This is a genomic window from Oceaniovalibus guishaninsula JLT2003, assembly GCF_000299575.1.
GTDB classification, from domain to species: domain Bacteria; phylum Pseudomonadota; class Alphaproteobacteria; order Rhodobacterales; family Rhodobacteraceae; genus Palleronia; species Palleronia guishaninsula.
Map to the genome: position 1 here is coordinate 223,921 of NZ_AMGO01000021.1, position 56,289 is coordinate 280,209.

A 56,289-nucleotide genomic window follows, 5' to 3' on the forward strand; every position below is an offset into this window, starting at 1 on the left:
CGCGCTAGGGCCGGGCGAATTGCTGGCCGTCGATATGGCCGAAGGGCGGCTTTACCACGATGCCGAGATCAAGGACCGGCTGGCGGCGTCGCTGCCCTTTGGCGAATGGGTCGGCAAGATCACCGATCTGGACCACGCCTTCGCGCAGGTGAGCGAGCGCGCGGTATTCGCGGGCGAGGAACTGCGCGCTCGGCAGATCGCCGCCGGCTATACGCTGGAGGAGCTGGAGCAGATCCTGGCGCCGATGGCCGAGGACGGCAAGGAAACGCTGGCCAGCATGGGCGACGACACGCCCGCCGCCGTGCTGTCGAAGCACTATCGCCCGCTGAGCCACTATTTCCGGCAGAATTTCAGCCAGGTGACGAACCCGCCCATCGACAGCCTGCGCGAATACCGGGTGATGAGCTTGAAGACGCGGTTCGGCAACCTCAAGAACGTGCTGGACGAGTCGGGCGCGCAGACGGAAATCATCGTGCTGGACAGCCCCTTCGTGGGCAACGCGCAGTTCGATCGCATGGTGGCGGCGTTCAACGCGCCCTGCGCCGTGATCGACTGCACCTTTGCGGCGGGCGGCGGGCCGGGCGCGCTGAGCGAGGCGCTGCGCCGCGTGCGTGCGCAGGCCGAGGATGCCGTGCGGTCGGGATCGGGGCATGTTGTGCTGACCGATCAGGGATCGGATGCGGACCGCGTGGCGATGCCGATGATCCTGGCGACCAGCGCCGTTCATTCATGGCTGACGCGGCAGGGGCTGCGGACGTTCTGTTCGCTGAACGTGCGGGCGGCCGAATGCATCGACCCGCATTATTTCGCAGTGCTGGTGGGCTGCGGGGCGACGACGGTGAACGCCTATCTGGCCGAGGACAGCCTGGCCGACCGGATCGAGCGGGGGCTGCTGGACGGGCCGCTGACCGAGGCCGTGGCGCGCTATCGCGCGGCCATCGACGCGGGGCTGCTGAAGATCATGGCGAAGATGGGGATTTCGGTCGTCAGTTCCTATCGGGGCGGGCTGAACTTCGAGGCGGTGGGGCTGAGCCGCGCCATGTGCGCCGAGTATTTTCCGGGCATGCAGAGCCGGATCAGCGGCATTGGCGTGAACGGTCTGCAACTGAAGGCCGAGGAGGTTCACGCCCGCGGCTGGCGGGCAGGCGCGTCGGTGCTGCCTATCGGCGGGTTCTACAAGGCGCGCCGGTCGGGCGAGACCCATGCCTGGGAGGCGAGCGCGATGCACATGCTGCAAAGCGCCTGCGACCGGGGCAGTTACCAGATGTGGACGCAGTATTCGGCGCGGATGCGGGCCGCGCCCCCGATCCACCTGCGCGACCTGCTGGACATCAAGCCGCTGGGCGCGCCGGTGCCCATCGAGGAAGTGGAAAGCATCACCGCCATCCGCAAGCGGTTCGTCACGCCGGGGATGAGCCTGGGCGCGCTGTCGCCCGAGGCGCACAAGACGCTGAACGTGGCGATGAACCGCATCGGGGCCAAGTCCGATTCGGGCGAAGGCGGCGAGGATCCGGCGCATTTCGTGCCAGAGGCCAACGGCGACAACCCCAGCGCCAAGATCAAGCAGGTGGCTTCGGGGCGGTTCGGGGTGACGGCCGAATACCTCAACCAGTGCGAAGAGCTTGAGATCAAGGTCGCGCAGGGCGCCAAGCCCGGCGAGGGCGGGCAATTGCCCGGAATGAAGGTGACGGCGCTCATCGCTCGGCTGCGCCATTCGACGCCGGGCGTCACGCTGATCAGCCCGCCGCCGCATCACGACATCTACAGCATCGAGGATCTGGCGCAGCTTATCTACGACCTCAAGCAGATCAACCCGCGCGCCAAGGTGACGGTCAAGCTGGTGGCGTCGTCGGGCGTGGGGACCATCGCCGCCGGTGTGGCCAAGGCCAAGGCGGACATCATCCTGATCTCGGGCCATAACGGCGGCACGGGGGCGTCGCCCGCCACCAGCATCAAGTATGCCGGCCTGCCCTGGGAAATGGGCCTGACCGAGGCGCATCAGGTCCTGACGATGAACAACCTGCGCGACCGCGTGACGCTGCGCACGGACGGGGGGCTGCGGACGGGGCGCGACATCGTCATGGCCGCGATGCTGGGGGCCGAGGAATACGGCATCGGCACCGCCGCGCTGATCGCGATGGGCTGCATCATGGTGCGGCAATGCCAGTCGAACACCTGTCCCGTGGGCGTGTGCACGCAGGACGACCGGCTGCGCGCCAAGTTCACCGGCAGCGCGGAGAAGGTGGTGAACCTGATCACCTTCTATGCGACCGAGGTGCGCGAGATCCTCGCCTCGCTGGGCGCGCGGTCCCTGGACGAGGTGATCGGGCGGGCGGATCTGCTGACGCAGGTGTCGCGCGGATCGACGCATCTGGACGATCTGGACCTGAACCCGCTGCTGATCAACGTGGGCGGCGGCGCGGTGCTGGACCGGCATCGCCCCCGGCAGGCCGTGCTGGAAACGCTGGACGCGGATATCGAGCGCGACGCGGCGCGGTTTCTGAAGGACGGCGAGAAGATGCAGCTTTGCTATGCGATCCGCAACACCGACCGCACGGTGGGCACGCGCACGTCGAGCCATGTCGTCAGCCGCTTCGGGATGCGCGACAACGGGCTGCAACCCGATCACCTGCACGTCAAGTTGACGGGCAGCGCCGGGCAGTCGCTGGGCGCGTTCCTGGCGCCCGGCATCAAGATCGAGGTCAGCGGCGACGCCAACGACTATGTCGGCAAGGGGCTGTCGGGTGGTCTGATCGTGGTGCGGCCGAACACCGCCTCGCCGCTGGTGGCGGCCGAGAACACGATCGTCGGCAACACCGTGCTTTACGGCGCGACGGACGGATACCTGTTCGCCGCGGGCCGCGCCGGCGAGCGGTTCGCCGTGCGCAATTCGGGCGCGCGGGTGGTCGTCGAGGGCTGCGGCAGCAACGGGTGCGAATACATGACCGGCGGCGTGGCGGTCATCCTGGGGCGGATCGGGGCCAATTTCGGCGCGGGCATGACCGGGGGGATGGCCTATATCCACGATCCCGACGGCCTGTCCGACAACCTGATGAACCGCGAGACGCTGGTGACGTGCCCGGTGACGGTGCCCCATTGGCAGGCAGAGCTGAAAGGGCTGGTCGAGCGTCACCTGGCCGAGACGGGCAGCCGCCGGGCCGAGGACATCCTGCGCAACTGGGACGAGGCGCTGGGGCAGTTCGTGCAGGTCTGCCCCAGGGAGATGCTGTCGCGCATCCCGCATCCGCTGGCGGCCGAGGACTGGGCGATTCCGGCGGAATGAGCGCCTAGTTCCCCCCGCAGGCCGCCAGACCGTCCGCCAGTTCGCGCAGCAGCGCGGGATAGAAGGCGGGGCCGGGGGCGATGCCGGTGCCCAGCGGGTCGAGGACGGCCGGCCGGGCGCCGGTGCCTTCGGTCACGGTGCGGACGAGGGCCGGGTTGAATTGCGGTTCGGAAAAGACGCAGGCGACGCCCAGATCGGCGATGGCGTCGCGGATCCGCTCGATCCGGGCGGGGCCGGGGCTGGCGGCATCGCCCAGCGCGATGGCCCCCGACGCGGCAAGGCCGAACCGATCCTCGAAATAGCGATAGGCGTCATGGAAGACGACGAAGCGCATGTCCTTCGCGGCAGCGAGGGTCGCGGCGATGTCGGTCTCGGCCTGTTCGATCCGGGCGATCCCCTGACGCGCATTGGCGGCATAGGCGTCGGCGTTGGGCGGGTCGAGACGGGCGAGTTCGGCGGCGATGGCCGTCAGCCAGGCCTTGCCGTTTTCGGGGTCGAGCCAGGCATGCGGATCGCGGCCCGGATGGTCGTGGCCGCCGAACCCGTCGCCGGTGCGGAAGGGAACGGCGTTGGTGTCGGGCAGGTCCAGCAACGGGACCAACGCGGCGCCGGGGGCCAGCGTGCCGATGACATCGCCCAGCCACGGGGTCAGTTCGGGACCGATCCAGAACACGATGTCGGCGTCCTGAAGGGCCGACGCCTCGGACGGGCGCATGGCGTAGCCGTGGGGCGATGCGCCGGGGCGGACGATCTGCGACGGGTCGCCCAGACCGTCCATCACCGTGGCGGCCAGCGACCGGATCGGGGCGATGTCGGTGGCGACGCGCGGCACATCGGCGCGCGCGATACCGGCCAGCAGGCAGAGCGTCAGGGAAAGGCGGAAGATCATCGGCGGTCCTTTGCATCGGGAGTGTCGGGCGGCAGGCGGTTGCCGGTTTATACGTGATAGTATAACATCGCAAGAACCTGTCGGGAGATGCCGGATGTCCTTTCACGCCCACGATCACCGCGACTGCATCGCCGACGGCATCGCCGCAGCCGAGCGGTATTGCGCCGAACGGCGGTTGCACTTCACGCCCGTGCGCCGGCGGGTTCTGGAAATGCTGCTGGGCGGGCACACGTCGCTGCGCGCCTACGAGATTCTGGACCGGCTGCGCGCCGAAGGGCTGGGATCGCAGCCGCCGGTGGCCTATCGCGCGCTGGATTTCCTGGTGATGCACGGATTCGCGCACCGGGTCGAGCGGCTGAACGCCTTCATCGCCTGTTCGCACGCCGACAGCCGCCACGCGCCCGCCTTCCTGATCTGCCGGGCCTGCAACCGCGTGGTCGAGGCCGAGTCCGATCCGCAGGCGGGCGAACTGGGGCGCGCCGCGCGGCGGGCGGGCTTCGTCATCGAGCGCACCGTGCGCGAGGCCGAGGGCCTGTGCCCCGATTGCGCGTGCGCCGCATGACCGCGCCGCTGGTCGAGACGCGGGGGCTGGGCGTGCGAATGGGCGGCGTGCAGGTGCTGCGCGACGTGGATTTCGCCATCGCACCGGGCGAGATCGTGACGATCGTGGGGCCGAACGGATCGGGCAAATCGACGTTGCTGCGCGCGATCCTGGGCAGCATCCGGCCCAGCGCGGGACGGATCGTGCGGTCGGCGGGGCTGCGGCTGGGCCATGTGCCGCAGCGGCTGGTGCTGGACCCGACTTTGCCGCTGACGGTGACGCGGTTTCTGGGGCTGCCGCGGCGGGTGTCTGTCGCACGGGCGCGCGAGGCGCTGGACCGGGCCGGGCTGGCGGATCTGGGCGGGCGGCAGATGGCCGACCTGTCGGGCGGGCAGTTCCAGCGGGTGCTGCTGGCGCGCGCGCTGCTGGACGCGCCGAACCTGCTGATCCTGGACGAGGCGACGGCGGGGCTGGACCAGCCGGGGGCCGCCGCCTTCTATCGCCGGATCGAGGAGGTGCGCGCCCGGACGGGCTGCGCGGTGCTGATGGTCAGCCACGACCTGCATGTGGTGATGAGCGCGTCGAACCGCGTGGTGTGCCTGAACGGGCATATCTGCTGCGAAGGCGCGCCCGAGGCGGTGGCCGGCGCGCCGGTCTATCGCGCGCTGTTCGGCGAGGGGACGCAGGGCGCGCTGGCGCTGTACCGGCACCGGCACGACCACCACCACGATCATGCGGTGGAAGCGGCCGAATGATGCTGGACGATTTCATGACGCGCGCGGTGCTGGCGGGGATCGGCACGGGGCTGGCGGCGGCACCGGCGGGATGCTTCGTCGTCTGGCGGCGGATGGCCTATTTCGGCGACGCGACGGCGCATGCGGCGATCCTGGGCGTGGCGCTGTCGCTGGCGCTGTCGCTGCCGGTCTTCGCGGGGGCGCTGGGCGTCGCGCTGGCCATGGCCGTCACGGTGACGCTGCTGACGGGGCGGGGGCAGGCGGGCGATACGCTGCTGGGGGTGATGGCCCATTCGGCGCTGGCCTTCGGGCTGGTGGGGGTGTCTTTCCTGACCGATGTGCGGATCGACGTGATGGCGTATCTGTTCGGCGACATCCTGGCGGTGTCGCGGGGCGATCTGGCGGTGATCTGGGGCGGTGCGGCGCTGGTGCTGGGGCTGGTCGGCTGGCGCTGGTCGGCCCTGCTGACCGCGACGCTGAGCCCGGATCTGGCCCGTGCGGCGGGGATCGACCCGAGGCAGGAACAGATGATCCTGACGCTGGTGCTGGCGGTGGTGGTGGCGGTGGCGATCAAGGTGGTGGGCGCGCTGCTGATCACCGCGCTGCTGATCGTGCCCGCTGCCGCCGCGCGGCCCTTCGCGCGCACGCCCGAGGCGATGGCGGGGCTGGCGGCGGTGCTGGCGATGGGGTCGGCCTGGGCAGGGCTGCGGGCATCCTATGCGCTGGATACGCCCGCGGGGCCGACCATCGTATGCGTGCTGGCCCTGTGCTTTGCGGTGGCCAGCGCCGTGTCGGGCGCAAGCCGGCGGGCCTGATCCCGCGCCGGCGGGAAATGCCGGCGCGGAAGGGGCTTACCAGTCGCGGCGTCCACCCGCGGCGGCACCGGCGGCGGCGGCGAGGCCCAGAAGCGACGCGATGGTCAGCCAGATCGAGGCCTGCGCCACCGCATCCGTCGCGGCCTGCGCGGCCTGGACGGCTTCTTCCTTGGCGTCGTCGATCGTCTCGCGGACGGTATCGGCGGCTTCGCGGAAATCGGCCTCGATCTCGTTCACGACCTGCTCGGCGTCGGCAGGGTCGATGCCGAGGCGACGCGCCAGCGTGTCGAACGCCTCCTCGCGGTCCTCGGCCGACAGGACGGCGTTCGGACCCTGGAAGAGGTTGTCGAAGGCGCGCTCGATCCGGTCGCCCGCATTGGTCGGGTTGGCCAGAACGTCGGCGGCGGTGCGGCGGACGATGTTGATGGCGCGCTGGCGTTCTTCGGGGCTGGTCACGTCCTGAAGCGTCTCGCGCGCTTCGGTGCGCAGGCGCTGGGTGGTAATGCTGGCATCGTTGAGAACCTGCTGCACTTCGGGCGGCAGATCGTCCACCGAGATGCGGTCGGCCATCTGCGAGATGTCGGGCAGGTCGATGTCGTCGGGGATGAGGGCGTCGGCCGCGTTGACGGTGGCCTGGCCTGCATTGGACAGAAGCGCGCCCGATGCGCCGAAGACGGCGCTGCCGCCGCTGATCGCGGCCCAGGCCATCAGAAGCGTGGCCAGCGCCCAGACCGCAGCACCCTGAAGGGCCGCCGACATGGTGGGAACGGGGCCGACGAACTGCGCGGCCGCATAGCCGCCCGCCGCCAGCGAGATCAGTTGCGTGATGACGAGATAGACGGCCGATCCGGTACCGAAACCGCCCAGCCCGTCGCCCTGCGCCGGATCGAAGACCGACATGCCGATGGCAAGGCCCAGCGTGGTGAACATCACCATCAGGGCCAGGGTTATGAAAGTGCCCGCGACGATGGCGCTGAGCGATACGCGGCGGACGCCGGCGGCATATTCGTGGGGGGCATAGGTCATCGGGCGCTGTCTCCTGCTGGGTGCACGGTTGCGCAACCCGCGGGGACGCGTTCGGTTGCGTCGGCGCGCGGGTTATTTCGCGCGGACGGTGCATGGGGGTGTTCCAGCGTGACAATCGGGCCGCTATGACGCCGCGCATGACCGAACGCCGCGCCCGCAAGACGCCCCAGCCCGCCACGCCGATCCGCCGCCCCGGACGGTGGCTGCGGCGCGGGACGCTGACGCTGGCAGCGCTTGTGCTGGCGGCGATCGCCCTGCCCGCCTGGGTCGCGCCGCCCGCGACGCCGCTGATGCGGTCCGAGGCGCGGCGGCTGGGCGGGATCGAGCGCGAATGGGTGCCGATGGACCGCATCGCGCCGGTCATGGCGCGGTCGGCGGTCGCCGCCGAGGATGCCAATTTCTGCCGCCACTGGGGGTTCGACATGGCGCAGATCCGCGCCGCGCTGGCCGAGGGCGCCAATCGCGGCGCCTCGACGATCAGCCAGCAGACGGTGAAGAACGTGTATCTGTGGAACGGCCGGTCCTGGCCGCGCAAGGCGCTGGAGGCGGCGATCACGCCCGCGGTCGAGCTGATCTGGACCAAGCGCCGGATCCTGGAAGTCTATCTGAACGTGGCCGAGTTCGACGAGGGCGTGTTCGGCATCGGCGCGGCGGCGCGGCATTATTTCGGCGTGACGCCCGATGCATTGAACGCGGTGCAGGCGGCGCGTCTGGCGGCGATCCTGCCCGATCCCAAGGGACGGTCCGCCGCCGATCCGGGGCCGGCGACGCGGCGGCGGGCCGAGTCGATCCGCGACGGGGCCGCGACCATCGCCCGCGACGGGCGCGCGGCCTGCTTCGGCGGCTGACGCGCCGGCGGGGCGGTCGCGGCGGGGTTGTAGCGCGGCGGGGTTCGCGGCATGAGGGGCCATCCTTGACCGCCTGCCGACCGGACCGCCCCATGCATCGACTGTTCCATTTTCCGCTTTCGCCCTTCTGCCGCAAGGTCCGGCTGAGCCTTGCCGAAAAGCGCATCGAGGTGGAACTGGTCGAGGAACGCTATTGGGAGCAGGACGCCGATTTCCTGCGCCGGAACCCGGCGGGCAAGGTGCCGGTGCTGCGGATGGGCGGGCAGAACCTGTCGGAATCGAGCGCGATCTGCGAATACCTGGAAGAATTGCATCCCGAAACGCCGCTGCTGCCGCGCAGTCCCGAGGGGCGTTACGAGGTGCGCCGCCTGGTCGGGTGGTTCGACGACAAGTTCTTCCGCGAAGTGACCAGCAAGCTGCTTTACGAGCGGGTCAACAAGAAGGTCATGGGGCAGGGCTACCCCGACAGCGCCAACGTCAAGGCGGGCGCGCGGGCGATCAAGTTTCACCTCGACTACATGGCGTGGCTGCTGGACCAGCGGCGGTGGCTGGCGGGCGATTCGATGAGCCTGGCGGATTTCGCCGCCGCCGCGCATCTGAGCTGTCTCGACTATATCAGCGACGTCGACTGGAACCGCAGCGAGACGGTCAAGGACTGGTATGCCAAGATCAAGTCGCGCCCGGCCTTCCGGTCGATCCTGGCCGATCAGGTGCCGGGCTTCCTGCCGCCGCCGCATTACGCGGATCTGGATTTCTAGGAACGTCCGGGCGGGCGGATGTCCGGGCCTTCGGGGCGGTATTCGCAGCCGAAGGGCGCCGTCCAGCCTGCCCTGCGGCATGCGTCGATGAAGGCATGGGTCGCGGCGGCGGGTGCCGTGCGGGCCGGGACGGACGCAATCTGGACATGGCCGATGCGGGCACGGTGACGCCGAAAGAGGTCGGCCGCCCCGCCATGCGCCGTTTCGATATGGTAGTAATCGAACAGGATCCGCAGGTTGGGGGCGCCGACATCGTCCTGAACGCGGATGGCGAGGTCGAGCGTCGGCAGCGCATAGCCGGGGGCCGCCGCGGAACAGAGCGGTTCGATCAGGATGGTGCGGTCGGTGGAACCCGCCGCGTGGCGCAGGACGCGGACGAACTGGCCGAGGTCGGGGTCGCCGGTGCGTCCGGCAAGGACATGGACGGCACGGGTGCCGATGCCGTCCGCCAGCGCCAGCGCCGCATCCACGTCGCGCCGCGCGTCGTCTTCGGCCCCCCGCATCGCCGCGCGCCCGCCGGTGGCGCCCATCGCGACGTTCAGCGACAGGACGGGCAGGGCCGCGTCGCGCAGGGCGGCATGCAGGACGGCGGGGTCGGTGCGCTGCGCCTCGTCGTGAAACTCGACCGCGTCGAAGCCGGCGGCGGCGGCCGCGCGGATGCGGTCGCAGAAGGGCAGGTGCGGCCAGAGAAAGCCGGTATTCGCCGACCAGCGGTTTGCGTCGGGGCGGGGATCGGATAGGTCCCGCGCAGAGGATCCGAGGGGAAGGTGGGTGCCATGAAACGGCTGGCGGTCTGCGCCATCTGCCGCAACGAGCGGCCCTATCTGCTGGAATGGCTGGCGTTCTATCGGCATGTCGGCTTCCCCGAAATCTATGTCTACGACAATGTCAGCGATGACGGCACGTCCGAATTGCTGGCCGCGCTGGACGATCTGGGCGAAATCCGCCGCATCTTCTGGCCGCGCCGTCCCAAGGTGCCGCCGCAACGGGATGCCTATAACGATTTTCTGGAAAACCACGCGCATCGCCACGATTACGTCCTGGTCTGCGATCTGGACGAGTTCCTGATCGTCGAGCCGCCGCTGGACGTGCAGGGTCTGATCGCCGAGGCCGAGGCGGCGTTCGGCGAGGTGGCGTCGATCGTCGTGCCGTGGCGGATGTTCGGGTCGGACGGGGCCGAGCGGATGGTGCCGGGGCTGGTGCTGGAACGCTTCCGCCGGACGGCGCGCAAGGTGGATACGACGGTCAAGACGATCTTCAACACCCGCCACGTCTACAGCTTTCGCACCCATATCGCCGACAGCGTGGACGGGGCGGACGTGACATCGGCGATGACGCCCTTCGTGCGCGACCGCGACATGCCGATCCGCATGGATGCGCCGCGCGCGGGAAAGGCGGTGATGCACCATTATTACACCAAATCGCGCGAGGAATGGGCGCGCAAGGTGCAGATGGCCAAGGCCGACCGGCCGGGCGACGAGAGGCGGCGCGCTTCGGCGTTCGAACGGACGGCGGATCTGCCGATGGTGAACGACGCGGCGCTGCCCCATGTCGCGCCGGTCAAGGCGGGCATCGCGCGATTGCAGGACGCGCTGGACGGGCTGGCGCGGGCGGTGGCGCCCGACAGCATCCGCATCCTGCGGGCCGATCCCAGCCGGCTGTTCGGGACGCTGACCTACGAGGGGCGAAGGCCTGCGCGGTTGCCGGTGGTGCGGATCGTCGCCGAGGGGTGCCGCGAATACACCGTTGCCGCCCGCGAGACACGCGAGGCCGGGGTCTATCTGTTCACGCTGCGGCGCAAATGGAAGCGCGCGATGCGGTGGATCACCGTTTCGGTCGTGGGGGACATGGCGACGCTGCACGTCGATCTGGACGGGGTTGCACCGCTGATGGCAGACGAGGACGGCCGCCATTCGCTGGCCTCGATCCTGCGCAAGGACGGCTGAACGCCGTCAGTCCGGGCGGTCGAAGGCGGCGAGGAACAGCGCCTTGACGGCTTCCATGTCGCCGTCTTCGCAGATGTCGATGGGCGGGCCGTCGTCCACGGGGCGGGTGCGGCCGATTTCCGCGCCGTCCAGCGCGACCGACAGGGCGGTGCGGCGCATCCGGAACAGGTCGGGGCGCAGGGCGGCGACGATGGCGGCGGGATCGTGCAGGCCGCAGCCCTCGACGCCCGCCACGTTGCGATAGAAGTCGAGGTAGAAGCGGCTGGCGCGGTCGAGAAAGCCGCCCAGATGCGGGTCGGTCCGGGCGATGCGCGCGAAGTCTTGGGCGGTGCAAAGCACCCGCATCGTCACGTCGAGGCCGACCATGACGACCGGCGCGCCGCTTGCCAGAACCTCGGTCAGGGCGTGGGGATCGTTCCAGGTATTCGCCTCGGCATGGGGGGTGACGTTGCCGGGCACCCAGGCGGCGCCGCCCATGAAGACGATGCGCGCGACGTTGCGCGCGAAGGCGGGGTCGCGGCGGATCGCCTCGGCCACATTGGTGATCGGCCCGATGGCGCAGACAGTCAGCGCGCCCGGATGTTCGCGCGCCAGACGGCAGAGCAGGTCGGCGGCATCCTCGGCCACGGCACGGCGGGCGGGCGCGACGGCGGGCAGGTCGCCGAAGCCTTCGGCCCCGTGCACATGCGCCGAGGGCGGGCTGGGCGCGCGCGCCAGCGGTCCCGCCGCCCCCTGCGCCACGGGAATGTCGAGGCCGGCCATTTCGCACAGATGCAGCGCGTTGCGGGTCGCCGTTTCGACGGTCACGTTGCCGAACACGGTCGTCAGCGCCAGCAGGTCGATCTGCGGCGTGCGGGCGGCGAAGAACACCGCCATCGCGTCGTCCACCCCCGGATCGGTGTCGATGACCATCTTCAGGCGTTGCGTCATCCGGCGTTTCCGTCCCATGGCTGCTGGCAGGGTGTGAGTCGCACCGATGACGGCGCGGATCAAGCCCGGGGCGATTGACGGGCGGATGAATCGTCGTGAAGAAAGAAACACTACCCTGAGAAAGGACATGGCCCACATGCCGACCGCGCCGCAGACCGCCGCCCCCTGGACCCTGGTGGCGGTGTTGACGCAGCCGGACGGGGGGATGGCCGACGCGCCGGCGCTGCTGCGCGATGCGTGCATCGGGACGGTCGAGGTCCGAAGCCTGGGCGATCTGGCGGACCGGGTCGCGGACGGCATCGGCTGCGCCCTGCTGCCCGCCGATGCGCTGGCGGGGCCCGACGCCGATCGGCTGGCCGAGGTTCTGCGCAATCAGCCGCCCTGGTCGCATCCGCCCTTTATCGTGCTGGTGGACCGCGACGCGCCGCCGCTGTCGGGGGTGGCGAAGGCGCGTCTGACGGAGCTGCGCAATGTGGTGGTGCTGACGTGGCCCTTTCACGATGACGAGGCGGTCCATGCCGTGCGGTCGGCCCTTGCCGCGCGGATGCGGCAATACGAGGCGGGGCGGCGGTTGCAGCAGCTTGAGTTGCAGGGCACGCGGCTGCGCGACAGCGAGGCGAGCTTTCATGCCATCGTCGAATCCATCGACCAGCTTGTCTGGTCGGCGCGGGCGGACGGGGTGCACGATTTCTTCAACGCGCGGTGGTATGCGTTTACCGGCCTTGCGCCCGGCGATCCGATGGATCCCGCGACCGGCGAGCATTTCCATCCCGACGACCGCGACAGGATCGTCGCGGCGGTGGCCCATTCCTTCGCCACCGGCGAGAGGTTCGAACAGGAATACCGCCTGCGCCACCACGAGGACGGCTATCGCTGGGTGCTGGGCCGCGCGCAGCCGATGCGCGACGAAGCCGGCCGGGTGCTGCGTTGGTACGGCACCTGCACCGACATCCACGAGGACGTGCTGGCCGACAATCACGACATGGCCCTGCGCGATGTGGAACGCGACGCGCTGTGGAACGGCGCGCGCGAGCTGTTCGTCATTATCTCGATCAAGGGGGATTACATCGACGTCAATCCCAGCATGCAGGCCGCGCTGGGATATGCGCAGGACGAGCTGACCGCGATGCGCTTCGACGATCTGGTGCATCCCGACGACCTGAAGGCGGTGCACGAGGGGTTCGCCGCCATCGTCAAGGGCGGCGCGATGACCGATCTGCCGCTGCGCATCCGCCGCAAGGACGGGCAATACCGGCTGATCGAGTGGAGCGCGGGCATCAGCGGCGAGGTGGTCTTCGCCTCGGGGCGCGACGTGACCGAACGGCGCGAACGCGAGGCGGCGCTGAAGCGGACCGAGGCGGCGCTGCGGCAAAGCCAGAAGCTGGAAACGATCGGCCAGCTTACGGGGGGCGTGGCGCACGATTTCAACAACCTGCTGATGGCGATCCGGTCCAGCCTCGACCTGGTGCGGCGGCGGCTGGGGGACGATGCCGAGGCAAAGGGTTATATCGACAACGCGCAGGAAGCCGCGGCGCGGGGCGCGGGGCTGACGCAGCGGATGCTGGCCTTCGCGCGCAAGCAGGATCTGCGGCCCGATGCCGTCGTGCTGGACGATGCGCTGCGCGATCTGCGCGGGCTGCTGGAACGGTCGGTCGGGCCGGGCGTCGAGATCGGCATCGAGGTGGCGGCGGGCATCCCGCCGGTGCGCGTCGATCGCAACCAGCTTGAAATGGCGGTGCTGAACCTGGCGGTGAACGCGCGCGACGCGATGGGCGGCAGCGGGCGGCTGACGCTGACGGCGGCGCGTGCCGATGACGCCGCGGTGGCCGATCTGCCGCCCGGCGATTATGTCGCCCTGGCGGTCGGCGATACCGGCGCGGGGATGGACGCGACGACCCTGGCGCAGGCGCTGGAGCCGTTCTTCACCACCAAGGGCGTGGGCGAAGGGACGGGACTGGGCCTGTCGATGGTTCACGGTCTGGCGATGCAGTCCGGCGGTACCTTCGTGCTGGAGAGCATGCCGGGTCAGGGCACGACCGCGACGCTGATCCTGCCCGTGGCCGAAGTGCCGGCCGCCGCGCCCGAACCGCGCGCCGAACCCGCAGCGGCCGGGGCCGGGACCGGACGCCGGACGATCCTGGCCGTGGACGACGATGCATTGGTGTTGATGGGAACGGTCGGGTTGCTGGAGGATATGGGACACGACGTCATCAAGGCGCGGTCGGGGGCCGAGGCGCTGAAGCTGCTGGGCGACCGCCCCGAGGTGGACCTGATCCTGACCGATCAGGCGATGCCCAAGATGACCGGGGTGGAACTGGCCGGGGCGATCCGCCGTCTGCGCCCCGACCTGCCGATCCTGCTGGCCACCGGCTATGCCGACATGCCCGAAGGCGCGTCGGGCGTCATCAGCGCCAAGCTGGACAAGCCGTTTTCGGACATCGAGTTGACCGACGCGCTTGCCCGCCTGCTGTAACGACGCCCGGTCAGGCCGAAGCGGGGGCGTCGGTGTCGGGCAGTTGCAGGAAGAACCGCACCATCTGGGCCGAGGCGTCGGGCCCGGCGGGATCGGTGTAGGATCCGGCCGCAGCCCCGCCCGACCAGGCATGGCCGGCGCTGTCGATCATCCAAAGCTCGGCCCGGTGGGATCCGTCGGGGGCGGAAACGACCGTGCGGACATAGCTTTTGCCCGATGGCGCGCGCCCGGCGGATCTGGCGGTGCTGGTTCCCGGCCCGCTGGCCGCCTGCAACAGCATGTCGCCATTTGAGGGATGCACCGTCTGATCGGCGGTGCCGTGAAAGACGATGCTGCGCGCCGCCGAAGCCCCCGAGGCCCCCGCCCCGCCGCGCATGGCGCTGAAGGCCGACATGACATCCTGCGCCGCGCCGTGCGGCAGGCCGGAATGGACACCGACGGCGGCGAAGATTTCGGGATGCGTCACGCCAAGGATCGCGGCCATCGCGCCGCCCGCCGACAGCCCCGCCGCGAAGGTGCGCCCCTTGGGCACGTCGAATTCGGCGCCGAGGGCCAGCGCCAGACCGGCGAGGATTTCGGGCTCGCCGCCCTGCGCGGTCTGGTCGCCGGGGCGGAACCAGTTCCAGCAGCCCTGCGCGTTCTCGCCGCGGGTCTGTTCGGGATAGGCGACGATCAGCCCGTGGCGTTCGGCCACGGCGTTCATCTGGGTGCCGAGCGCGAAATCGTCGGCGTTCTGCGTGCAGCCGTGCAGCATCACCACCAGCCCTTGCGCGCCATCGGGCAGGGTCGAGGGCACATAGAGGCGATAGTCGCGCTGTCCGGCGGGGTTCGCGAAAGTGCGCCGCTCGAACGTGGCGCCATCGGGGACGGCGACAGGCTTGGCATTGCCGGGCAGACCCTTGCCCAGAATGTCGAGGCCGGGCATGTTCTTGCCGAGCCCGTCCAGTCCGGGCATCCCCTTGCCGGACAGGTCGATGCCCGGCATCCCCTTGCCCAGCAGGTCCACCACATCGCGCAGCGGACGCCGCCGGCTGGGGGCGGGGGGCTTGCGGTCGGTCTTGGCGGCCGGACGCGCGGCGGGGCCGGGGCGATCCTCGACGATTTCGGCATCCTCGATGGCGGGATCGCGGGGCGGTTGGGCCGGTCTGGCCTCGGGGGCGGCGGGGCGGCCCGACAGGGCGGCCTGGATGCTGCGCGTGGCGGCCATCGGGTCGCCGGCGCGGGTCTGTTCCAGCGCGCGGCCCAGTGCCGCGCCGAGGTCGATCTTCATGGTGGTATTCCTTTGGCAGAGGCCGCGGCCTCAGACGATGCGATCCCGAAGGGCCGCCTTGAGTTCTTTCGATGCCTGCAACGCGCCAAGCACGCGCAGGGATCCGATGGTGGCCCGCGCCAGATCGGCGGGGATGTCGGGGGCGATGCGGACCAGGCCCACGACCTTGACGTGCAGAACCTCGCCCGCGTCATGGGCGGTCTGTAGATCGGGCAGCGTGATGTCGTGCAGGCCCATTTCCAGCATGTGCCGTTCGACCGACCGCGCGATGGCGTCGTCCTGCGTCGCAAGCTGCGACCGGATGGCGGTGCGGATGAAATCGGTGCGGTTGGAATAGAACCCTTCCTCGACCAGCAGGTCGATACGACCCAGATCGACCGGGCCGAGATTGACGGTGATCTTCTCGCTTTCCGCTGCCTTTATGGGGATGCCCATGCCGCGCTCCGTTTTTCGCCATCCGCATGGATGGTATATGGATGGTTTATCGCGGCTTGCAAGGGACGTTTGGAAATGAGGCTGGTCTCGACAGGCCCTGCCGCTTATTTGCCGGGCGTTGTTATCGAAGGACGGGCGGGTGTCGGCGGACCTCAAGGCACGGCTGAAGAACGAGGCGCTGGCGGCGGGGTTCGTGCGCATGGGCGTCTGCCGCCCCGGTGCCATCCCGCAGGCGGCCGGCCGGCTGGCGGCGTTCCTGAAGGCCGGACGGCACGGCACGATGGGCTGGATGACGGAACGGCAGGGCTGGCGCGGCGATCCGGCGGCATTGTGGCCCGAGGCGCGATCCGTGGCGATGCTGGCCGAAAGCTATACCCCCGCGCACGATCCGCTGGACGATCTGGCGCTGGCCGACCGGGGGACGGTGAGCGTCTATGCGCAGGGGCGCGATTATCACGACGTGGTCAAGAAGCGGCTGAAGCGCGTGGCGCGGTGGCTGGTCGCGGCGGCACCCGAGGCGGGGGTCAAGGTTTTCGTCGATACCGCGCCGGTGATGGAAAAGCCGCTGGCGCAGGCGGCGGGGCTGGGATGGCAGGGCAAGCACACCAACCTGCTGGGCCGCGACATCGGCAACTGGGTGTTTCTGGGCGCGATCTTCACCACGCTGGACCTGCCGCCCGATCCGCCCGAGAGCGAGCATTGCGGGACGTGCCGCAAATGTCTGGACATCTGCCCGACGGATGCGTTTCCCGCGCCCTTCCAACTGGATGCGCGGCGCTGCGTGTCGTATCTGACGATCGAGCATGCGGGCCCGGTGGACGAGGCGCTGCGCCCCGGTCTGGGCAACCGCATCTATGGCTGCGACGATTGCCTTGCCATCTGTCCGTGGAACAAGTTCGCGGTGGCCGCGCGCGACATGCGGCTGACCCCGCGCGACGGCGTGCGCGCGCAGCCCCTGGCCGAGCTGGCGACGCTGGACGATGCGGGCTTCCGCGCGCGGTTCTCGACCAGCGCGGTCAAGCGGATCGGCCGCGACCGCTTCGTGCGCAACGTCTGTTACGCCATCGGCAATTCTGGCCTGCCGGCGCTGGATCCGGCTGTTGCGGAATTGACGCAGGATGCGGACCCGGCCGTTGCCGATGCCGCGCGCTGGGCTAGGATGCGGCTGGCGCGGCAAGGAGGGTGAGGGTGGCGCAAACGGGTCTTCTGCGCCGTCTGGCCATCGGCGGCGCGCGGCCCCGCCGCCGCGCCAAGCGCCCGGTCCTCGACGCCTATCGCGGTTACGGGGTGCCGGGGGGGTGCGTCCTGCGCGGGCGGGTTCTGGCCGCGCTGCGCCGCACGACGCCCGACCCCGACCAGAGCCGCTGGCAGAACCTGCGCGAGATGGCGTCGCTGTTCTTCACCGACGAGGTGGCGGACGTGCGCGTCACCGTACCCGCGACCGGGGCCGAGGCGGTCAGCGACAGCGAGGGGTATGTCACGCTGGAAATGCCCTTTGCCGCGCCGCCGGGCTGGCACGAGCTGGGCATGGAGATCGCGGGCGATCCGACGACGCGCACGGTCTGCCGCGTGCTGATCCCGTCGCCCGACGCGCGGATCGGGGTGATTTCCGACATCGACGACACGGTGATGCTGACCGGCGCCTATTCGCTGGCGCGCAATCTGTGGACGACATTCACCGGGTCGGCCATCACCCGAAAAGTGTTCCCCGATGCGGTCGTGCTGCTGGACCATCTGTCGGCGCACGGGGTCAATCCGGTCTATTACGTCAGTTCCAGCCCCTGGAACCTGCATGCCTTCCTGAACCGCGTCTTCGACCGGGCGGGGCTTGTCGCCGGGCCGGTCTTCCTGCGCGATCTGGGGATCGGCGGGCCGGCGGGCCGGACGCGGCGGCATGGCGACCACAAGGGCGACGCCATCGACCGGATCATGGACGCGAACCCCGCCCTGCCCTTCGTCCTGATCGGCGATACCGGGCAGCACGATGCCGAGATCTATCTGGAAGCGGCGCACAGGCACGGGGGACGGGTGCGTGCGGTGATCCTGCGCGAACCCCGGCCCGAAGCGCGGCATGGCCCGGACGAGGCGAGCCGGGTCGCCATGGCGGCGCTGAAGCGGATTGGCGTGACGGTCATCCATGCGCCCGATTTCGCGCAGGTGGCGGGCGATCTGCGGCGGGCCGGGATCGTCGTCTGAATGAACGCGGAATTGACCGCGTCGGCGGGAACCGTTTCGCGTCTTCGGCGACTCGTGTCAGGATGGCCGTCCGTCACGGAGGAGTTCCCATGACCAAGCATGTCCTCGACCGCCGCAGAAGTTCGGATGCCGGGCGGGTGTTGCAGTTCGCGCGGATCGAGCGGGCCGACAGCGCGCTGCGCCCCGGCCGCCTGACGCCGCAATTCCGGGCGCCGCGCCGTCCCGAGAACGGCATCGTCGCCCGGTTCCGGCGTCTGGTGCGCCGGGAAGTCTAGGCCCTGACCAGCCGTTCGTAGCTGTCCGAGATGTCGCGCGTCAGCGCGCCCACCTCGAACCGGTAGTCGCCGATCTGGCCCACGGGCGTCACTTCGGCGGCGGTGCCGGTCAGCCAGCATTGCTGGAAACCTTCCAGTTCGGACGGCTGGATGTGGCGTTCGTGGACGGGGACGCCCTTTTCCTTCAGCAGGCCCAGCACGGTCTGGCGGGTGATGCCGTTGAGGAAGCAATCGGCCAGCGGCGTGTGAACCTCGCCATCGCGGACGAAGAAGATGTTGGCGCCCGTCGCCTCGGCCACATAACCGCGATAATCCAGCATCATCGCGTCGCTGCAACCCTTGGCCTCGGCCGCATGCTTGGACATGGTGCAGATCATGTAAAGACCGGCGGCCTTCGCCTCGGACGGGATGGTTTCGGGCGACGGGCGCTTCCACTTCGACAGGTCGAGCCTGGCGCCCCTGGTCTTGGCATCGCCGTAATAATTGCCCCATTCCCACGCCGCCACGGCCATGCGGACCGGATTGCGCGATGACGCGACCCCCATTTCGGGACCGACCCCGCGCCACGCGATCGCGCGGACATAGGCGTCGGTCAGGCCGTTCGCCTTCAATGTGGCGGTCTTGGCGGCCTCGATCTCGTCCACGGAATAGGGGATTTCGAAGTCGATCAGGCTGGCGGAACGGCGCAAGCGTTCGGAATGGCGGCGCGATTCGAAGATGCGGCCGCCATAGCACCGCTCGCCCTCGAACACGGAACTGGCGTAATGCAGGGCATGGGTCAGGATGTGGACCTTGGCGTCGCGCCATTCGACCAGATGCCCGTCCATCCAGATCTTGCCGTCACGGTCGTCATACCCATCCGCCATAGCCGCACCTTTAGTTGCCATGATATGCCCGCAACGGACATATAGTTGCTAAAATCGCGTCTGTTCGCTAGCAGTCGGATCTTGGAATGTCAATAAAGCTGACATAAACTGACGGCTGAAGGAGGACGCGATGCACCGCATGCCAGTCACCGGCGGCCCCGGAGGCGAGAACCTGCTGTTCCTGACCGACGCGCAGTTGCGCAAGGGAATCGAGGCGATGTTCTTCGCCTATCGCGGCTTCACCGCCGATCCCGACCGGATCCTGGCGCGGCACGGCTATGGCCGGGCGCACCACCGGGCGCTGCATTTCATCGACCGCTGGCCGGGAACGACGGTGACGAACCTGCTGGCGATCCTCGGCGTGACCAAGCAGTCGCTGAACCGCGTGCTGCGGACGCTGGTCGATGACGGGCTGGTCGAAAGCCGCGTCGGCACCCGCGACAAGCGCGAGCGGCGGCTGACGCTGACCGAAGCGGGCCGCGCGCTGGAGGCCGAGCTGAGCGGCGCGCAGCGCGAACGGATGCGCGACGCCTATCGCCGCGCCGGACCCGAGGCGGTGGCGGGTTTCCGCACGGTTCTGGAGGCGATGATGGACAGCGAGCTGCTGCGCCGGTTCGAGGCGGCGCGCGAGGCCGCCGAATGAGCGACGCGCCCGAACGGGACGGGCCGCCTGCCGGGGACGTGCATCTGCTGGTGGTGGATGACGACGAACGCATCCGCGACCTGCTGGGCCGTTATCTGCGGCGCGAGGGCTTTCTGGTTACGCCGGCGCGCGATGCGGCGCAGGCCCGGCGGCTGCTGGGGGGGCTGGATTTCGACCTGATCGTTCTGGACGTGATGATGCCGGGCGAGGACGGCATCGCGTTGACGCGCACCCTGCGCGAGACGCGGCAGACGCCGATCCTGCTGCTGACGGCGCGGAGCGGCACCGACGACCGGATCGAGGGGCTGGAAGCGGGGGCCGACGATTATCTGGCCAAGCCGTTCGAGCCGAAGGAGCTGCTGTTGCGGATCAACGCGATCCTGCGCCGCGTGCCCGCCCCGCCACCCGCCAGCGCGCTGCCCAAGATGCTGACGCTGGGCGATGTGCGCTATGACGTGGCGCGGGGGGAGATGTGGGCGCGGGGCGAGCAGATCCGCCTGACGGCGACCGAATCGCATCTGATGCGGATCTTCTCGGCCACGCCGAACGAGGTCGTCAGCCGCGCGCGACTGATCGAGGATCTGGGCCGCGGGGGAGCGGATGGGGACGGCGCGCAGGACCGGGCGGTGGATGTGCAGATCACCCGCCTGCGCCGCAAGCTGGAGGCGGACCCAAAGCAGCCGCGCTATCTTCAGACGGTGCGCGGCGCGGGCTATATGCTGGCGCCGGACCGTGGGCCGGTTAGGGGAACGACATGACGACATTGTGGTATTCGGCCGAGGCCGGGCGCGGGCATGTCAACCCGCCTGGCCATCCCGAACAGGTCGCGCGGCTGGACGCGGTCGAGGCGGCACTGGCGCGGATGGACGGGCTGGAGCGGCGCGAGGCGCCGGTGGCGGCGGAAGGCGACATCACCCTGTGCCATCCGACGCGCTATCTGGACCGGGTGCGGAACGCGGTGCCGACCGAGGGGCGGGTCGAGCTTGACGCGGACACGACGCTGTCGCCCGGATCGTTCGATGCCGCGATGCGCGCCGCCGGGGGCATGGTGGCGGCCATCGACGCGGTGCTGGACGGCGCGGCGCGCAATGCCTTCGTCGGATGTCGCCCGCCCGGCCACCATGCCGAGGTCGAGACGGCGATGGGGTTCTGCCTGTTCGGCAATGTCGCCATCGGCGCGATGCATGCGCTGGAACGGCGCGGCCTGTCGCGGGTGGCCATCGTCGATTTCGACGTGCATCACGGCAACGGCACGCAGGATCTGCTGTGGGACGAGGCGCGGGTGCTGTTCGTGTCCAGTCACCAGATGCCGCTTTATCCGGGCACCGGCGCCATGACCGAACGCGGCGCGCACCGGCAGGTGATGAATCTGCCGCTGCCCCCCGGAAGCGACGGCGTGCTGATGCGCGAGATCTATGAGACGCGCGTTCTTCCGGCGCTGCGGCAAAACGCGCCGGAATTGCTGCTGATCTCGGCTGGGTTCGATGCGCATGCCGCCGATCCGCTGGCGCAGCTTGAATGGCAGACCGAGGATTATACCTGGCTGACCGAACAGCTTTGCGACGTGGCCGATGCCGTCTGCGGCGGGCGCGTCGTCTCGACTCTGGAGGGCGGATATGATCTGGCCGCGCTGGAAGCGTCGGTCGCGGCGCATGTCGCCGTGTTGAGGGACCGCAGCCGATGACCAAGGACGAAGACCTGCCCATCGCCAAGATGAGCTTCGAGCAGGCGATGGCCGAACTGGACCGTGTGGTTCATGCGCTGGAATCCGGCGACGTGCCGCTGGAGGAATCGATCCGCCTTTACGAACGCGGCGCGGCGCTGCGCGAACGGTGCAGTCGCAAGCTGGCCGAGGCCGAGGAAAAGGTGCGCCTGATAACCCGCGACGATTCGGGGCGGCCCGACGGGCTGGCGCCGCTGGATCCCTGACGCGGCATGACGTTTCACGACAGACTGGACAGCGCGGCGCGACAGATCGACGCCTTGTTGCGAACCGCCGTGCGGGGCGATCTGCCCGTCCACGACGCGATGCGCCACGCGCTGACCGGCGGCAAGCGGCTGCGCGGGTTTCTGGTGATCGAGGGCGCGGCGCTGCACGGGGTCGCGGATGCCACCGTGGCGGCCGCCGCGATCGAGGCGCTGCACGCCTATTCGCTGGTGCATGACGACCTGCCCTGCATGGACGACGACGACCTGCGGCGCGGCCAGCCGACGGTGCATGTCCGCTGGGACGAGGCGACGGCGGTTCTGGCGGGCGATGCGTTGCAGACGCTGGCCTTCGATCTGCTGAGCGATCCGGCCTGCCATGACGATCCGGCGGTGCGCTGCGTTCTGGTCTCGACCCTGGCGCGCGCGGCGGGGGCGGGCGGCATGGTGCTGGGTCAGGCGCTGGACATCGCCGCCGAAACCGCCGGCCGGCCGCTGACGCTGAACGAGGTCGAGGCGTTGCAGGCCGCCAAGACCGGCGCGCTGATCGAATGGTCGGGGGCGGCGGGCGCGGTGCTGGCCGAAGCCGATCCCGCGCCGCTGACCGCCTATGCGCGCGCGCTGGGCGGGGCGTTTCAGATCGCCGACGACATCCTGGATGCAGAGGGCTGCGAGGATCGGGCCGGCAAGCGGCTGGGCAAGGACGCGGCGGCGGGCAAGGCGACCTTCGTGTCGCTGCTGGGGATGGACGCGGCGCGACAGCGGGCGGCGGACCTGACCGATGCGGCCTGCGCGGCGCTGGACGGCTATGGCGCGCGCGCCGAGACCCTGCGCGATTGCGCGCGGTTCGTGCTGACGCGCGACAGATGAGGCGGTGCCGGTTTGCGCCCTGTGGCGTTGCGCGGTAGATCAAGGCAAACAGCAAGGCATTCCCCATGGACGACCGCCCGGCCACGCCGCTTCTGGACCGCATCCACGAACCCGCCGACCTGCGCGGGCTGACCGATGCCGAACTGGTGCAGGTCGCCGACGAACTGCGCGCCGAGACGATCAGCGCCGTCAGCCAGACGGGCGGCCATCTGGGTGCGGGTCTGGGGGTGGTCGAGCTGACCGTGGCGTTGCATGCGGTGTTCGAGACGCCGCGCGACCGGCTGATCTGGGACGTGTCGCACCAGACCTATCCCCACAAGATCCTGACCGGGCGGCGCGACCGCATCCGCACCCTGCGCCAGAAGGACGGGTTGTCGGGATTCACCAAGCGCAGCGAAAGCGTCTATGACCCGTTCGGCGCGGCGCATTCGTCCACCTCGATCAGCGCGGCGCTGGGATTCGCCACCGCGCGCGATCTGGGCGGCCGGCCCGATCCGCGTCTGGGCGACGCCATCGCGGTGATCGGCGACGGCGCAATGAGTGCCGGCATGGCGTTCGAGGCGATGAACAATGCCGGCCACATGAAGAAGCGGCTGTTCGTCGTGCTGAACGACAACGAGATGAGCATCGCGCCCCCTGTCGGCGCGATGTCGAGCTATCTGTCGCGCCTTTACGCCGGCGCGCCGTTCCAGGAATTCAAGGCGGCGGCCAAGGGCGCGGTGTCGCTGCTGCCGCAGCCGTTGCAGCAGGGCGCGCGGCGCGCCAAGGATCTGATCAAGCACATCACCATCGGCGGCACGTTGTTCGAGGAGCTGGGCTTCGACTATATCGGGCCGCTGGACGGGCACGATCTGGACCAGTTGCTGCCGGTTTTGCGCACCGTGCGGGCGCGGGCGACGGGGCCGATGCTGCTGCATGTCATCACGCGCAAGGGCAAGGGCTATGCCCCCGCCGAGGAAGCGGCCGACCGGGGCCATGCGACCTCGAAGTTCGACGTCATCACCGGCAAGCAGAAGAAATCGCCGTCGAACGCGCCGTCCTATACGTCGGTCTTCGCCAAGGCGCTGATCCGGGAAGCGGCGGACGATCCGCGCATCTGCGCCGTGACGGCGGCGATGCCGGACGGCACCGGGCTGAACCTGTTCGCGGAACGCCATGCCAGCCGGTGCTTCGACGTGGGCATCGCCGAACAGCACGGCGTGACCTTCGCCGCGGGGCTGGCGGCGGGCGGGATGCGGCCCTTCTGCGCGATCTATTCGACGTTCCTGCAACGCGGTTACGATCAGGTCGTGCATGACGTGGCGTTGCAGCGTCTGCCGGTGCGCTTCGCCATCGACCGCGCGGGGCTGGTCGGTGCCGATGGCGCGACCCATGCGGGCGCGTTCGACATCGCGTTCCTGTCGAACCTGCCGGGCTTCACCGTGATGGCCGCCTCGGACGAGGCGGAGCTGGTGCACATGGTCGCGACGGCGGCCGCGCATGACGACGGGCCCATCGCCTTCCGCTTTCCGCGCGGCGAGGGAACGGGCGTCGATCTGCCCGAACGCGGCGTGCCGCTGGAGATCGGCAAGGGGCGCATCCTGCGCGAGGGAAGCGGCGTCGCCATCCTGTGCCTCGGCACCCGCATGGTCGAGGTGTTGCAGGCCCACGAGGCGCTGGCCGCGCGCGGCATCGTCCCGACCGTCGCCGATGCGCGGTTCGCCAAGCCGCTGGACCGCGAGATGATCCTGCAACTGGCGCGCGATCACGACGCGCTGATCACGGTCGAGGAAGGCGCGGTGGGCGGATTCGGCAGCCATGTCGCGCAATTGCTGGCGGACGAGGGCGTGTTCGACGACGGGCTGGTCTTCCGGTCGATGGTTCTGCCCGATACGTTCATCGACCAGGCCGATCCGCGCGACATGTATGCCGTGGCCGGTCTGAACGCCGAGGATATCGAGGCGAAGGTGCTGTCGGTCATGGGCGTGGCGCGGCTGAACAAGCGCGCCTGACGCCTAGAGATGCCCTGCCGCGCGAAAGCTGAGTTCGGCGTTCTGCCCGATGATCAGGTGGTCGTGCAGCACCAGGTCGAGCGCCGCGCAGGCGCGTGCGACCTGCGCCGTCATCGCGATGTCGGCATCCGATGGCGTGGGGTCGCCGGAGGGGTGGTTATGCACCAGGATGATCGCCTTGGCGTTCAGTTCCAGCGCGCGCTTGACGATTTCGCGCGGATAGACAGGGACGTGATCGACCGTGCCGCGCGCCTGTTCCTCGTCCGCGATCAGGATGTTGCGGGTATCGAGGAACAGCACGCGGAATTGTTCGGTGCCGCGATGGGTCATGGTGGTGTGGCAGTAATCCAGCAGCGCCTGCCAGCTTGATACGACAGGCCGGCCGATAACGCGGGCGCGCGCGATGCGGTGCGCCGCAGCCTCGACGATCTTGAGATCCTGGGCGGTGGCGGGGCCGATGCCGTCCACGGCGCAAAGCTGGGCGGGGGTGGCCGACAGGATGCGGCCCAGATCGCCGAAGCGGTCGATCAGGCAGCGTGCCAGCGGTTTCACGTCGCGGCGCGGGATTGACCGGAACAGCAGCAGTTCCAGCAATTCGTAATCGGGAACCGCCGCCGCGCCGCCACTGTCGAACCTGTCGCGCAGCCGCGAACGATGGTCGCGGATATAGGACGGCAGCGGCTGCGCGGTGTCGTCCGCGGCGGTGAAAAGCGGCAGGGCCGGTTCGGCGAAGTGGCGCGGGCGGGTCATGCCCCAGCCTAGCCGCCAAGCGGTTAAGCCGGGGTTAAACGCATCAGCCCTTCATGCCGTCCCAGAACGTCTTGACCTTGTTGAAAAAGCCGCTGCTTTCGGGGTTGTTGTCGTCGCCCAGACGCTCGAATTCGCGCAGAAGCTCGCGCTGTTTGCCGGTCAGGTTCACCGGCGTCTCGACCGCAAGCTCGATATACATGTCGCCGCGTCCGTTGCCGCGCAGGGCGGGCATGCCCTTGCCACGCAGGCGCATCTGCTTGCCCGACTGGCTGCCGGCGGGCACCTTCACGCGGCTGCGGCCGCCGTCGATGGTCGGCACCTCGATATCGCCGCCCAATGCGGCGGCGGCCATCGAGACGGGGACGCGGCAGAACAGGTTCTCGCCCTCGCGCTGGAACAGCGGATGGTCCTCGACCTCGATGAAGATATAAAGATCGCCCGCCGGTCCGCCGCGCAAGCCGGCCTCGCCCTCGCCGCCCAGACGGATACGGGTGCCCGTCTCGACCCCGGCGGGGATGTTGACGCTGAGCTGGCGGTCCTTCTCGACCCGGCCGGCGCCGTGACAGACGGGGCAGGGATTCTTGACGATTTGACCGGCGCCCGAACAGGTGGGGCAAGTGCGTTCGATGGTGAAGAAGCCCTGCTGCGCGCGCACCTTGCCCATGCCCGAACAGGTAGGACAGACGACGGGTTCCGCGCCGCCCTCGGCGCCGGTGCCGTGGCAGGTGGCGCATTGCACGGCGGTGGGCACGGTGATCGACTTCTGCAACCCGCGATGGGCGTCTTCCAGCGAGACGCGCAGGTTATAGCGCAGATCGGCGCCGCGCGTGGCCCGCTGGCCGCCGCGTCCGCCGCGCTGGCCGCCCATGATGTCGCCGAACAGATCGTCGAAAACGTCCGAGAACGCCGAGGCGAAATCGCCCTGCTGGCCGTAGGCCCCGCCCGGACGCCGCCCCGCGCCGCCCATGCCGCCATTGCCCATGCCGCCGTCGAAGGCCGCGTGACCGAAACGGTCATAGGCCGCCTTCTTGTCGGGGTCCTTGAGAACCTCGTAAGCCTCGTTCACTTCCTTGAACTGAGCCTCGGCCTGGGGATTGTCGGTGTTGCGGTCCGGATGAAGCTGTTTCGCCTTCTGGCGATACGCCTTCTTGATCTCGTCTGCGCCGGCGCCCCGGCCGACGCCCAGCACCTCGTAGAAATCGCGCTTTGCCATGCAATCAGATCCTTTGGGAACGACAGGACCGGCCCGATGGAATCGGACCGGTCCCGCCAGTCATGCCGTGGCTCAGGACGCGCGCTTGTCGCCGCCCAGATCCTCGAAATCGGCATCGACGATACCGTCGTCGTCACCACCGTTGCCGGTGCCCTCGTCATCGCCGCCCGACGATTGCGCCTTCGCGGCCTCGGCCTTGTAGATCGCCTCGCCCAGCTTCATCGCGGCTTCGGTGACGTTCTGGATGCCGGACTTGATCTTCGCGGCATTGTCCGTCTCGAGCTGCTCGTTCAGGTTGGCGATGGCCAGCTCGATGGCCTCGACCGTGGTGGGATCGACCTTGTCCTTGTGCTCTTCCAGCGACCGTTCGGTCGAATGGATCAGCGACTCGGCCTGATTCTTCGCCTCGACCAGCTCGCGGCGTTCCTTGTCGGATTCTGCGTTGGCCTCGGCCTCCTTGACCATCTTCTCGATCTCGTCGTCGGACAGACCGCCGGACGCCTGGATCGTGATCTTCTGCTCCTTGCCGGTGCCCTTGTCCTTGGCGCTGACCGAGACGATGCCGTTCGCGTCGATGTCGAACGTCACCTCGATTTGCGGCAGGCCGCGGGGGGCCGGGGGGATGTTTTCCAGGTTGAACTGGCCCAGCAGCTTGTTGTCGGACGCCATCTCGCGCTCGCCCTGGAAGACGCGGATCGTCACCGCGTTCTGATTGTCCTCAGCGGTCGAGAAGATCTGCGACTTCTTGGTCGGAATGGTGGTGTTGCGGTCGATCAGACGCGTGAACACGCCGCCCAGCGTCTCGATCCCCAAGCTCAGCGGAGTGACGTCCAGAAGGACCACGTCCTTCACGTCGCCTTGCAGCACGCCCGCCTGGATGGCGGCGCCCAGCGCCACGACCTCGTCGGGGTTGACGCCCTTGTGAGGTTCCTTGCCGAAGAACTTGGTCACTTCCTCGACGACCTTGGGCATCCGCGTCATGCCGCCGACCATCACGACCTCGTCGATGTCGCCGACGGACAAGCCGGCATCCTTCAGCGCGGCCTGGCAGGGCTTGATCGACGCCTTGATCAGATCGCCGACCAGCGATTCCAGCTTGGCGCGGGTCAGCTTCATCACCATGTGCAGCGGCTGGCCGTTGCTGCCCATCGAGATGAAGGGTTGGTTGATCTCGGTCTGGCTGGTGCTGGAAAGCTCGATCTTGGCCTTCTCGGCGGCTTCCTTCAGGCGCTGAAGCGCCATCTTGTCGCCCTTCAGATCGACGCCGTTCTCTTTCTTGAACTCGTCGGCCAGGTAGTTGACGATCCGCATGTCGAAGTCTTCACCGCCGAGGAACGTGTCCCCGTTGGTCGATTTCACCTCGAACAGGCCGTCGTCGATTTCCAGAATGGTGATGTCGAACGTGCCGCCGCCAAGGTCGTAGACGGCGATCGTCTTCGATTCCTTCTTGTCGAGGCCATAGGCCAGCGCGGCCGCGGTGGGTTCGTTGATGATGCGCAGCACTTCGAGACCAGCGATCTTGCCGGCATCCTTGGTGGCCTGGCGCTGGGCGTCGTTGAAATAGGCCGGCACGGTGATGACCGCCTGCTCGACCTTCTCGCCGAGATAGGATTCGGCGGTTTCCTTCATCTTGCCGAGGATGAAGGCAGAAATCTGGCTGGGCGAATACGATTCGCCGCGGGCCTTGACCCATGCGTCGCCGTTGCCGCCATCCACGATGTCATAGGCGAGGTTCTTGCGGTCCTTCGCGACTTCGGGGTCGTCCGCGCGGCGGCCGATCAGGCGCTTGACGGCAAAGATGGTGTTGTCGGCGTTGGTGACGGCCTGGCGCTTGGCGGATTGCCCGACCAGGCGTTCGTCTTCCGTGAAGGCGACGATCGAGGGCGTGGTGCGGGCACCTTCCGAATTCTCGATCACGCGCGGCTGGCTGCCATCCATGATGGCGACGCAGCTATTGGTGGTTCCAAGGTCGATACCGATGACTTTGGCCATGTTCATGGTCCTCTTCGTTAGGCGATATATGTGCAGGCAAGCCCGGTGCGGCACCTGCCCGGCGATCCCGTCGCCCGGCCGAAAACCGTCCGAACCGAGCGTCGGGGCGTATATAGGAGGCCGTCCTGCACCCTGCAACGGCCCCACAAGGCACGATTGCAGCAAATTCGGAGGGCGGATCGGCGCCATTGCCCGCGATCCGGGGCCGAAGGAGTATCTTCGCCACCCCCGGCGCCATGCGCACGGAGGAGGCGCTGTTCCTCTGCCTGCCCGCCGTCGCCTGGACGAGCGGTCAGATCCTGACCGTATCGGGCGGCGGCGTGCCGAGGCTTGGCTGACGGTCAGCCCCGGTCACTCTGTCTTGCAGGACCAGTTCGCCGCGTCCTGCCATTCGCCCTCGCCCGAAAACACCGCCTTAGCGGGCCAGGCGCAGGCGGGGCGGGTCCAGACGGGCGTGCCTTCCGCCGTTTTCGTCGTCTCGATGCTGTCCGGGGCCGCGCCATCCTCGACCCAGCGTTCCAGCGCCGTCAGCGGGTCGATCCCGTCCTGCGCGATGCCCGGCCCGGTCGTCTGGATGCCGCAATGGTCCATCCCCGGCACCATGAACAGCCGCGCGAAGTCGCCGCCGGTGGTTTGCTGCAAATCCTCGAAATAGGCGACCGTCTTGCCGGGGAAGACGATGGCGTCGGCCCAGCCGTGATACATCAGCAGCTTGCCACCGCTTTCGGCAAAGGCGCCGAGGTCGGGATCGTCGGAATTATAGATGTCTTCCTGCGGCGCCATCCGCGCGGGATCGGTGTCGAAGTCGAAATTCTGCGGGCTGTAATCCGCGCCGGGATCGTCGGGGAACGCCATGTAGCGCAGGAAGTTCGGGCCGAAAGCCCGCGGCACCAGCGCGCCACCGCCGCCCGGCATGCCCGTCAGCCAGAGCGGCCAGAACGCTTCGGACCCGACCGGAACCGCGGCGGGATAGAGCAATGTGCCGGCCGAGTCGACGGGCTCGGAATACCACGCGTCGAGGACAGCGATCTTTTCGGGTGCGAGGTCCAGCGTCGCGGGATCGAACCGGCAGGCCGGTGGATCGGATACGATTCCGTCCTCGACCCCGTCCGCCGCGTCGCAGGCGGCGATCACCGCGTCGGCCACGATCCGCGCATCTTCGGGTTGCAGGATCGGGTTGCCGTCCCGATCGGTATTGGCCTGCGCGATCCAGGCGAAAGACGTGCCGACAAGGCCCGGATAATCGAGCGCCGGCGCCCCCGAGATGATGCCGTCGAAGGCATCGGGCATCCGCATCGCGGCCATGTTCGCCATGCGCCCGCCCGTGGAACAGCCCTGGAAATAGGCATGGCGGGGATCCTCGCCGTAAAAGGCCGTGGTCAGCGCCTTGGCGACGCGTGTCGTTTCCTCGACGGCGCGATAGCCCCAATCGGCCTCGGCCACGGGATTGGCGTCGGCCCAGCGGGCATCGGTCGATCCGCTGCCCCAATGGCCGCCATCCATCGTCGCCACCGCATAGCCGCGCTTGAGGGCGTGGTTTATCGCGTTGAACAGGTTCGGCGAATCCGCGTCCACCTTGCCGCAGAAGCCGCCGCATCCGGCCATATAGAACTTGCCGTTCCAGTCGGACGTGGGCAGGCGCACCTCGAACCCGATGGCGGGGCGGATGGTGCCCGCGATCCGGCAATACCCCGGCAGATCGTCCTTCGCCGCCACCTAGGTTGCCATGACGCCGACGGTATCGGCCAGCCCCAGATCGGCCAGCGCCAAACAATCGCCTGCCCCCTCTTGCTGCTGCGCCTGCGCGGTGCCTGTCGCAAGCAACAGGATGGCTAGTCCGTATCTGACCATGATCGTCCCTCCCCGGTTCTTGGCGAAGCCTATCGTGCCGGATCGTCCCGTCAATCGGCGGGTTGGACGGGGGCCGATCCGGGGAAGGTGTCGTCGGTATGGGTGCGCGTCGCTTCGTCGGCATAGGTCAGGGCGAAAAGCAGCGCGGCCATCAGAAGGCCGGTCAGCAAGGCGAACCGCGACAGCGCACTGGCCGATGCCATTTCCATGAAGATCCAGATGACCAGCCCCGCCTTGAGCGCCGCGATCAGCAGCGCGACGGGCAGCTTCAGGTCGCCAAGGGGCAGATACGCACCGACGATCGTGGCACCCAGCAGCAGGTTCAGCAACAGCCAGATCAGCGCGGCCCGCAGCCAGAGGGATCTTGCGGTCTGCCGGCCGCCGGTGTCGGACGCCGCGCTCATCCGCGCCCCACGAGGTAGAGAAGCGGATAGAGGAATATCCAGATGACGTCGATCAGGTGCCAATAAAGCGCCAGACCATGCAGCGTGCCCGATTGCGTCCAGTCGGTGCGCCCTTTCGCCACCACCCATGCCACCGTCAGGACCGCGCCGATGCCGATGGTCAGGTGAACCGCGTGGATGCCGGTCATCATCCAGTAATAGGAAAAGAAGATCTGCGTCTGCGGCGGGTCGAGCGGGAAGGCCACGATGCCGGGGATCAAATCCTCGTTGAAATCCTCGCGATACTCGAACCCCTTGAGGACCAGAAAGGCCATGCCCAACGCCGCCGTCAGCCCCAGCCCCGTCAGCACCGTCCTGCGAAGGCCGTCCCTGGCTGCCCAGGCCGCGACCGCCATCGTCGCGCTGGAGGTGAGCAGGATCGCCGTGTTGATGGAGCCATACCAGATGTTCGTGTGCGCGCCCGCGACCTCGAACGCGTCGGGCCAGAGATAGCGGTGCATGGCATAGCCCATCATCAGCGCCCCGAAGAACACCATCTCGGACGCCAGGAAGATCCACAGGCCGAACGTCGTGGCCTCGCGCTGGCGGGACCAGCGCAGGAAGGGCTGGTTGGGTTCGGCTGCATGAACGCTTTCGGGTGTCATCTGCCGCCCCCCGCCGGATTGTCCGCATGTGGGCCCGGCCCGTGCCGCCCGCCGGACCGTTCCTGCCGCGTCCTGTGGCCGGTGCCCTGCGAATCTTGGTTGCCGCCCCCGCGTTCCTTCGGATGCTCGTGCTTTTCGTGATAGGCATAGGCTTCCTCTGTAACCAGCGGCAGCCGCTCGAAATTATGCTCGGGCGGCGGCGACGAGGTCTGCCATTCCAGCCCCGTTGCCTCCCATGGATCGTCGCCGGCCTTGTGCCCCCCGATCAGCGACCAGCCCAGATAGCAGAGCGGCAGGATATAGGCCGCCGCCAGTATCACGGCCCCCAGCGACGAGGCGACGTTCCACACCTGAAACTGATCGAGATAGACGTGATAGCGTCGCGGCATCCCCAGATAGCCGACGATGAACTGCGGAAAGAAGGTGAAGTTGAACCCCAGGAACATCAGGATTGCCGCCGCCCGCGCCATCCGTTCGTTGTAGGTGCGGCCGGTGATCTTGGGCCACCAGAAATGCAGCCCGGCAAAGAACGCCGCAACCGACCCGCCGACCATGATGTAGTGGAAATGCGCCACGATGAAGTAGGTGTCGTGCACGTGCACGTCGATCGGCACCGATGCCAGGAACAGCCCCGTCAGGCCGCCCAGCGTGAATAGCCCGACGAACCCCATCGCATAAAGCATAGGGCTTTCGAAGGTGATGTGCCCGCCGTAAAGCGTGGCCGTCCAGTTGAAGACCTTGATCGCCGACGGAACCGCAATGACGAAGCTGAGGAACGAAAAGATCAGGCTGGCATAAAGCGACTGGCCCGACACGAACATGTGGTGCCCCCAGACGAAGAAGCTGACCACCGCGATGGCCAGCATCGCGCCGACCATCATCGTGTAACCGAAAACGCGCCGCCGGGCGAAGCAGGTAATGACCTCGGTCACGACGCCCATCGCGGGCAGCACCATGATGTAGACGGCCGGATGCGAATAGAACCAGAAGACATGCTGGAACAGGATCGGATCGCCGCCGCGCGCCGGATCCAGCAGCCCCAGCCCGAACAGCCGCTCGACCACCACCATCAGCAGCGCCACGGCCAGTGCGGGCGTGCCCAGGACGAAGATGATCGACGTGGCATAGATCGACCAGACGAACAGCGGCAGCCGCCGCCAGCCCAGCCCCGGCGCGCGCTGGGTATGGACGGTAACGATGAAATTCACCCCGGTCGCGATGTTGCCGAACCCCGAGATGAAGACGCCGAGCGCGGCAAGCGTGACGTAGGAGTTGGAATAGACCGACGAATAGGGCGTGTAGAACGTCCAGCCCGTATCCACCCCGCCCAGCAGCATCGACGCCAGCGCCAGCATCCCGCCCGACAGGGTCAGATACCAGCTGATCAGGTTGACGCGCGGAAACGCCATGTCGCGCGCGCCGATGGCCAGCGGCAGGATGAAATTGCCCAGCGTCGTCGGAATGGCCGGAACGAGGAAGAAGAACACCATGATCACGCCATGCAGCGTGAACAGCTTGTTATAGCCGTCGGCGCTGACGACATCGGCCTCGGGGGTGAACAGCTCCATCCGCATCAGCGTCGCGGCGGCGCCGCCGATCATGAAGAAGACCGTGATCGTCGCGAAATAGAGGATCGCGATCCGCTTGTGATCGGTGGACAGCAGCCAGGACCGCACCCGCGTTCCGGCCGTCAGATAGTTGGGCGCGCCCGCGCCGCGTGTGGTGTCGATGGCGGCGTCGGTCATCTGTCGGTCTCCATCATCGGGGAACGCAGGGTTTCGTCGCCGGGCGGCATTCCGGCGCCCAGCTCGCGGATGTAGGAGACGAGCGCCGTAATCTCGCCGTCGTCGAGGATGCGGGAAAAATCGGTCGGCATGATCGGATCGTATCCCGCCACGACATCGCGGGCGGGCCGCAGGATCGAGTCGCGGATATAGGGTTCGTCCGCCACCACCGACCGGCCATCGATAAGGTTGACCACCCGGCCATACACCCCGTCGAGTTGCGGCGCATGCACCGACGAGGCGGGCGAATGGCATCCCGAACAGCCCGCGGCGGTGAACAGCGCCGCCCCTTCGCGCGCAAGGTTGTCGGCCTGCGGCTGCGCGGCGGTCCAGCTTGCATAAAGCTCGGGCTCCATCACCACGACCTCGCCGCCCATGCGGGCGTGGTCGGTCCCGCAATATTCCGCGCATTCCAATGGATAGCGTCCGGTCCGCGTCGGCTCGAAATACAGGATCGAGATGCGACCGGGCACCACATCCTGCTTCAGACGGAAAGCGGGCACGAAGAACGAATGAATGACATCCTGCGACGCCATCTTCAGCACGACGGGTTGGCCGCGCGGGACGTGCAGCGCGTTGAGTTCGCGCGCGCCCGAGGGGTGTTCCACCTTCCACATCCACTGCTTCGCCTCGACATGGATTTCCAGCGCGTCGTCGGGGATCACGGCGCCGGTGATGCGGAAGGACGCCGCCCACCAGAAGATGAAGATGGCGATGAAGGCTGTTGCCGCGGTCCAGCCGATCTCGACCTCGCGGCTGACGAGTGTCGGGACAGCGTGCCGCTCGACCTTCGTGCCCTTGCGGAAGCGCACGCCGAAGACGACGACCAGCCCGCCCACCAGCAAAACGATGACGACCGACAGGATCACTAGTGCGGTGAACAGCGTGTCGAACCCCTGCACATTGGCGGATGCCGCACCCGGCCCCCATGCCCCGTTCATGACGCCCGCCTTTCACGCAGATGCGCGATGGCCAGCGCGGATCCCAGGCCGAGCGCGAAGGTAACGCCGAAGATCGTCAGGATCCGTTCGATGGCCAGGTTATAGCGGCCTGTCAGCGGGTCGAAGCCATAGCAGGTCAGCACCAGCCGTTCGGCCAGCCCGCCCACGGTGCCCTGTCCGGCCTCGATCAGCGCGCGGCGCATGTCGTCGGGCGCGGGATGGAGCGCGGGGAAAACCCGGCTGACCCGGCCTTCGGGCGTCAGGACAAAGCTTGTCACCGGATGCGCGAACCTGTCGTATTCGGCGTCATAGACGTAACCGAACCCCATCGCGTCGGTCAGTTCCGCCAGCCGGTCCGGCCCGAGATCGGGCACCAGAGCGGCCGCCCGCCGGTCGCCGAGGGTTCCGCCCAGAAAGGCATCGCGCGCGGCGGCATTGTCGCGCGGATCCAGACCGACGACGATCAGCCGGTAATCCCGTCCCGCTGCCAGCCCCGTTCCGGCAAGACTGTCTGCCGTCTGCGCGACCAGCGGGTCGCAGATGTCGGGGCATTCGAAATCCGCGAAGACCAGAACCGCCGGACGGATGCCGTCCGACAGGCCCAGCCCCGCCGGAACCTGCGCCGTGTCGCCGGGCCGCAGCCCGACCAGACCGAGTTCGGCCTGCGTCAGCCCCGCCCATGCCGGAAGTGCGCAGACCAGAAGGGCGAGGATAGCGGAAATCCGTCTCATGGCGTTTCATCCTCGTCGTTCGCGTCCGGCAGCGGCGAGTAGGCGTTGGCGCCCCGCGCGGCGATCAGCGCCATCGCCTCCTCGATCGGCATGCGGCCCTCGGCGCCGGCAAGGCGGACGCGTTCCCTTTCCCGGTAGGATTGGAATGCCTGAACCGGCTCGATCTCCAGCGCGGGCGCGGGAAAGGCCGATAGATTGGATGGCGGGTCGTGCCGGGCGGGCGGGTAAAGCAGCCAGACGGTCACGGCAGCGATCGGCACGGCGGCGAAGGCCACCGCGATTGCGATGGAAACGCCGACGGGCGGCACGCCGGGCTTTTCGGGGATGCGGGGTTCGGTCATGACGCCCACCTCGGGCCGACGGCCAGCCGCCCCAGGCTGGCCAGCAACGCGGCCGCCAGCAGGGCCGCGGGGATGGCGCCAAATGCCGCCGGATCGGAAAGCGGCGCGACGATCCAGACGGTATGCGCCGCGGCCCCGGCAAGGACCAGCGCGCCCGCGACCCGCAGCGCCGGTACGGACCCGCGCCAGGCGGATCGGACGAGGATCGCCAGCGGCGCGACGGCACCCAGCAGGACCATCGCCCAGATGAACGGCAGCCCCGGTCCGCGATTGCGCGCCAGATACCACGCGGCCTTGCCCGGCAGATCGCCCGACCAGCTGACCAGAAACTGCATCCCGGCCAGATAGACGACGCCCAGCAATCCGGTCAGAAGCAGCGCGCCCCAATCCGACCGCGCCTGCCCGTCCGCCCCCGACAGGCCCAGCACGGCGGGCAGGGCAAACGCGCAGGCGATCTGCGTGATGGCCAGCATCGCCGCGAAGTCGGTCGAGGTGAAGCCGGGCGCCAGCGACAGCAGCCAATCGACCCCCGCGACCGAAATCGTGACGCCGTAAAGCACAAGGGCCACGGCCGCGACGACCGGCCCGGCCCTGCGCATCGCGACCAGCGCGATGCCCGCCCAGACAGCCAGGATCAGCACCAGCCGCAGGGTCCAGAACGGCATGTTCAGCCACAAGGCCCCGACTTCGCCCCACGGCCCAGCGCCGTTTATCCAGGGATAAAGCAGATCGCGGGCGGCGAAGACCACGGCACCCCCCAGCGCCAGGGCCGGCGTCGCCGCTGCCGCGATCCCCAGCCAGGGATCGCCCGCCAACCGCCAGCGGCCGCCGGTCAGCGTGTGGATATGGATGACCACCGCCGATCCGGTCGCGACGGACAGCGCGAAGACCCATCCTGCCAGCCATCCCCGCGCCGCCGCAAGCGGATCGGCCATGGCCAGCAGGACCAACCCGGCGACCGACGCAAGCGCCACAAGACCCGACCCGAGAGCGGTGCGGCGGACGGCGCGGACGGTCACGGTGCCACCTCGGACGGAAAGGCGGTGTCGACCGGCACGTCGCCGCGCGCGGGGTGGGACGGCGCGACGCCCCCGGCAAGCTGCAACGCGCGGATATAGGCGACGATGGCCCAGCGGTCGGCGGGCGGCACGCGGTCGCCATAGGGATACATCACGCCGAAACCGTTCTCGATCACGCCAAGGAAATGGGCCGCAGGGGCCGCGCGCAGGCGGGCCGTCAGGTAGGACGGCGGCGGCGGAAAGCCCCGCTGCACCACACGGCCGTCGCCCGTTCCGTCATAGCCGTGGCAGGGCATGCAGTAGATGGTGAACCGTTCTCGCCCGCGTTCCAGCAGGGCCGGCGTGACCTGTGGCGGGACGATCAACGATTCCAGCCGGTCGATGGCCCCGCGCGCCACGGTGCCGGCAACCAGCGGTCGCGCCGACGCGCCGTCGGACCATGCGCCGGACGGGTCATAGGCGACGTCCTTGGGCTGCTCGGCCATATCCTGCCAGCAACCCGCCAGCGCGATCAGCGCGGCGAGGGCGATCAGGCGCCGCATCATTCCACCACCTCGGCCGCGATGACTTCGGGCCGGGCGCGCAGCAACTCGACCGCGCGATAGCGCGCCTGACGGTCGTTCATGTCCACGGTCAGGAAAAACCCGTCATCGGTGATTGCTGCCGCCTCGCGCGCCTCGAATATCGGGTGATGGGGCCGGGGCAGCGCGCTTTTCCACAGCATCGTGACGAACCCCGCGATGGCCGCCGCGGCGATCCCCGTCTCGAACGTGGCAAAAAGGTAGGCGGGCCAGGAGTTAAGCGGCCGGCCCCCTGAATTGATCGGATAGCCGTAGACCGAATTCCACCATTGCAGCGCGAAGATCGCCGCAGCGCCCACCAGCCCCGCCACCAGCATCGCCGGCCGGACGGGCGAGGCGCGCAATCCCAGCGCCGCATCCATGCCTTCGATGACATGGGGGGAATGGGCATCCGCCGTCTCGAACCCCAGTTCGCGCGCGGCGCGGGCCAGCGACAGCAGGTCGTCGGCATCGCGCACCCGTGCCATGAACAGCCCCTGGGTCATGCCTCGGCCTCGCGCGTGCGTTCCTTGACCTCGTGGATCGAAACGGCCGGCACCAGCCTGACGAACAGCAGGAACATCCAGGCGAAGAAGCCCAGCGTTCCGGCCAGCAGCAGCCAGTCCCAGATCGTCGGCACATAGACCCGCCATTGCGACGGCAGATGGCCGCGCGACAGGGTTTCCGAGATGATCAGGATCCGCTCGAGCCACATGCCGACATTGATCAGGATCGCGACCGCGATCACGATGGGCAGCGACCGCCGCGCGGCCCTGAACGCGTATAGCAGCGGAAAGAGGCAGTTGCAGGCCAGCATCGTCCAGTAGAATGGTGCATAGATGCCCTGAAACTCGAACCAGGTGACGAAGCGTTCCGAATAGTCGCCGGAATACCACGCGAAGAACCATTCGGTGACGTAGGATATCGACATGATCAGCGATGCGACCAGCAGGATCCGCGCCATGACGTCGAAATGGTTCATCGTGATCAGGTCGTGCAGTCCCAGTCCGCGCCGGATCAGCGCGGCCAGCACGACCACCATCGCAAAGCCCGAAAACATCGCCCCGACGACGAAATAGGGCGGAAAGATCGTTTCGTTCCAGCCCGACATCACCCCGGCGGCAAAGTCCATGCCGACGACAGAATGAACCGACACCACCAGCGGCACCCCCAGGGCGGCCATCGCGCGATAATACGCCTCGTAGTGGTGCCAGTGTCGTGCCGAGCCGCGCCAGCCCAGCGCGAAGGCGCCGTAAATCTTGCGTCCGATGCGGCCCTTCGCCTTGTCGCGCATCGTGGCAAAATCGGGCAGCGCGCCGGTATACCAGAACAGCAGCGAAAAAATTAGATAGCTGGCGATGGCGAAGAAGTCCCAGACCAGCGGGCTGCGCCATTGCGGCATCAGGTCCATCGTGTTGGGATAGGGCACCAGCCAAAAGAAGAACCACGGCCGCCCCAGATGGAAGATCGGGAACAGGCCCGCGATGGCGGCGGCGAACAACGTCATCGCCTCGGCAAACCGGCTGATCGAAGCGCGCCAGCGCTGCCGCGTCAGCAGCAGCATCGACGAAATCAGCGTGCCCGCATTGCCGATGCCGATCCACCAGACATAATTGGCGATGGCGAAGCCCCAAACGTTGGTGGTGTTGATCCCCCAGATGCCGACGCCCTGCCAGACCAGCCAGACCAGGCTGACGATCATCGTCACGGTCAGCCCGCTGGCGGCGACGAAGGCGATCCACCACAGCCGCCCGAACCGCTGCTCCAGCACCGGATCAGCAACAGTGGCGGTGATCCTCGGATTCGGCATGCCGACCGGCAGATAAGCGCGCGCGACCTCGTCCGCGGCATTCTGGGCGCGGATGGCCGGGGTATCCGCCGTCAGGCTCATGCCCGCTCTCCGGGGTCGCGATCCTCGATCCGGGCCAGATAGGTCGTGCGCGGACGGGTGCCCAGTTCGCCCAGCAGCGCGTAATGGCGCGGATCCTCGCGCAGCCGGGCCACCGCCGATCCGTCCGCGTTCAGATCGCCGAAGGTGATGGCGACGGTCGGACACGCGTCCTGACAGGCCGTGCGGACGGCGCCGGGCGGGATCGGGCGGTTCTCGCGCGCGGCTTCGTGGTGCGCGCGCTCGATCCGCTGGACGCAATAGGTGCACTTCTCCATCACGCCACGGGCACGGACGGTGACTTCGGGGTTGCGCAAGGCGGCCAGCAGATCGGCGCCGTCCTCGGGAACATCCTCGACCCGTCCGGCGATGGCGGGCTGGCCGTTGGCATAGTCGAAGAAGTTGAATCGGCGCACCTTGTAGGGGCAATTGGCCTGGCAAAAGCGCGTGCCGACGCAGCGGTTATAGACCTGCACGTTCAGGCCCTGACCGTCATGGACTGACGCCGCCACCGGGCAGACCGGTTCGCACGGTGCCTTTTCACAATGCATGCAGGGGATGGGCTGGAACGACGGCGCGCCGTCGTCGCGTTCATAGGCGTCGATGCGCAGCCAGTGCATGACGCGGCCGCGGTCGATCTCCTCGGGGCCGACGACTGGCACGTTGTTTTCGGACTGGCAGGCGACCAGGCAGGCGTTGCACCCGATGCAACGGTCGAGGTCGATCACCATGGCCCAGGCATTCGGCGCAGAGTTCCAGGGCGGATAGAAGGATGGCTGCGGGCCTGCGGCGTCGAGCGTGGGGTCCGAGGCCGGAACGCTGCGCAGGATGTCGCGCGGGCCCTGTTCGAAATGATGTTGCGTGCGGTGGACCGGCAGGCGCGAACCTGTCGGCGTGACGGTCACGCCCGTCACGACGGTGGCGCCACCCGGCGGCGACAGGATCGCGGCATTCGCCCCCACATCCGACCCGATCGGCCCGGCCATCCGCCGTCCGTATCCAAGCGCCATCGACAGCGTGCCTTCGTGCTGACCCTTCAGGATCAGCACCGGCGCCTCGACAGTGCCGCCCCGCCCGCCGATGCGCACCGCATTGCCGTCTTCCAGTCCCATGCGCAACGCATCGGCGGGGGCCATCCACACAGCGTTGCCCCAGACCTGCTTGGTCACCGGCTCGGGGCATTCCTGAAGCCAGGCATTGCCGGCCCCGGCCCCGGTCCAGACCGACGAGGACGGACGCAGCAGCAGTTCGAACCCCTCGTCCGCAGGGAAGGGCGCATGGAACGGATCGGCGTCGAGGTCGGGCGATATGGGCGCGAAGGCAGTGCCTTCGATCACGCCTTCGTGCAGCGCGCGGGTCCAGAACGCCTCGAACTCCGGCCCGTCGGCGTCGCGGGCCGCCTGCCAGGTTTCGCGCAGGATCGTGCGCGCCGGGGCAGCGGCGGCAGGGCCGCGCACCAGAAGGTCGAGCACCTCGTGACGCGACCGCGATCCGTGCAGCGGCGCGATCAACGGCTGGACCAGCGCCACCGTCCCGTCGGGTCCGCGCAGATCGGACCAGTCCTCCAGCGGATGCGCCAGCGGCAGGCGCCAGTCGCAATGCGCCGCCGTGTCGTTGAACGTGACGCCGCCGAAGACCGTCAGCGGAACATGCCGCATCGCATCGGCGAACCCGGCCGAGGGCAGATCGTGGACCGGATCGGCGTCGAGCACGACCAACGCGGTCACGTCGCCCGCCTGCATGTCATCAGCCAGCGCGCCAACCGGATCGGGCCGCAAACCCGCCCATGTGTCGGCGGTGGGGCGCCAGTCCAGCGGCGCGCCCAGCCGCGCGTTCAGGCGGGCCACGGCCAGCGCGGCCTGCGGCGGCAATTCGGGCGCCGCCAGCACCAGCGCGCCGGCACCCGCCCTTTCCAACCGAAGGGCCGTGGCCTCGGCCAGATCGCGCAGGCGCGGTGGCGGCAGCGGGGCGGATCCGGTGCCGCCCAGCCGCATCTCCAGCCATTCTGCCAGTGCCGCCAGTTCGGCCATGCCGGCCATCACGCGCCGGTCGGCCTTGGCGCCCGTCAGCGACGGCGACGGCTCGAACACTTCAAGCCGAAGGGCGTCGGGCCGGACGGCGCGCGCCTCTGCAAAGGCCCGCGCCGTCGCGATCTGGCCAGGACCGGGCCCAAGGAAGTCGCATCCGAGGCTGACCGCCAGCGTGACCCGGTCGAATGCGGGCCACATCCGCAGCCGTCCGTCGCCCAACGGCATCTCGAGCGCCGTGGCGGGCGGCCGGGCAGCATGCCAACGCATCTGCGGGCGGCGTTCCAGCAATGCCGCGATCTGCCGGGCCATCGTCGGCGACGCGACCGGCCCCGTCAGCAGCCGCGCGCCTTTTCCGTCGGGCGGCAGGCCCCGCGGCAGCGCCGTCTCGAACGCCAGCCAGGATACCGGGATCGTCCCCTGTCGGGGGGCGCGCGGACGGTGCGGATCGAACAGGTCGAGGATCGCCGCCTCGGCAAAGACGTCCGTGGCCCCTTGGCTGGCGGGATGCGCGGGGTTGCCGTGCACCTTGGTCGGCCGGCCCTCGTGGCTTTCGACGATAACCCCCCGCCCCGCCCCGCCCAGCGGCAGCGCGGTGGCGAAGAACATCGGCTGCCCCGGCACCAGCCCCTCGGGCTGGGCGATGTAGGGGACGATCTCGTCCTCGGGCTCGGAACAGCCGGCGACCAGGGACGCGGCACCGGCCGAGAACAGCTTGAGCGCCTCGCGCCGGGTGGGTCCGGTCAGCGGTGGCATGTCGAACACTCCGCCAGGTTGCCGTCGTGAATGTCGTAATAATCCAGCAGGCGCTGGGTCTCGGCCCTAGATGCCTGGGGCCGGGGCGGGAACGGCAGATAGATGTCCTCGGGCCGGCGCAGGTTCGGCCCCACATCCCGGTGACAGGACAGGCACCATTCCATCGTCAGCGGCGCGTCCTGACGCATCAGCTTCATCTCGCCGACCGGACCGTGGCAGGTCGTGCAGCCGACGCCGTTCGTCACATGGACGGAATGGTTGAAATACACATAATCGGGCAAATCGTTGACCGGCCGCCACTTCAGCCGCACACCCGTCACCAGGCTTTCGCGGACCGGGGCCAGCATCTCGGAATTGGTCCAAAGCTGGCTGTGACACGTCATGCAAGTCGTCGTCGGCGGGATGCCCGCCTTGGCCGACACCTCAACGCTGGTATGGCAATAGCGGCAGTCGATCCCGATCTCGGCGGTATGGTGCGCGTGACTGAAGGGGATCGGCTGTTCGACCGTGCGGTCCTGCCCGGTGACATAGTCGGATCGTGCCAGCGTCATCCCCAGCGCCGCGGCGGACAGCGGCACGACGATCAGTGCCAGCAGAACCAGCCGCGTGACCGTGTTCGCCCCGGATCCGAAGGGTTGAGCCATGGGCAGATCCTGACTGCACATCCGAAAGACGGCACCCCCGGATGGGCACGTCTGACGGCAAACGCAGTCCGCACGGAATGGGTTCACCGAAATTTTCCAAAGCCCTTCCGGGGCGTTGGCGTCAGTCCAGCCGCCAGCCCGGATGCGCGAACCAGGTCAGCGGCGGCGGCCCCTCGGCCCGGACGCGCAGACGAATCCGTTGGCCCCCGGCATCGGCGCACCCGTCCACCTGGCCCCTGCGCGCCATGATCGCAAGGTCGGGTTCCGCGCCCGACAGCATCAGCGGCCAGTCGTCCACGCGTCGCACTTCCTCGACCCGGACGTGAAGCTCGACGAAATCCGCGCGGTGCGGGGCGGGCAGGATCGCCAGCAGGATTCCCACGATCTCGGCCCAGTTCTCGACGATCTGGCTCACCGCGTCACCGGGTTCACCAGAACAACCCGCCCGGCGGGTCGGGATAGCAACTGACCCGAAGGTCGGCCGTCATCACCGGCTGCGACAGCGACAGGTTCTCGACCGCGACGCAGGTTTCGCACCCCGCGTAACTGCGCGAAGACGGGACCGAATTGGCGTCGAAGACCATCCCTTGCGTGGCCGACCACGGATCGTCCGCATCGCCGCGATTGGCGCCGGATGCCAGATGATCCTGACCGTCCGCCTGTTCCAGCGCCACGCGCGGATGCGCCTCGTCGCCATTGGTCGCGATGGCGTCGTCGATATGCCAGATCAGCAACCCCTCGCCGGGAAGTTCGGCATCGAAGCCGGTCTTCTGCCGGTTCTCGATCAGGAAATATTCCTGCCCGCCGGTGCCGTCCTTCCAGAGGCGGAACACCTCGAACCCCAGCTTGACGTCAGCCATCGTCGCGGGCCCGTTCGCCGTCACGTTGTTGACCGCGACCCACCCCTGGTTGGCCTTGCACCATGCCGACGGATGCGCGGGCGTGTCGCCGCCGCCGTTCCACGACCCCCCCGCCATCAGGCACCAGTTGCCGATGCCCGACGAACTGCGGTCGGTATCGTAAAGGTCCGGGAAGCCGAACAGCAGATGCCCAAGCTCGTGCGCGCAGACACCGAGGCGGGCATCCTCGGGAATGGTCAGATAGGCATAAAGCCGGATGCCATCGACCCCCAGTGCCGAGCGGAGAACCCATTTATGCGACCAGATGTCGTTGCCCGATCCGGTCTGTTCCGCGCCGCTTCCGGCATGGACCACGACGAAGGCATCGACGAACCCGTCGCCATCGTTGTCATAAGGCGCCAGCGCCACGTCGGCATCCGCGGCAATGGCGGCATCGCGGGCAAGGTCGCGGGCATTGGGAACATGCGTGCCAGTCCCCGAGGTGCCGCCGGCATAAGCGGCCAGCGTCTCCGGCATGGTGTAGGGGCCGGCGACCTCGCCCGTTATGGCGATGGCGCCGTTCGTCACCTCGGCGAAATATTCGGTGACGGATCCGGTCGGAACGACGCCGGTGGAAAAGAACAGGTCGCGAAAGCGTTGCGCGGCGCCCGGACCGAAGCGGCGATCGGTGAACTCGGCCAGAACGACGACGACGCGGACGGTGCCGCGCAGGGGCGCGCGGTGCAGGGCGAAGTTGCGGGCGGCCATGGGCGGTGTTCCCAGCGGCAACTCCGAGCCGGGAACGATCAGACCGTCGTTGAAGCCCACGCGGAACTGTTCGCGCAAGGTGACGCGGTCGCGCATGCCTTCGGGCGCGGTGTCGCGCAGGCGGGCGATGGCGGCGTCGATTCGGTCCTGCAATGCGGGATCGGGTGCTACGCTGCATCGGTCGAACGGGCCAGTGCAGGTCTGGCCGAAGATGTTGTGCCAGTTGGCCAGAAGATCGTTCGCGTCCTGCATGTCCGGCCCCCCTGCGCGCTGTTAGGGCGACGATACCACGATGGGCCGTATGCACCAAGAAAACCCGGCTATTTCACGCCGCTGGCGAAGTTCGACGCCACGAAAAGACGCTGCAACATCAGGAAAACGACGATCACGGGCAGGATCGACACGGCCAGCGCGGCCTGTTGCAGTGACTTCTGGTCCAGCGTCTGGAAGGCACCCGACAGCAGGTAGATGCCCACCGGCAGGGTCTGAAGGTCGGGCGCGGCGCGGGTCACGGTCATCGTCCAGATGAATTCATTCCAGTGATAAACGAATGAGAACAGCGTAAGAGTCGCGATGGCCGGTTTGACCAGCGGCAGCATGATCGAGCGGAAGATGCGGTATTCGCTGGCCCCGTCCAGACGCGCGGCTTCCAACAGGTCGTCGGGGATGCCGAGGAAGAACTGCCGCATCAGAAAGACGCCATACCACGTCACCACGAAGGGCAGGCACAGCGCGGCATAGGTGCCCAGCAACCCCGCGCCGCCCTGTCCCGCAATGTCGTTGCCGCCCATCAGCGGGGCGAAGCGCAGGATGAAGAAGATGGGAATGATGAACAGGAAGAACGGAAACATCTGCGCGCCGACCACCAGCCGGAACAGCGGCGAGGCACCTGCAAAGCGGTACTTGGCCAGCGCATATCCTGCCATGGTCGATGTGGCGACCTGGCACGCGGTGATGATGCAGGTCACGATCACCGAATTGGCGAACCATGTCGTCATCGGCAATTCGCGGAACACCCGCGCATAGACGCCCCATTGCGGGTCGGATGGAAGATAGCGGGGCGGGTTGGCATAGACATCCGCCGGACCGCGCAGCGCCCCGACGAACATGTCGGCGAAGGGCAGGATCATCAACGCCGCACCCAGCGCCAGAACGGCATATTTCACGACGCTGCCCGCATGGCGGCGCCAGCGCGGACGGGGGGCGGCGACGCGCGTGGCAGGGCCGGTCCGCGCGGGATGCGTCACATCGTCGACCGTTGTCATGTCCGGCGTTCCCGTTCCCGCAGGGCGCGGAACTGCAGCAGCGACAGAACCCCGATGATGACGAACAGGATCAACGCCCCTGCCGAAGCGCGGCCCATGCGAAGATCCTCGAACGCCATCGTGTAGGTGTAAAGCGCCGTCACCTCGGTCGCGCCGCGCGGGCCGCCGCCGGTCATGGCGAGGATCAGCGCGAAGAACCCCATTCCGGTAATGAAGCTGGTGATCGTCACGAAGATGAAGGCCGGCCGGATCATCGGCAGCGTCACGGATCGCAAGGTGCGCCATGCGCCCGCGCCGTCCAGCGTGGCCGCATCGTAGATTTCGCTGTCCACCGCTTCCAGCGCGGCCGAAAAGACCAGCATGTTCTTGCCGGCGTCATACCAGATCATCACCAGCACCACCGACACCATTGCCATGACCGGATCGGTCAGCCAGTCCGGCCCCCGCAACCCCGTCAGCCCCAGCGCCCGGTTGATGATGCCGTAACGGTCGTCCAGCACGAATTGCCACAGATAGGCGATGGCGACGATATTGGTCAGTTGCGGCAAATAGTAGATCGACCGCCACACCGCCTTGCCGCGCGACCGGCTGAAGACGAAGGCCAGCCCCAGCGACAGCGGCACGCCCAGCGCAACGAAACCGAAGGCGAAGACGAAGGTATTGCCGACACTGCGCCAGAACGCGTCGTCGCGCGTCAGCAGGTATTCGAACTGCTTCAACCCGACCCAGCTTGGCGTGCCCAGCGGGTTCCAGCGCGTGAAGGACAGGTAGACCGAGAACCCCAGCGGCACGACGAAGAAGATCAGTGCGAACGCGATCAGCGGTGACACGAAAACCCAAGGCGCCGCGCCGCCGCCGCCCGGATCGAAGTCGCGCGATCGCATCGCCTGGCCCGCGCGCTAGTAGAACTCGAACAGGATATCCTCGACCTCGCGGTCCAGATCCTCCAGCGCGGCCTCGGAACTCGCTTCGCCCGCCATCGCCCGCTCGAATGCCTGAGCCATCAACCCCTCGATCTCGCTGGCCTGCATGACGTTGGGTTGGCTAATCGCACGACCGTCCTCGAGTGCCGCGACGAAGGGCGCGGTGAAGGCGTCGGGTGCCTCGCCCGCAGCATTGTCGGCCGTGCTGGCGGTCAGCGCGCCGAGCTGGCCCAGCATCTCGCCCATGCAGGACAAGCCGCCATCGCGGGGCGTGTTGAGGTGTTCGACCAGCGCCCATGCCGCGTCCTTGCGGTCGCTGCCGCTGTCCACACCCATGAAAAAGGCGTATTGCAGCGTCCGCCAGTCGTCGCCCATCGGGATCTGGCTGACCGCCACATCCTCGTCGAACCGGTCGCCGAAGCCCGCCCGGATCTCGCTTTCCAGCCAGTTCGCCATGACGATCATGCCGATGCCGCCCGCCGGAAAGTCGTAGGCATCGACGCTGAGGTCCGCGATTCCGTCGCGCACCAGTCCGGCCTCGCGCTCGAGCGCGGCGAGGGCCTCGGGGCTGTCGAACAGCGCCTCGGAACGGTCGTCCGAGTAAACCTTGCCGCCTTCGGAATAGAGCAACGCATAGAAGGGATGCACCAGCCCCGCCCCGGACGAGCTTTGACCGAAGGCGAAACCGGCGGTTTCGGTGCGGCCCTGCGCGTTGCGTGTGGCCACGGCCTGCGCCACCTCGCGCAAGCCGTCCCATGTCGTCGGCGGCGCGTCGAACCCCGCCTCGCGCAGCAGGGCCATGTTCGACACCAGCATGTAGACGCTCACCTCGGTCGGGACGCCCCAGAGCGTGCCGTCGATGGTGGCGGCGTCCACCGTTCCGGTGGAATAACCGTCGCGCACGAAACCGGCCAGATCGTCGGGCACCGGATCCAGAACGCCGTTATCGACCATCTGCGCCGCCCAGATCGAATAGACGTTGTAGATGTCGGGCGCCTGCCCGGCCAGCCGCCCGGTCAGCACGGTTTGCAGATAGTCGCCATAGGTGATCTGCCGGTATTCGGCCCCGATGCCATCGACGTCGTAATCCTCGAGGCAGGCGATCAGCGGCGCGGCCTGTTCCTGGGTATAGTGCATTGCCACTGTCAGCGGCGCATCATCGGCATGGGCCGGGATGGCGGCACCCAGCATCGCGGCAATGGCAAGCGGGGCTGTCGTTTGATTGAACATTCGTTCGCTCCGGTTGGTCGCAGAAGGACCGGCCTGAGACGGCCGTGGTCGAGGATCACCTAGACCCGTCCGCCACACCGTCGAGAACGATTTTGTCGCACCCGCCGGCGAAGGGCGGGTGCGGTGCGCGTCAGATGCCCAGCGCCTGCCTGACCGCGTCGAGGCCCGGCCCGCCATCGGCCGTGGTCACGCCGTCCAGCCAGCCGTCCAGCACGCCGGGATTGGCCGCGAGCCACTGGCGCGCTGCGGCGGCGGGCATCATGCCGTCGTCGGTAATGCTGCCCATGATCGTGTTTTCCATGTCCAGCGTGAAGTCGAGCTGTTCCAGAAGCCGCGCAGCATTGGGGCAATCGTCGCTGAACCCGGCGCGGGTCACGGTGTTGACGACGCCCTCGCCGCCGAAGAAATCCTTGCCTCCTTCCAGATATTCGATGTCGAAGTTGGCGTTCATCGGATGCGGCGCCCAGCCGAGGAAGACGATGGGTTCGTTGCGGGACACGGCGCGGCGGACCTCGCCCAGCATCCCCTGTTCGGAGCTTTCGCGCACCTTGAACGCGCCCATGCCGTGCGCGTCCTTCTCGGTCAGGCCGATGAGATAGGCGTTGCCCAGATTGCCCGGCTCGATCCCGTAGATCGTCCCGTCCAGATCGTCGGCGAAGGCCGCCAGGTCGTCATAGGTCTTCAGCCCGGCATCGTAGGTATAAACGGGCACGGCGAGGTTGTAGATCGTGCCGGTCAGGTTCTCGTTCACCGTTTCGATGGTGCCTTCGTCCAGATAGGGCTGGATCGCACCGGCCTGCGTGGGCATCCAGTTGCCCAGGAACACGTCCGTATCCCCCGAGGCGAGCGAGGCGAAGGTGACGGGGACGGACAGCACGTCGACGTTCACGTCATAGCCGAGCGCCGTGAAGATTTCGTTGGCGATGGCGGTCGTGGCGGTGATGTCGGTCCAGCCGACATCCGAAAAGGCGATCTCGTCGCACTGGGCCTGCGCCAGCGCCATGCCGGACGCGACGATGCCGCCCGCCAGAACGGCTGCAAAGGTTCTTTGGTGGGTCATGGGGTCAGCTCCGGATCGGAAAAGCGATTGAAGGGTTCAGTAAAGACCAGTTAGGCAATCGTGACAACATGCAGGTCCGGGGGGCAGATGACGAAGCCGAACATCCTTGTGCTGATGGTCGATCAGCTGAACGGCACCTTCTTTCCAGACGGGCCGGCCGACTGGCTGCATGTTTCGAACCTTGCCGCGCTGGCCGCGCGGTCGGTGCGGTTCCGCAACGCCTATACCGGATCGCCGCTATGCGCGCCGGGGCGGGCGGCGTTCATGTCGGGCGCGCTGCCGTCGCGCACCGGCGTCTACGACAACGCGGCCGAATTCGGATCCGACCTGCCGACCTATGCCCATTTCCTGCGGCGCGCGGGATACCAGACCTGTCTGTCGGGCAAGATGCACTTTGTCGGGCCGGACCAGCTTCACGGGTTCGAGGAACGACTGACGACCGACATCTATCCCGCCGATTTCGGCTGGACGCCCGATTACCGCAAGCCGGGCGAACGCATCGACTGGTGGTATCACAATCTGGGGTCGGTGACGGGGGCCGGCGTGGCCGAGATCACCAACCAGATGGAATACGACGACGAGGTCGCGCATCATGCCGTCGCCAAGATCTACGATCTGTCACGCGGTCACGATCCGCGGCCCTGGGCGCTGACCGTCAGCTTCACCCATCCGCACGATCCCTATGTCGCGCGACGGCGGTTCTGGGATCTCTATGCCGATTGCGACCACCTGCTGCCCGAGGTGCCCGCCATCCCCTACAGCGATCAGGACGCGCATTCGCGGCGGCTGTTCGATGCAAACGACTGGACGCGTTTCGACATCGGCGACGACGAGATCCGCCGCGCGCGGCGCGGCTATTTCGCCAACCTGTCCTATATCGACGAAAAGATCGGCGAGATCCTCGCCACCCTGAAGGCAACCCGGCAGGAGGCGATCGTGGTCTTTCTGTCCGATCACGGCGACATGCTGGGCGAGCGGGGACTGTGGTTCAAGATGAGCTTCCGCGAAGGATCGGCGCGCGTTCCGCTGATGATCGCCGCGCCGGGGTTGACGCCCATGCGGATCGACGCGCCCGTCTCGACCATCGACGTGACGCCGACGTTGTGCGATCTGGCCGGTGTTTCCATGATGGATGTGGAGCCGTGGATCGACGGCCGGTCGCTGGTCCCGACCGCGGAAGGACAGGCGCGCGGGGCGCCCGTCGCGATGGAATACGCCGCCGAAGGGTCCGAGGCGCCGATGGTCGCGCTGCGGCAGGGGCGCTGGAAATACACGCGCTGCGCCCTCGATCCCGAACAGCTTTTCGACCTCGATGCCGACCCGCACGAGATGACGAACCTTGCCGCCGATCCCGACCATGCCGAGACGTTGGCGCGATTTCGCGGCATGGCGGACGACAGGTGGGATCTGGACCGTTTCGATGCCGATGTGCGCCGCAGCCAGGCGCGGCGGCTGGTCGTCTATGAAGGGCTGCGCAAGGGCGGGTATTACCCTTGGGATTTCCAGCCGCTGCGCAAGGCGTCGGAACGATACATGCGCAACCACATGGACCTGAACGTGCTGGAGGAATCGCAGCGCTTCCCGCGCGGCGAATAGGCGCCCGGCCCCGGCGGGACGGGCGCCCGGTGGGTCAGGCGATCTGGCCGTGGCAATGCTTGAACTTCTTGCCCGATCCGCAGGGGCAGGGATCGTTGCGGCCCGGATTGCCCCATGTGGACGGATCGGTCTCGGTGAAACCGGGTGCCGCGGCTTCGGCCTCGGCCTCGCCCTGCGGGGGGTGGCCTGGGCCTGCGACTGGATCGCCTGACGCTGCGCCTCGATCTGGGCCAGCATGCGCTGCTGTTCCTCGGGCGACAGGGGGCGGATATTGGCCAGCTTCTGCGTCACGTCCTCGCGCAGCGAATCGAGCATGGATTCGAAAAGCTGGAAGGCTTCGTTCTTGTATTCGTTCAGCGGATCGCGCTGCGCGTAGCCGCGGAACCCCACGACCGAGCGCAGATGTTCCAGCGTCACCAGATGCTCGCGCCATTTGGCGTCGATGGTCTGCAACAGGATCTGCTTTTCGATGGTGCGCATATTCTCGGCACCGAAGCGGGCGGCCTTGTCGTCCATGAACTCGTCCGACGCCTTTTCCAGACGCTCGCGGATCACCGCCTCGTCCACGCCGTCCTCTTCGGTCCAGGCGATGACGGGAACGTCGATGCCCAGCTTTTCCAGCGCCGCGACATACAGCCCCTCGCCGTCCCACTGGTCGGCATAGCTTTTGGGCGGAATATGCGCCGCGATCAGGTCGTCGATGACCTGATGGCGCATATCGCGAGCAATCTCGGCGACCTCGTCCGTCTCCATAATCTCGCGGCGCTGGCCGAAGATGACCTTGCGCTGGTCGTTCATCACGTCGTCGAACTTCAGCAATTGTTTGCGGATGTCGAAGTTGCGCCCCTCGACCTTGGCCTGCGCCTTTTCCAGCGACTTGTTCACCCACGGATGAACGATGGCCTCGCCTTCCTTCATGCCCAGCTTGGACAGGACGGAATCCAGACGCTCGGACCCGAAAATGCGCATCAGATCGTCCTCGAGGCTAAGGAAGAACGAAGACCGCCCCGGATCGCCCTGGCGTCCCGACCGGCCGCGCAACTGGTTGTCGATGCGGCGGGATTCGTGCCGTTCGGTCGCCAGCACGAACAGGCCGCCGGCTTCCTTGACCTTCTCCTTCTCGCTCGCCGTCTCGGCGGCGATGCGGGCGCGCACTTCTTCGGGATCGGCCTCGGGATCGGCTTCCAGCGCCTGCATCACCTTCATGTCCACATTGCCGCCCAACTGGATGTCGGTGCCGCGTCCGGCCATGTTGGTGGCGATGGTGACGGCGCCGAGCTTGCCCGCATCGGCGACGATCTGCGCTTCCTGTTCGTGCTGGCGCGCGTTCAGGACGTTATGCGGAACGCCTTCCTTTTGCAGCAGGGCGGACAGCGATTCGGACTTCTCGATTGATGTCGTGCCGACCAGCACCGGCTGGCCCTTGTCGTGGGCGGCCTTGATCGCGGCGACGATGGCGTCCAGCTTTTCGCGGGCCGTGCGATAGACGGCATCGTGTTCGTCCACGCGGGCGATGGGGCGGTTGGTGGGCACCTCGACCACGCCGAGGCCGTAAATTTCGCCGAATTCCTCGGCCTCGGTCAGCGCGGTGCCGGTCATGCCGGCCAGCTTGTCGTAAAGGCGGAAATAGTTCTGAAACGTGACCGAGGCCAGCGTGACGTTCTCGGGCTGGATCTGGACGTTCTCTTTCGCCTCGATGGCCTGATGCAGACCGTCCGACAGCCGCCGCCCGGTCATCATCCGCCCGGTGAATTCGTCGATCAGCACGACCTCGCCGTTCCGCACGATATAGTCCTTGTCGCGCTGGAACAGCTTGTGCGCGCGCAGGCCCTGGTTGACGTGATGCACCAGCGTCGTGCTTTCGGGATCGTAAAGCGACTGGCCCTCGGGCAGGATGCCTGCGCCGGCCAGATGGTTTTCCAGAAACTCGTTGCCCTCGTCGGTGAAGGTGACGTTGCGGGTCTTTTCGTCCAGGCTGAAATGCGCGTCGGTCAGCAGCGGGATGACCGTGTCGACGGTCTTGTACATCTCGCTGCGGTCCTGGCTGGGGCCCGAGATGATCAGCGGCGTGCGCGCCTCGTCGATCAGGATGCTGTCCACCTCGTCCACGATGGCGAAGTTGTGACCGCGCTGATACATGTCGGACAGCGACGATTTCATGTTGTCGCGCAGATAGTCGAAGCCCAGTTCGTTGTTGGTCGCATAGGTCACGTCGCAGGCATAGGCCGCGCGTTTCTCGCCGTCGGGCTGCTGGGGATAGACGACGCCGCAGGTCATGCCGAGCGCGGTATAGACCTTGCTCATCCAGTCGGCGTCGCGCCTGGCAAGGTAATCGTTCACGGTCACGATATGCACGCCCTTGCCCGACAGCGCGTTGAGATAGGCCGGGAACGTCGCCACCAGCGTCTTGCCCTCGCCGGTCTTCATTTCGGCGATGTTGCCCTGATGCAGGAAGATGCCGCCCATCAGCTGCACGTCGAAGGCGCGCAGACCCAGCGACCGGCGCGCGGCCTCGCGGCAGTTGGCGAACGCTTCGGGCAGCAGGTCGTCCAGCTTCTCGCCCGCCTTGGCGCGGTCGGTCAGCGTCCGGGTGCGGGCCTTGATCTCGTCGTCGGACAGCGCCTCGAATTCGGGTTCCAGCGCGTTGATCCTGTCGACCAGAGGCCGCGTTGCCTTCACCTTGCGGTCGTTCGGCGTGCCGAAAACCTTCTTGGCGACAGATCCCAGACCCAGCATGTTCTCTCCTGACGGCAACTTGGGGGAAGGGGCTGCTTGCCCGCGCCGTGCAGGACGCATATTCAGGGCGGCAATGGCCCCCTCGAGGCTCAAGGCGATGTAGGGGGCCGGTTTCACACTGTCAACGCCAGCGCCCGCGGGTCTGGCCGGAGGATTCTGCAAATGCCGACGAACCTGCTCCGCCGCACCGGCGCCGTCTGTGCCCTGTCCCTGACCCTGGCCGCGCCGCTTGCCGCGCAGGACGCCGGAACGGTGGTCGCCACCGTGGGCGACAAGGACATCACGCTGGGCCACATGATCGCGCTTCGCCAGGGACTGCCCGCGCAATATCAGCAGCTTGACGACAGGACGCTGTTCGACGGGCTGCTGGAACAGCTTGTGCAGCAGACGGCGCTGGCCGAACAGGTGACGGACCCGTCGTCCCGTACCCAGCTTGAACTGGACAACCAGACGCGCGCGCTGCTGGCGGCGGAACTGCTGCGCCAGACCGCGGCCGACGCCGTGACCGACGAGGCGATCCAGGCCGCCTATGACGCCGCGTTCAGCGGGGCCGATCCGGTGACGGAATACAACGCCGCCCATATCCTTGTGGAAACCGAGGACGAGGCCAAGGAGATCGTCGCGCAGCTGAACGACGGCGCCGACTTCGCCGAGCTTGCACGCGAGAAATCCACCGGCCCGTCCGGGCCGTCGGGCGGCGATCTGGGCTGGTTCGGGCCGGGCCAGATGGTCGGCGAATTCGACGAGGCCGTTCAGAACATGGAACCGGGCAGCGTGTCGGATCCGGTGCAGACTCAGTTCGGCTGGCACGTCATCAGGCTGAACGAGACGCGACAGCAGGATGCCCCGGCCTTGGACGAGGTGCGCGACCGGCTTGCCGCCGAAATCCAGCAGGAAGCCGCGCAGAAGCTGATCGACGAGGCTACGGCCGATATCGACGTGACCCGCCCCGAGACCGAGATCGACCCGGCGCTGGTCCGCGACGATTCGCTACTGGACTGACCGGCCATGCCTGCCCTGTCGCCGCTGGCGCCCGACGCGTTCCCCGACCTGCCCGTCATCGACGGGGCGCGCTTCGCCAGCGCGCAGGCCGGGGTGCGCTACAAGAACCGCACCGACGTGATGCTGGCGTTGCTGGACCCCGGCACCACGATCGCCGGGGTCTTCACGCGGTCGGCCACGCGGTCGGCGCCGGTGCTGGATTGCCAGGCCAAGATCGGCGGCGAAAGCGGCGAAGGCGCGGCCATCGTCGTCAATTCCGGCAATTCCAACGCCTTCACCGGATCGGCCGGGCAATCGGCGGTCGATGCCATCGTCGCCGCCGTGGCCGGCGCCACCGGCATCCCGGCGGGGCGCGTCTTTACATCGTCCACGGGGGTGATCGGCGAACCCCTGCCCGCGCAACGCATCACCGCCGTGATCGGCGATCTTGTCGCGTCGGTTTCGCCCGACGGCATCCACGGCGCGGCCGAGGCGATCCGCACGACCGACACCTTCGCCAAGGGGGCGGCTGCGCGGATCGACGTTGATGGCCGGGACGTTCGCATCGCCGGCATCGCCAAGGGGTCGGGCATGATCGCGCCCGACATGGCGACGATGCTGGTCTATCTGTTCACGGATGCGGCGGTGGATCGGGCGCTGTTGCAGCGCATGCTGACGCGCCAATGCGACCGCAGCTTCAACTGCATCACCGTGGACAGCGACACATCGACATCGGACACGGTGCTTTGCGCGGCGACCGGCAAATCGGCCCGCATCGACGACGACAATGCCGCCGCGTTCGAGGACGCGCTGGGCCGGGTGATGCTGGATCTGGCGCATCAGGTCGTCCGCGACGGCGAGGGGGCCACCAAGTTCATCGAGGTTGCCGTCACCGGCGCGGCGGACGACAAGGATGCCGACCGGATCGCGCGCTCGATCGCTAATTCCCCCTTGGTCAAGACGGCGGCCGCGGGCGAGGATCCGAATTGGGGCCGGATCGTCATGGCCATCGGCAAATCCGGCGCGCAGGCCGATCGCGACCGTCTGACCATCCGGCTGGGCGACATCCTGGTCGCGGAGAACGGCTGGGTCGCGCTCGGTTATGCCGAGGCGGACGGCGCGGCCTACATGAAGCGGCAGGAATTGCGGATCGGCGTCGATATGGGGCTGGGCGACGGCACCGCGACGATCTGGACCTGCGACCTGACGCACGCCTATATCTCGATCAACGCCGATTACCGGTCTTGACGCGGATCGTGCTGGTTTCGGCGGTTGCGCTGATCGACGCGGACGGCCGCGTGCTGCTGGCGCAACGCCCCGAAGGCCGCAGCATGGCGGGCCTGTGGGAATTTCCGGGCGGCAAGGTGGAACAGGGCGAAACGCCCGAAGCCGCGCTGATCCGCGAACTGTCCGAAGAGCTGGGCATCGACACCTGGTCGAGCTGCCTTGCCCCGCTGACCTTCGCCAGCCATGCCTATGACGACTTTCACCTGCTCATGCCGCTGTTCGCGTGCCGCCGGTGGAACGGGCAACCCGCCCCGCGCGAGGGGCAGGCGTTGAAATGGGTCGCGCCCAACCGGCTGCGCGATTATCCTATGCCGCCCGCGGACCTGCCGCTGATCCCGATCCTGCGCGACTGGCTGTAAAACAGCCGCCCGCCGTTAACCAATTGTTGCAAATTGACGCGCCAAGCTGATCTTGCCGATCTGCGGGTTGGCGAATGACGGGACGCCGGTTAGCGTCAACATACAACGTGAACGGGAGGGGCAGATGAAGACGATCACGATAGGAAGCTGCGTGTCGGTGCAGGGGCAGGAAGTCGGGCAATTGGCCGATGGCCGGATCCTTGTCCGCGTGGGGACGGAAACCTTCGCGGGCCGCCCGATCCGCATGGCGACCGGATTGCGTTAGAACGGCGTCGGCAGGATCGAAGCGGGGATGATCCGAACCGGACCAGCGCGGCGCGCTGGCCCGGTCGATCGTCAGGTCAGGTTACGCTCGACTTCTTCACGGGTGAAGATCTCGATCACGTCGCCGACGCGGATGTCGTCGTAATTGTCGAACGCCATGCCGCATTCCTGACCGGACTGCACCTCGGCCACCTCGTCCTTGAAGCGCTTGAGCGTCTTCAGCGTGCCTTCGTGGACCACGACGTTGTCGCGCAGCAGACGCACGCCGGCCGACCGGCGCGCGACGCCTTCCGTGACGAGACAGCCGGCGACCTTGCCGACATTGGACACCTTGAAGACCTCGCGGATCTGCGCATAGCCGATGAACGTTTCGCGCACCTCGGCCGAGAGCAGGCCGCTGGCCGCCGCCTTCACGTCGTTCACCAGATCGTAGATGATCGAGTAATAGCGGATCTCGACCCCCTTTTGGTTCGCCGTCTGCCGCGCGCTGGCATTGGCCCGCACGTTGAAGCCGACGACCGACGCCGACGACGCTTCGGCCAGACCGATATCGGATTCGGTGATCGCGCCGACACCCGAATGAAGCACGCGAACGCGCACCTCGTCGTTGCCGATCTTCTCCATCGCCTGAACGATGGCCTCGGCGGAGCCCTGCACGTCGGCCTTCACCACGATGGGCAGTTCGGCGACGCTGCGGTCGGTCCTGGCGCGGGCCATCATC

54 protein-coding genes and 1 pseudogene (2 of these 55 cut by a window edge) are annotated in these 56,289 nt (G+C 67.9%); 23 read left to right on the forward strand and 32 right to left on the reverse strand.

The window, feature by feature from the left end:
- Positions 1-3,283 carry the 3' portion of a glutamate synthase large subunit gene (gltB, locus tag OCGS_RS07120; protein ID WP_007426561.1) on the forward strand. 1,253 nt of this gene lie to the left of the window's left edge, so only the last 3,283 of its 4,536 coding nucleotides appear in the window; the start codon falls outside the window, past its left edge; the stop codon is at positions 3,281-3,283.
- Between the two features lie 4 nt (positions 3,284-3,287).
- On the opposite strand, the gene OCGS_RS07125 is transcribed toward gltB, so the two are convergent.
- Positions 3,288-4,172, reverse strand: a complete 885-nt coding sequence (locus tag OCGS_RS07125; protein WP_007426562.1) for a zinc ABC transporter substrate-binding protein — start codon at positions 4,170-4,172, stop codon at positions 3,288-3,290.
- A gap of 94 nt (positions 4,173-4,266) precedes the next feature.
- On the opposite strand from OCGS_RS07125, the gene OCGS_RS07130 reads away from it, so the two are divergent.
- Genes OCGS_RS07130 through OCGS_RS07140 form a run of 3 tightly spaced genes read left to right on the forward strand, consistent with a single transcriptional unit; the run spans position 4,267 to position 6,262 of the window.
- Positions 4,267-4,734, forward strand: a complete 468-nt coding sequence (locus OCGS_RS07130; RefSeq protein ID WP_007426563.1) for a helix-turn-helix domain-containing protein — start codon at positions 4,267-4,269, stop codon at positions 4,732-4,734.
- A complete protein-coding gene (locus OCGS_RS07135; RefSeq protein WP_040610661.1) occupies positions 4,731-5,468 on the forward strand; it encodes a metal ABC transporter ATP-binding protein in 738 nt (245 codons plus the stop codon). The genes OCGS_RS07130 and OCGS_RS07135 overlap by 4 nt, the downstream gene beginning before the upstream one ends.
- Positions 5,468-6,262 carry a metal ABC transporter permease gene (locus tag OCGS_RS07140; RefSeq protein WP_040610725.1) on the forward strand — a complete coding sequence of 265 codons (795 nt, stop codon included), beginning with the start codon at positions 5,468-5,470 and terminating at the stop codon, positions 6,260-6,262. The genes OCGS_RS07135 and OCGS_RS07140 overlap by 1 nt, the downstream gene beginning before the upstream one ends.
- A 36-nt stretch (positions 6,263-6,298) precedes the next feature.
- Here the strand turns inward: OCGS_RS07140 and OCGS_RS07145 are convergent, their stop codons facing one another.
- Entirely contained in the window at positions 6,299-7,288 is a 990-nt protein-coding gene (locus tag OCGS_RS07145) for a hypothetical protein (protein ID WP_007426566.1), read from the reverse strand.
- A gap of 125 nt (positions 7,289-7,413) precedes the next feature.
- On the opposite strand from OCGS_RS07145, the gene mtgA reads away from it, so the two are divergent.
- The gene (gene mtgA / locus OCGS_RS07150) at positions 7,414-8,136 is read left to right on the forward strand and encodes a monofunctional biosynthetic peptidoglycan transglycosylase (RefSeq protein WP_040610662.1); all 723 of its coding nucleotides are present in this window, start codon (positions 7,414-7,416) and stop codon (positions 8,134-8,136) included.
- Positions 8,137-8,228: 92 nt separating this feature from the next.
- Positions 8,229-8,894, forward strand: a complete 666-nt coding sequence (gene fzlA, locus OCGS_RS07155) for an FtsZ-binding protein FzlA (RefSeq protein WP_007426568.1) — start codon at positions 8,229-8,231, stop codon at positions 8,892-8,894.
- Here the strand turns inward: fzlA and OCGS_RS14780 are convergent.
- Positions 8,891-9,748: a TIM barrel protein gene (locus OCGS_RS14780; protein ID WP_083848230.1), complete on the reverse strand. Its 858-nt coding sequence runs from the start codon at positions 9,746-9,748 to the stop codon at positions 8,891-8,893. The two genes, fzlA and OCGS_RS14780, sit on opposite strands and share 4 nt — an antisense overlap.
- On the opposite strand from OCGS_RS14780, the gene OCGS_RS14545 reads away from it, so the two are divergent.
- Complete coding sequence (locus tag OCGS_RS14545; protein WP_007426570.1) at positions 9,671-10,840, forward strand: glycosyltransferase family 2 protein; 1,170 nt, start codon at positions 9,671-9,673, stop codon at positions 10,838-10,840. The genes OCGS_RS14780 and OCGS_RS14545 overlap by 78 nt on opposite strands.
- A gap of 6 nt (positions 10,841-10,846) precedes the next feature.
- On the opposite strand, the gene OCGS_RS07170 is transcribed toward OCGS_RS14545, so the two are convergent.
- The gene (locus OCGS_RS07170) at positions 10,847-11,770 is read right to left on the reverse strand and encodes a nucleoside hydrolase (RefSeq protein ID WP_007426571.1); all 924 of its coding nucleotides are present in this window, start codon (positions 11,768-11,770) and stop codon (positions 10,847-10,849) included.
- A gap of 127 nt (positions 11,771-11,897) precedes the next feature.
- On the opposite strand from OCGS_RS07170, the gene OCGS_RS07175 reads away from it, so the two are divergent.
- Positions 11,898-14,243 carry a hybrid sensor histidine kinase/response regulator gene (locus OCGS_RS07175; RefSeq protein ID WP_162136605.1) on the forward strand — a complete coding sequence of 782 codons (2,346 nt, stop codon included), beginning with the start codon at positions 11,898-11,900 and terminating at the stop codon, positions 14,241-14,243.
- 10 nt (positions 14,244-14,253) lie between these two features.
- Here the strand turns inward: OCGS_RS07175 and OCGS_RS07180 are convergent, their stop codons facing one another.
- Positions 14,254-15,513: an extracellular catalytic domain type 1 short-chain-length polyhydroxyalkanoate depolymerase gene (locus OCGS_RS07180; protein WP_007426573.1), complete on the reverse strand. Its 1,260-nt coding sequence runs from the start codon at positions 15,511-15,513 to the stop codon at positions 14,254-14,256.
- Positions 15,514-15,543: 30 nt separating this feature from the next.
- Positions 15,544-15,948, reverse strand: coding sequence for a hypothetical protein (locus OCGS_RS07185; RefSeq protein ID WP_007426574.1), 405 nt, complete (start codon positions 15,946-15,948; stop codon positions 15,544-15,546).
- 139 nt (positions 15,949-16,087) lie between these two features.
- Here OCGS_RS07185 and queG point away from each other — a divergent pair, with 139 nt between their 5' ends.
- The 3 genes from queG to OCGS_RS07200 all read left to right on the forward strand — a co-directional run bounded on the left by queG (position 16,088) and on the right by OCGS_RS07200 (position 18,419).
- A complete protein-coding gene (gene queG, locus OCGS_RS07190) occupies positions 16,088-17,134 on the forward strand; it encodes a tRNA epoxyqueuosine(34) reductase QueG (protein WP_007426575.1) in 1,047 nt (348 codons plus the stop codon).
- A gap of 2 nt (positions 17,135-17,136) precedes the next feature.
- A complete protein-coding gene (locus tag OCGS_RS07195; RefSeq protein WP_007426576.1) occupies positions 17,137-18,144 on the forward strand; it encodes an App1 family protein in 1,008 nt (335 codons plus the stop codon).
- Positions 18,145-18,233: 89 nt separating this feature from the next.
- The gene (locus tag OCGS_RS07200) at positions 18,234-18,419 is read left to right on the forward strand and encodes a hypothetical protein (RefSeq protein WP_007426577.1); all 186 of its coding nucleotides are present in this window, start codon (positions 18,234-18,236) and stop codon (positions 18,417-18,419) included.
- Here the strand turns inward: OCGS_RS07200 and OCGS_RS07205 are convergent.
- Positions 18,416-19,285: a branched-chain amino acid aminotransferase gene (locus OCGS_RS07205; protein ID WP_007426578.1), complete on the reverse strand. Its 870-nt coding sequence runs from the start codon at positions 19,283-19,285 to the stop codon at positions 18,416-18,418. The genes OCGS_RS07200 and OCGS_RS07205 overlap by 4 nt on opposite strands.
- A gap of 139 nt (positions 19,286-19,424) precedes the next feature.
- On the opposite strand from OCGS_RS07205, the gene OCGS_RS07210 reads away from it, so the two are divergent.
- From OCGS_RS07210 to dxs, 6 genes are all read left to right on the forward strand, one after another.
- Positions 19,425-19,928, forward strand: a complete 504-nt coding sequence (locus tag OCGS_RS07210; protein ID WP_040610663.1) for a MarR family winged helix-turn-helix transcriptional regulator — start codon at positions 19,425-19,427, stop codon at positions 19,926-19,928.
- Positions 19,925-20,686 (forward strand): response regulator, encoded by a 762-nt coding sequence (locus OCGS_RS07215; RefSeq protein ID WP_007426580.1) that lies wholly within the window; start codon positions 19,925-19,927, stop codon positions 20,684-20,686. Before OCGS_RS07210 ends, OCGS_RS07215 begins: the two co-directional genes overlap by 4 nt.
- Complete coding sequence (locus tag OCGS_RS07220; RefSeq protein ID WP_007426581.1) at positions 20,683-21,612, forward strand: histone deacetylase family protein; 930 nt, start codon at positions 20,683-20,685, stop codon at positions 21,610-21,612. Before OCGS_RS07215 ends, OCGS_RS07220 begins: the two co-directional genes overlap by 4 nt.
- Entirely contained in the window at positions 21,609-21,857 is a 249-nt protein-coding gene (locus OCGS_RS07225) for an exodeoxyribonuclease VII small subunit (RefSeq protein ID WP_007426582.1), read from the forward strand. The genes OCGS_RS07220 and OCGS_RS07225 overlap by 4 nt, the downstream gene beginning before the upstream one ends.
- Before the next feature lie 6 nt (positions 21,858-21,863).
- The gene (locus tag OCGS_RS07230; protein WP_007426583.1) at positions 21,864-22,724 is read left to right on the forward strand and encodes a polyprenyl synthetase family protein; all 861 of its coding nucleotides are present in this window, start codon (positions 21,864-21,866) and stop codon (positions 22,722-22,724) included.
- Between the two features lie 65 nt (positions 22,725-22,789).
- Positions 22,790-24,715: a 1-deoxy-D-xylulose-5-phosphate synthase gene (gene dxs / locus OCGS_RS07235; RefSeq protein ID WP_007426584.1), complete on the forward strand. Its 1,926-nt coding sequence runs from the start codon at positions 22,790-22,792 to the stop codon at positions 24,713-24,715.
- A 3-nt stretch (positions 24,716-24,718) separates the two neighbouring features.
- On the opposite strand, the gene radC is transcribed toward dxs, so the two are convergent.
- From radC to dnaK, 3 genes are all read right to left on the reverse strand, one after another.
- Entirely contained in the window at positions 24,719-25,465 is a 747-nt protein-coding gene (gene radC, locus OCGS_RS07240; protein WP_007426585.1) for a RadC family protein, read from the reverse strand.
- A gap of 43 nt (positions 25,466-25,508) precedes the next feature.
- Entirely contained in the window at positions 25,509-26,678 is a 1,170-nt protein-coding gene (gene dnaJ / locus OCGS_RS07245) for a molecular chaperone DnaJ (protein ID WP_007426586.1), read from the reverse strand.
- 72 nt (positions 26,679-26,750) lie between these two features.
- Positions 26,751-28,670 (reverse strand): molecular chaperone DnaK, encoded by a 1,920-nt coding sequence (gene dnaK, locus OCGS_RS07250; protein ID WP_007426587.1) that lies wholly within the window; start codon positions 28,668-28,670, stop codon positions 26,751-26,753.
- Positions 28,671-28,858: 188 nt separating this feature from the next.
- Here dnaK and OCGS_RS15345 point away from each other — a divergent pair, with 188 nt between their 5' ends.
- Entirely contained in the window at positions 28,859-29,008 is a 150-nt protein-coding gene (locus OCGS_RS15345; protein WP_007426588.1) for a hypothetical protein, read from the forward strand.
- A 13-nt stretch (positions 29,009-29,021) separates the two neighbouring features.
- Here OCGS_RS15345 and OCGS_RS07255 read toward each other — a convergent pair whose 3' ends face one another.
- The 20 genes from OCGS_RS07255 to choX all read right to left on the reverse strand — a co-directional run bounded on the left by OCGS_RS07255 (position 29,022) and on the right by choX (position 48,345).
- Positions 29,022-30,386 (reverse strand): tannase/feruloyl esterase family alpha/beta hydrolase, encoded by a 1,365-nt coding sequence (locus OCGS_RS07255; RefSeq protein WP_007426589.1) that lies wholly within the window; start codon positions 30,384-30,386, stop codon positions 29,022-29,024.
- On the reverse strand, positions 30,387-30,521 hold the full coding sequence (locus OCGS_RS15525; RefSeq protein WP_007426590.1) for a hypothetical protein: 135 nt from the start codon (positions 30,519-30,521) through the stop codon (positions 30,387-30,389). It lies immediately after the preceding gene.
- Between the two features lie 50 nt (positions 30,522-30,571).
- Positions 30,572-30,925: a cytochrome C oxidase subunit IV family protein gene (locus OCGS_RS07260; RefSeq protein WP_007426591.1), complete on the reverse strand. Its 354-nt coding sequence runs from the start codon at positions 30,923-30,925 to the stop codon at positions 30,572-30,574.
- Complete coding sequence (locus OCGS_RS07265; protein WP_007426592.1) at positions 30,922-31,569, reverse strand: cytochrome c oxidase subunit 3; 648 nt, start codon at positions 31,567-31,569, stop codon at positions 30,922-30,924. Before OCGS_RS07265 ends, OCGS_RS07260 begins: the two co-directional genes overlap by 4 nt.
- Complete coding sequence (gene ctaD, locus OCGS_RS07270) at positions 31,566-33,314, reverse strand: cytochrome c oxidase subunit I (RefSeq protein WP_007426593.1); 1,749 nt, start codon at positions 33,312-33,314, stop codon at positions 31,566-31,568. The genes OCGS_RS07265 and ctaD overlap by 4 nt, the downstream gene beginning before the upstream one ends.
- Positions 33,311-34,294, reverse strand: a complete 984-nt coding sequence (gene coxB / locus OCGS_RS07275) for a cytochrome c oxidase subunit II (protein ID WP_007426594.1) — start codon at positions 34,292-34,294, stop codon at positions 33,311-33,313. Before coxB ends, ctaD begins: the two co-directional genes overlap by 4 nt.
- Positions 34,291-35,025 (reverse strand): SCO family protein, encoded by a 735-nt coding sequence (locus OCGS_RS07280; protein WP_007426595.1) that lies wholly within the window; start codon positions 35,023-35,025, stop codon positions 34,291-34,293. The genes coxB and OCGS_RS07280 overlap by 4 nt, the downstream gene beginning before the upstream one ends.
- The gene (locus tag OCGS_RS07285) at positions 35,022-35,366 is read right to left on the reverse strand and encodes a hypothetical protein (protein WP_007426596.1); all 345 of its coding nucleotides are present in this window, start codon (positions 35,364-35,366) and stop codon (positions 35,022-35,024) included. Before OCGS_RS07285 ends, OCGS_RS07280 begins: the two co-directional genes overlap by 4 nt.
- Entirely contained in the window at positions 35,363-36,385 is a 1,023-nt protein-coding gene (locus tag OCGS_RS07290) for a hypothetical protein (protein WP_007426597.1), read from the reverse strand. The genes OCGS_RS07285 and OCGS_RS07290 overlap by 4 nt, the downstream gene beginning before the upstream one ends.
- The gene (locus OCGS_RS07295; protein WP_052026138.1) at positions 36,382-36,930 is read right to left on the reverse strand and encodes a c-type cytochrome; all 549 of its coding nucleotides are present in this window, start codon (positions 36,928-36,930) and stop codon (positions 36,382-36,384) included. The genes OCGS_RS07290 and OCGS_RS07295 overlap by 4 nt, the downstream gene beginning before the upstream one ends.
- Positions 36,927-37,451 (reverse strand): DUF3341 domain-containing protein, encoded by a 525-nt coding sequence (locus OCGS_RS14550; RefSeq protein WP_007426599.1) that lies wholly within the window; start codon positions 37,449-37,451, stop codon positions 36,927-36,929. The genes OCGS_RS07295 and OCGS_RS14550 overlap by 4 nt, the downstream gene beginning before the upstream one ends.
- Entirely contained in the window at positions 37,448-38,836 is a 1,389-nt protein-coding gene (gene nrfD, locus OCGS_RS07305) for an NrfD/PsrC family molybdoenzyme membrane anchor subunit (protein ID WP_007426600.1), read from the reverse strand. Before nrfD ends, OCGS_RS14550 begins: the two co-directional genes overlap by 4 nt.
- The gene (locus tag OCGS_RS07310) at positions 38,833-41,616 is read right to left on the reverse strand and encodes a 4Fe-4S dicluster domain-containing protein (protein ID WP_007426601.1); all 2,784 of its coding nucleotides are present in this window, start codon (positions 41,614-41,616) and stop codon (positions 38,833-38,835) included. The genes nrfD and OCGS_RS07310 overlap by 4 nt, the downstream gene beginning before the upstream one ends.
- Positions 41,604-42,260, reverse strand: coding sequence for a cytochrome c3 family protein (locus OCGS_RS07315; protein ID WP_007426602.1), 657 nt, complete (start codon positions 42,258-42,260; stop codon positions 41,604-41,606). Before OCGS_RS07315 ends, OCGS_RS07310 begins: the two co-directional genes overlap by 13 nt.
- 121 nt (positions 42,261-42,381) lie before the next feature.
- Positions 42,382-42,675 (reverse strand): hypothetical protein, encoded by a 294-nt coding sequence (locus OCGS_RS14785; RefSeq protein WP_007426603.1) that lies wholly within the window; start codon positions 42,673-42,675, stop codon positions 42,382-42,384.
- A 13-nt stretch (positions 42,676-42,688) separates the two neighbouring features.
- Positions 42,689-44,119, reverse strand: coding sequence for a M6 family metalloprotease domain-containing protein (locus OCGS_RS07325; RefSeq protein ID WP_007426604.1), 1,431 nt, complete (start codon positions 44,117-44,119; stop codon positions 42,689-42,691).
- A gap of 68 nt (positions 44,120-44,187) precedes the next feature.
- The gene (locus OCGS_RS07330; protein ID WP_007426605.1) at positions 44,188-45,132 is read right to left on the reverse strand and encodes a carbohydrate ABC transporter permease; all 945 of its coding nucleotides are present in this window, start codon (positions 45,130-45,132) and stop codon (positions 44,188-44,190) included.
- Positions 45,129-46,016, reverse strand: coding sequence for a carbohydrate ABC transporter permease (locus OCGS_RS07335; RefSeq protein WP_007426606.1), 888 nt, complete (start codon positions 46,014-46,016; stop codon positions 45,129-45,131). Before OCGS_RS07335 ends, OCGS_RS07330 begins: the two co-directional genes overlap by 4 nt.
- Before the next feature lie 15 nt (positions 46,017-46,031).
- Entirely contained in the window at positions 46,032-47,285 is a 1,254-nt protein-coding gene (locus OCGS_RS07340; RefSeq protein ID WP_007426607.1) for an extracellular solute-binding protein, read from the reverse strand.
- A 130-nt stretch (positions 47,286-47,415) separates the two neighbouring features.
- Positions 47,416-48,345, reverse strand: coding sequence for a choline ABC transporter substrate-binding protein (gene choX, locus OCGS_RS07345; protein ID WP_007426608.1), 930 nt, complete (start codon positions 48,343-48,345; stop codon positions 47,416-47,418).
- Positions 48,346-48,432: 87 nt separating this feature from the next.
- Between choX and betC the strand changes: the two genes are divergently transcribed.
- A complete protein-coding gene (gene betC / locus OCGS_RS07350; RefSeq protein WP_040610665.1) occupies positions 48,433-49,941 on the forward strand; it encodes a choline-sulfatase in 1,509 nt (502 codons plus the stop codon).
- A 34-nt stretch (positions 49,942-49,975) separates the two neighbouring features.
- Here the strand turns inward: betC and secA are convergent.
- Positions 49,976-52,677, reverse strand: a pseudogene (gene secA / locus OCGS_RS07355) (preprotein translocase subunit SecA).
- 162 nt (positions 52,678-52,839) lie between these two features.
- Here secA and OCGS_RS07360 point away from each other — a divergent pair.
- The 4 genes from OCGS_RS07360 to OCGS_RS15310 all read left to right on the forward strand — a co-directional run bounded on the left by OCGS_RS07360 (position 52,840) and on the right by OCGS_RS15310 (position 55,569).
- On the forward strand, positions 52,840-53,679 hold the full coding sequence (locus tag OCGS_RS07360) for a peptidylprolyl isomerase (RefSeq protein ID WP_007426610.1): 840 nt from the start codon (positions 52,840-52,842) through the stop codon (positions 53,677-53,679).
- Positions 53,680-53,685: 6 nt separating this feature from the next.
- Positions 53,686-54,906 carry a bifunctional glutamate N-acetyltransferase/amino-acid acetyltransferase ArgJ gene (gene argJ, locus OCGS_RS07365; protein WP_007426611.1) on the forward strand — a complete coding sequence of 407 codons (1,221 nt, stop codon included), beginning with the start codon at positions 53,686-53,688 and terminating at the stop codon, positions 54,904-54,906.
- A complete protein-coding gene (locus OCGS_RS07370; protein ID WP_007426612.1) occupies positions 54,903-55,304 on the forward strand; it encodes a (deoxy)nucleoside triphosphate pyrophosphohydrolase in 402 nt (133 codons plus the stop codon). The genes argJ and OCGS_RS07370 overlap by 4 nt, the downstream gene beginning before the upstream one ends.
- Before the next feature lie 124 nt (positions 55,305-55,428).
- Entirely contained in the window at positions 55,429-55,569 is a 141-nt protein-coding gene (locus OCGS_RS15310) for a hypothetical protein (protein WP_007426613.1), read from the forward strand.
- Positions 55,570-55,640: 71 nt separating this feature from the next.
- Here the strand turns inward: OCGS_RS15310 and infB are convergent, their stop codons facing one another.
- Positions 55,641-56,289, reverse strand: the final stretch of a protein-coding gene (gene infB / locus OCGS_RS07380; protein WP_007426614.1) for a translation initiation factor IF-2. Its footprint extends 1,838 nt past the window's final position; 649 of the gene's 2,487 nt are visible here — the last part of the coding sequence; the start codon falls outside the window, past its right edge — the gene reads right to left on this strand; its stop codon occupies positions 55,641-55,643.

Bases quoted from the DNA above. Each gene is read 5' to 3' on its own strand.
- OCGS_RS07285 (WP_007426596.1), bottom strand. From the start codon at position 35,366: ATGACCGAACCCCGCATCCCCGAAAAGCCCGGCGTGCCGCCCGTCGGC.
- OCGS_RS07220 (WP_007426581.1), top strand. From the start codon at position 20,683: ATGACGACATTGTGGTATTCGGCCGAGGCCGGGCGCGGGCATGTCAAC.
- OCGS_RS14545 (WP_007426570.1), top strand. From the start codon at position 9,671: ATGAAACGGCTGGCGGTCTGCGCCATCTGCCGCAACGAGCGGCCCTAT.
- OCGS_RS07205 (WP_007426578.1), bottom strand. From the start codon at position 19,285: ATGGCGGATGGGTATGACGACCGTGACGGCAAGATCTGGATGGACGGG.
- OCGS_RS07225 (WP_007426582.1), top strand. From the start codon at position 21,609: ATGACCAAGGACGAAGACCTGCCCATCGCCAAGATGAGCTTCGAGCAG.
- OCGS_RS14780 (WP_083848230.1), bottom strand. From the start codon at position 9,748: ATGCCGATAGAACGCCAGCCATTCCAGCAGATAGGGCCGCTCGTTGCG.
- argJ (WP_007426611.1), top strand. From the start codon at position 53,686: ATGCCTGCCCTGTCGCCGCTGGCGCCCGACGCGTTCCCCGACCTGCCC.
- OCGS_RS07175 (WP_162136605.1), top strand. From the start codon at position 11,898: ATGGCCCACATGCCGACCGCGCCGCAGACCGCCGCCCCCTGGACCCTG.
- OCGS_RS14550 (WP_007426599.1), bottom strand. From the start codon at position 37,451: ATGACCCAGGGGCTGTTCATGGCACGGGTGCGCGATGCCGACGACCTG.
- radC (WP_007426585.1), bottom strand. From the start codon at position 25,465: ATGACCCGCCCGCGCCACTTCGCCGAACCGGCCCTGCCGCTTTTCACC.
- OCGS_RS07140 (WP_040610725.1), top strand. From the start codon at position 5,468: ATGCTGGACGATTTCATGACGCGCGCGGTGCTGGCGGGGATCGGCACG.
- OCGS_RS07170 (WP_007426571.1), bottom strand. From the start codon at position 11,770: ATGACGCAACGCCTGAAGATGGTCATCGACACCGATCCGGGGGTGGAC.
- OCGS_RS07125 (WP_007426562.1), bottom strand. From the start codon at position 4,172: ATGATCTTCCGCCTTTCCCTGACGCTCTGCCTGCTGGCCGGTATCGCG.
- nrfD (WP_007426600.1), bottom strand. From the start codon at position 38,836: ATGAGCCTGACGGCGGATACCCCGGCCATCCGCGCCCAGAATGCCGCG.
- OCGS_RS15310 (WP_007426613.1), top strand. From the start codon at position 55,429: ATGAAGACGATCACGATAGGAAGCTGCGTGTCGGTGCAGGGGCAGGAA.
- OCGS_RS07330 (WP_007426605.1), bottom strand. From the start codon at position 45,132: ATGACAACGGTCGACGATGTGACGCATCCCGCGCGGACCGGCCCTGCC.
- OCGS_RS07260 (WP_007426591.1), bottom strand. From the start codon at position 30,925: ATGAGCGCGGCGTCCGACACCGGCGGCCGGCAGACCGCAAGATCCCTC.
- OCGS_RS07215 (WP_007426580.1), top strand. From the start codon at position 19,925: ATGAGCGACGCGCCCGAACGGGACGGGCCGCCTGCCGGGGACGTGCAT.
- OCGS_RS07200 (WP_007426577.1), top strand. From the start codon at position 18,234: ATGACCAAGCATGTCCTCGACCGCCGCAGAAGTTCGGATGCCGGGCGG.
- OCGS_RS07325 (WP_007426604.1), bottom strand. From the start codon at position 44,119: ATGCAGGACGCGAACGATCTTCTGGCCAACTGGCACAACATCTTCGGC.
- OCGS_RS07265 (WP_007426592.1), bottom strand. From the start codon at position 31,569: ATGACACCCGAAAGCGTTCATGCAGCCGAACCCAACCAGCCCTTCCTG.
- fzlA (WP_007426568.1), top strand. From the start codon at position 8,229: ATGCATCGACTGTTCCATTTTCCGCTTTCGCCCTTCTGCCGCAAGGTC.
- OCGS_RS07135 (WP_040610661.1), top strand. From the start codon at position 4,731: ATGACCGCGCCGCTGGTCGAGACGCGGGGGCTGGGCGTGCGAATGGGC.
- OCGS_RS07340 (WP_007426607.1), bottom strand. From the start codon at position 47,285: ATGTTCAATCAAACGACAGCCCCGCTTGCCATTGCCGCGATGCTGGGT.
- OCGS_RS07210 (WP_040610663.1), top strand. From the start codon at position 19,425: ATGCCAGTCACCGGCGGCCCCGGAGGCGAGAACCTGCTGTTCCTGACC.
- OCGS_RS07360 (WP_007426610.1), top strand. From the start codon at position 52,840: ATGCCGACGAACCTGCTCCGCCGCACCGGCGCCGTCTGTGCCCTGTCC.
- OCGS_RS07280 (WP_007426595.1), bottom strand. From the start codon at position 35,025: ATGAGACGGATTTCCGCTATCCTCGCCCTTCTGGTCTGCGCACTTCCG.
- OCGS_RS07145 (WP_007426566.1), bottom strand. From the start codon at position 7,288: ATGACCTATGCCCCCCACGAATATGCCGCCGGCGTCCGCCGCGTATCG.
- mtgA (WP_040610662.1), top strand. From the start codon at position 7,414: ATGACGCCGCGCATGACCGAACGCCGCGCCCGCAAGACGCCCCAGCCC.
- coxB (WP_007426594.1), bottom strand. From the start codon at position 34,294: ATGAACGGGGCATGGGGGCCGGGTGCGGCATCCGCCAATGTGCAGGGG.
- OCGS_RS07295 (WP_052026138.1), bottom strand. From the start codon at position 36,930: ATGATGCGGCGCCTGATCGCCCTCGCCGCGCTGATCGCGCTGGCGGGT.
- ctaD (WP_007426593.1), bottom strand. From the start codon at position 33,314: ATGACCGACGCCGCCATCGACACCACACGCGGCGCGGGCGCGCCCAAC.
- choX (WP_007426608.1), bottom strand. From the start codon at position 48,345: ATGACCCACCAAAGAACCTTTGCAGCCGTTCTGGCGGGCGGCATCGTC.
- OCGS_RS07130 (WP_007426563.1), top strand. From the start codon at position 4,267: ATGTCCTTTCACGCCCACGATCACCGCGACTGCATCGCCGACGGCATC.
- dnaK (WP_007426587.1), bottom strand. From the start codon at position 28,670: ATGGCCAAAGTCATCGGTATCGACCTTGGAACCACCAATAGCTGCGTC.
- OCGS_RS07180 (WP_007426573.1), bottom strand. From the start codon at position 15,513: ATGAAGATCGACCTCGGCGCGGCACTGGGCCGCGCGCTGGAACAGACC.
- dxs (WP_007426584.1), top strand. From the start codon at position 22,790: ATGGACGACCGCCCGGCCACGCCGCTTCTGGACCGCATCCACGAACCC.
- OCGS_RS07315 (WP_007426602.1), bottom strand. From the start codon at position 42,260: ATGGCTCAACCCTTCGGATCCGGGGCGAACACGGTCACGCGGCTGGTT.
- betC (WP_040610665.1), top strand. From the start codon at position 48,433: ATGACGAAGCCGAACATCCTTGTGCTGATGGTCGATCAGCTGAACGGC.
- OCGS_RS07310 (WP_007426601.1), bottom strand. From the start codon at position 41,616: ATGCCACCGCTGACCGGACCCACCCGGCGCGAGGCGCTCAAGCTGTTC.
- OCGS_RS07335 (WP_007426606.1), bottom strand. From the start codon at position 46,016: ATGCGATCGCGCGACTTCGATCCGGGCGGCGGCGGCGCGGCGCCTTGG.
- OCGS_RS15525 (WP_007426590.1), bottom strand. From the start codon at position 30,521: ATGGTCAGATACGGACTAGCCATCCTGTTGCTTGCGACAGGCACCGCG.
- OCGS_RS07230 (WP_007426583.1), top strand. From the start codon at position 21,864: ATGACGTTTCACGACAGACTGGACAGCGCGGCGCGACAGATCGACGCC.
- dnaJ (WP_007426586.1), bottom strand. From the start codon at position 26,678: ATGGCAAAGCGCGATTTCTACGAGGTGCTGGGCGTCGGCCGGGGCGCC.
- OCGS_RS07185 (WP_007426574.1), bottom strand. From the start codon at position 15,948: ATGGGCATCCCCATAAAGGCAGCGGAAAGCGAGAAGATCACCGTCAAT.